The following is a 43440-nucleotide window of genomic DNA, read 5'->3' as shown; positions in this document are numbered from 1 at the left end:
TCCAGCCCCTCCACATGCTCGATACCCCCCCGCCGCACCTCGGTGTGGCGGGAGTGCGGTACATAGAATACATCGTCGAAGCCGCGGAGAAGCTTCACGTTGTTCTTCATCACCCGGTGCGGGAATACGCCGAAGCATTTCTCCTTCAGGTCCCACTTGGGAATGCCGTAGTGGTGGAACAATCCGGCCTGGGAGGCCCAACAGATATGCATCGTCGAAGTGACGTTCGTTTTGGTCCAGTCCATAATTTCGCGGAGCTCATCCCAATAGTTCACGTCTTCAAAATCCATTTTTTCGACCGGCGCCCCGGTGATGATCATACCGTCAAAACGGCGGTGCTTCACTTCCTCGAACGTTTTGTAGAACGACTTCAGGTGCTCCGAAGGCGTGTTCTTGGAAATATGGGAGCCCGGATGAAGCAGCACAATGTCGACCTGCAGCGGCGAGTTCCCAAGCAGGCGGAGAAGCTGGGTTTCTGTCGTTTCCTTGGTCGGCATCAGATTGAGAATCGCGATGCGCAGCGGACGGATGTCCTGGTGATACGCTTTGGTATCGTCCATGACGAAAATATTTTCCCGGGTAAGAACTTCTTTCGCCGGTAAAGTGTCGGGAATCTTGATCGGCATCGTTATCATCTCTCCTTTTTTCTGAAAACCGCGAAAATCGTAGCTTGAGAAGAAGCCGAGTATACAAAAATGACCTTTCCCATACAAAAGAGAAAGGTCATTACACGCTCATTACCGCGCCTCTCTCATCTGTCAGGAGACAACGCCCAAAGGCCGCTGCCATGCTCCTGCAAGAATTAGCACCGTGCGTAAATACCGCCGGTTGCCGGGTTTCATCGGGCTAGTCCCTCCACCTGCTCTTGATAAGATTTCGCTGTATTCAATTTTTCATTGTCTTGTTCCTTACTTTAAATCATAAGCCCATCCTTCGTCAAGACGCGGATTTGTCATTTTCGGCAGCATTTCGTGCACCGATCGAAGGTCGCTTCCATACCCTGTTATCGGGACCTGCCGGCCGCCATTTTGTTCTTGAAAGGAATAAAACCCGGCGTTATACTAGACAAGTGTTTCATACCCCGATATGACTGAGGTGACATGAAAGATGGAAGGCGACCCGAGCCCGAAGCTGAATGCATGGAAAACACAACTGCATAGACCTGAGATCAGCTTGCCGGCAGAGGGAAGTTTTCGTTTTCATGCCCGTACGTTTATTCAGTACTCCCCCAAATCCCGCTGACCGGCAGCGCTGATTTCTTTTCTATGCTCAAACATCTTGAGCAAGGAGTGAAGTCATATGAAAATCCGGTTGGTAAACGAAGGAGTATTTACTCCGATCGATGACCTGCAAACTGTACTAACCCCACCTTTGGCCGGCTTTTATTGGATCGACGCCGACGTCGACGACCTCGCGGAGCTGCAGCCGCTGTTTTCGCTGCATGATCTGGCGGTTGAAGACTGTCTCAGCGAAGAGGAGCAGCGCCCGAAGATCGAAATTTACGAAAACCACTATTTTATCGTGGTCAACAGCATCCGGTTTGACGATGAGGAGATTTTTCTGCGCGCACTGAACGTTTTCCTCGGAAGACACTTCATCATTACGGTGACGAAACAGAAAATCAACGAGCTGCGGACGCTGAAGCCGATCCTGTGGGAACAGGAAGTCAGCGGACCGGACCGTTTTCTGTACCTGCTGATCGACCTCGTGGTTGACAACTACTTTGTGGTCGGCGACCGGATCGAAGCCAAAATCGAGAAGCTCGAAGAAGACATTCTCATGCACACGAAAAAGTCCCATTTGAACGAAATTATCGGTCTGCGAAGCGAGATTCTGTGGCTGAAAAAAGTGCTGGGTCCGCAGAAGGATGTCATCAATACGTTAAATAAAAAAGACCTCCGGCTGATTGACGATCAGCTGCAAAAATATTTCAGCGACATTTACGAAAATGCGGTCAAAATTTCCGAAACATTCGATACGTACCGCGATCTGATGAGCAACTTGCGCGAGGCCTACCAGTCAAGTATCGCCAACCGCGCGAACGAGATCATGAGAGTGTTTACGGCCATGACCGTGATCTTCATGCCATTGACGATCATTACAGGAATCTATGGCATGAACTTCGATAACATTCCGGAAATTCATTGGAAATACGGTTATTTCATGATCCTCGGCATCATGCTCGTCCTTGGTCTCGGCATGGTTGTCATTTTCAAGAAAAAAGACTGGATTTGAAAGTCAGCGCATCACCCCATCATCATGCAATGGAAAACAGGACGAAGGAGACGGCCGCATGCGGTTAGAGCCTTCGTCCTTTTTGCATGGTCACCATCCGTAACTCCGCGGGGAAGCATACCGTTCACCCCACGCTTCTGCGGCTACCGGGCTGCCGGCGGAACCGGATGCGGATCAGCCGGATCCGCTCATAACGCTGCTCCATGCCGCTTCCCGAGGCGGCATCCTCTCCGTATACTTGCAGCAGCACCGGCTTCAAGAGCGCGTCGCCCAGCTCCTCCAACGCGGCCCACACCCGCTCCTGCTCCTCATTCGGCACCTCCTCCAGCTCGCTTTGGATCAGCCGCTCGGTATCATACCCTTCCTTCTCCAGCAGCTCCAGCGCCTCCACCAGGTCTCTGCGCGGCAGGCCGCATTCCTGTTCCAGCTGCTGCAGGTTCATCCCCTCATAAATTCCCTTCAGCATGGTGCGCCGGGTACGGTATTTATCCAGGTCCTGCTTGTACTTGTGCTCTTTCTGCTTGTAGGTCCACGATAGATATGACTGGTCGTCCAGGGCATCATTCACCCAATCCAGCGGAAATTCGTGGCTGCGCTGCACCGTTCCCGCAATCTCGATCAGGTCGGCTCCGTACTCCGACGCCTTGCTCTCCCCGACGCCTGGAAGCTGCAGCAGCTCTTCGATGGTATGCGGCACGAAGGCGCTGATCAGACGGAGCACCCGGTTGCTGGCGATAAAATAAGGAGCCTTGCGTTCACTGGCCGCCTTCCTTCTCCGCCAGGCGGTGAGTTCGGCGTACAGCTCCTCGTTGTTGTGCAGTTCACTGTAGCAGTACAGCTTCTGTACAGCATGGCTGCGGCCCTTCAGCTCCTCTTCCTCATGGAACGTGCCGTCGATCAACGGGCGGAATCCTTCGCCGAGCTTGACCGCCAGGCCGTGCCTGTAAATGTACAGCATCTCATTCCAGGATCCGCCTTCATACCAAGCGGTATCCATGGCTTCCCCGGTCATCTCCAGATCTCTCCATCCGAGATGCCAGGTTCCCTCCTCTTCGCCGATCCATACCTGCGCGAGCTTTTCTCCCTCGCTTCCCGCATCCTTCACAAGCCGGTTCATAAAAACGATTTGCATATTCACCAATTCCTCCATCCACGTAGGGTAATCAGCACAACGCAAAAAAGCACCTCTCTTAAATTAAGAGAGGTGCTTCCCCATTCGTGCAGATGTGCTGTTATAGTTGATCATACCATATTATGTAAAATGGTCAATGGGTTTTTCGCCAAATCTCCGAAATAACCAGCTCCTAAGAAGCTTTCAATTCAACTGAATTAGAACGTAGCCATTTGGATTTGGACAAAATACAAGCCGTTGTCCCTTCACAAGCCGTCGCTGAATTTCATTCCGGTTCATCGTAAATGCCCGGATTACTTGGTAAAAAGTAAATCATGCGATTCCAATCCGAGAATTTTCCTGGAAACCAAGGCAACTCCGCCAAAGAGCGTTAATTCATGAATATGGTGGTCAAGCGAAATAATTTGTGTGGAGCCAAGCGGATCAAGTGAAGAATATTCTTTAATAATCCCGTCTAATAGGTATGGGAAAAAGGCGATAAATCGTGAGGAAAGGAACACAGCATCCGGAGCGCTGTATTGGATTAAATTATAAGAGATTTGTGCAATGGCTATGACCCATTCCTCCATGATAGCCGCAATTTGTTCATCCTTGATCTCCATTAAAAGAATAAAATCCTCTAACGTAAATCCTGGTTTGTTTTTCAATTTGCCGATCCGGTCAAGCACCGCTTTTTCGGAATAAATTTCCTCTAAACGCCGATTTTTTTTATTTTCCGACATGATAATGGATCGTCCGATTTCGCCGGACAATCCGTTTAAGCCTTTATACAGGCGTCTCTCGATAATCGTTCCTACGCCTATTCCGTTATGAATGTTTAAGGCTAGAATGTTATCGAATTGAATATCCTCGGTATGGCGGTAAAAATCCCGGATATAAATCGCCGTAAGATTGGCTTCATTTTCGATGATAACGGGAACGTCGATCAGCTCCTTCAACGCATCGATCAAATCAAAGGACTGAAAGTCCAAGAACGGACTATACAGGATCTGATTGTCCAGTACCGGCGCATGAAGCGAAATGGAGATTCCAACCAATCCGTTAATCGTATCGTACTTTTCCAAATTCAAAATCACGTTTTTCATCAATGCAAAAATATCTCTTACTTTGTTCGTATATAATTTAATGGAAACATGGTGAATAAGCTCGCCATTAATGTAGTTGACGGAATATCTTAAATGATGAATGCCCATATCGAAAGCCAGTACAAACCCATACTTACGATTAAAACGTATTAAATTGGGCCGACGCCCCCCAATGTTGGATGCTTCCCCTGTTCCCAGCTCTTCAATCAAGCCTTGGTCTTGAAGCTCGCGTACGATGGAAGAAACCGTGGACTTTTGAAGATTGATTTGGTCGGCTATTGAACTTCTAGACGTCTGATCAGTATTAAATAGAGTTTTTAATACCAATTTTTTGTTATTTTCTCTCATAACATCCTGATCAGTTTTCATAATCATTTGTTGTAATCCCTTTCAAATGTTATCGTACTTAGAAGTATAGCATATTAATTAACATTACTACTAAGAAAGAGCTGGAAGTCATATTCTTCCAGCTCTTTCTCGGGATCATGATTAATTATTTATCAAGCTCTTTATACGTAAAATAATCGAAATCTGCCGGCAATTCATAACCGGAATAATCAACATTAGCCATCCCGACAAACGCTCCCGTAAAAAATCCGCCGTAGGACTGTACCACGTAATCGTCGGACAAAATCGCAGCATCCAGCGTTACGTCGATATCCGTCCACTGTTCGCCGTCAAAGGAATAGGCGTAGGTGTACGTTTCTTTCCGAACCTTCGCTTTAAAATGCACGTATTCCGCATGTTCGGGAACTTTAACGGCTTTATCCTTCAGAAAGCTCGTGAGAACGCCACGGTCATTTTGCGTCACTTCAATGACGCGTCCATTGATTTCGTTCCATGTCACATGGATCATCGACCAGTGTCCCGTATTGTAATAATTAACGAGGCCGGCCATCTGCTGGAAGGTGTAAGGCGAATACGCGACTGCCGTCTGTGCGTCGAAATAAAAGGACTGCCAGCGTCTTGCGACAAGCGATTGCTCGTGCTCATTGGTTAAGGAGCCTTTGCCGAACAAGCGCAAGTTCCCCGGCTTTTCCGTCAGAGAACCCATTCGCTCGTCAAACGGAACGCGCAGCGTGCTAAAATTGATATTCAATGCCGCGGAATCAAAATGATCCGTTTCCGGATAGGTCGGCGCATATTTCGTTTCCGTGCAGCCTTTAGGAGCTTCGACAAACCGGCTTCCCTGCTTGCCGCCTACGATATAAGGCCATTTTTCCTCGTTCCACTCCACTTTTTGAATCGCCGTTTCTCTTCCCAGCGTGCACCAGCCGCGCGGATCGCGGATCGATTCGGTCTCGCGGTGCCAGGGGCGTCCCGTCAAATGCGCGAAATACCATTCGCCCGACGGCGTATCCACCAGTGAGCCATGGCCGCATTTTTGCAGCTCCCCGTCAGGCGAATCGAACGCGGTCAGGAATACGTCGCCAGGCTGCGTTTCGTAGGAGCCGAACAGTTCTGCCGAACGGGCAACCACCTCTTGGTGGGTATAAACCGTTCCGCCTTCCGCGCAAAATAAATAATAATAACCAAATAGTTTATAAATATGAGGGCCTTCCACCAGCTTAACGTCGGTCCCTTTATAAATGATCTTTGCCGTCTCCGGAAGCAATCTTCGCTGCTCAACCGAGTATTCCGTCAGCTTTATGCCGTTAAACGGATGGCGATACTCGCGATGATCCCACTCCATCTGGACAAGATATTTTTTCCCGTTGTCGTCATGGAACAGCGAAGCGTCAAACCCCACTCCGTTCAGCTTAATCGGATCGCTCCAAGGGCCTTCGATGCTTTCGGCGGTAGTCAAGTAATTGGTCATGTCCTTAAAGGCGCCTTCGGTTACTTTCACGTCGGTATAAACCAGCCAAAATTTCCCGTCAGCATAGGACAGATCTGGTGCCCAGATGCCTGCCGAATCCTTATTCCCTTTCATATCCAACAGCGTTCTCGTGGAGAGCGGGTGCGTAATCAGCCGCCAGTCGACCAAATCCTTTGATTCGTGGATTTGCACGCCCGGAAACCATTCGAAGGTTGAGGTTGCAATATAATACGTATCGTCAACCCTTACGATGGACGGATCTGGATTGAACCCCTTTAATACCGGATTTTCGATTTGCATAAAAGTATCCCCCTGATCTATTCAATCTTTCATTTCGTGAAATCGTGTTCAAAATCACCTATAGATGCTGCAATTCTTTTAGTGAACCTCTGGTTGGCCGTGAATAGTGTTACCTTTACGCTTTCATTTCAGCGCGTTTTGCGTCAAGTTGTTTGTTAATGCTGTCAACGTCTTTATCAGACAATGGATAGAATCTCATCACAATCATAGCAACAACAGCAAGAGCAGCAGGTATCCAAATAGCAGTCGTATTAATTCCTGAGACGGCGAGAGCTGTTTGGTGATCGGCATGTTCGTCAAATCCGTAAGCGGCAAGGAACCACAGTGGAACGGCACCGCCAATCGTGAAGCCAATCTTGAAGAACAGCCCCATAATCGCGTTGATAATAGCCGCATTACGTTTCCCCGACTTCAACTCGCCATATGAAACCACTTCAGGAACAAGCGCCCACATGAAACCAGTCGCTGAAGTTAACCCCCACTGCTTGATGAATGTTGAAACATACGCTAACCAAAGTTGATCGTGCATACCGTCAAGACTCCAAACCCAAGTCAGGATTTCGCCGGCCACAAACATACCGAGGAAGAAATAGAAGAAGCCCTTTTTACCCAATACTTTCTTAAGTTTTGGCCAGAATGCTGCAAAAGCGATACCAGGTATGGAGGCAATCAGCCCCACAGCCCCCATCCACTCCGAGTGATCGACAGTGTATTGGTTAAAATATCCGTTAACCGTATTCATGAAGAACATAAATGTAAATGCCAACATGAAGAACATTCCCAAGATAACCAATGGCTTATTATTCTTAAATTCAACAAAGAAATCAGAGACTTTAACATGTGCCGATTGTTCAGCATTGGCGACAACGCGTTCTTTCGTCAGCTTGTAGCAGAAGAACAGCGCAATGGCTCCAATAACCATATAAACGGCATAAACGCCAAACCAAGCATGACCTGCAGAAGGGTCAGTGTAAGTTCCCATATGAAGTTTTAGTCCAAATAAGCCAGTGTCTTTGAGTTCACGATCTTTTGGGGCAGCCATTTGAACAAACATTGGGAACAATGTATAGACAAGTAGATTGGCACCGTTCGCAAGCATCATACGCGTCGTTGTGATTTGGTCTACAGATTTAGGATCACGGGTTAATGAAGCGTTCAACGAGCCGTAAGGAATATTGACGACGGAATAAACCAAGTCAAGCAAGAGATAAGTGATGAAGGCATAGGGCACAGAATCGCGAATCGCAGGAATCGGCGCAAACAGCAGTGCAGCCAAAATAACGAGCGGAATGCCTGCACGAAGTAGCCAAGGACGATATTTACCTGCTTTTGATGAGCGTTTATCGACATAGGTTCCGACCATTGGATCCCATATAACATTGATGATCCGGACTATGGCGAAAATAAAACCTGCTGTTGCTGTACCGATAGCATTGACAGTCGTCATGTAGAGGGCAAGGAAGCCTCCAACTGTACCAAAGACAAGGTTTTGAGCAAAGTCTCCAAAACCGTAGCCAAGACGTTCAGCAAGACTAAGCTTGTGATACTCATTTTGCTGAACTTTATTTGTGTTATCGCTCATGATGAAAACTCCTTCTAAGATGTAAATTTTACCACCATATTAGATTTACTTTTCACTTCACTAAACTTCTAAACCTCGTTAATCCTCTCACTTCGTTAGGGGAAAGATGGGAATACGAAACCAAATAAAAGCCCTTACATTTTTACAAACTCACATAACACTTTTATTTTTAAATAAAAAACAGCTCAATTTCTTATTCATCTTCCCACTCATTATTTTTCCCCTGATAAATTACAACCTTGAACTTACATTAGTTCGTTCATCAAACCAACTAATAATAAATTTAACACAATCATTATCAATTTTCAACTTCATGATTTAGACATTTATAATATTCACTACTTTTGGCACGATTTATTAATCATCTCGGAGCAGCTCAATCGGAAGAGAAACTCCAAACGAAAAATGTTAATACCCTGAAATCATCCCTCTAGACAATCGTTGAATACGCGACCCAATATAACATTGTATTTGTGTCCAGTTTCACCCATCTGTATCAGTCCAGAAAACATAAAAAACCCGTAATTATTTATAAATACGGGCTCAAACTTATAATTTCTGTTATTTTTCCTGTCACGTGTTAAAAAATTCTACCGAAATGATTCAGGGATGCGTCTAAACTTCATTCGGCATAAATGCAAAAAGAGGGCTCTTCAGCCCTCTTTCCTTTTTTTCGGTGCAAGCCATCTCATGAAAGCCCGTCAGTCGATCAAACCTTAGGCTTAACCCGCAGCCAGCGCCTTCTTGGCGAGCGCGAGCGCGCCGCACAGGCCGGCGTTGTCGCCAAGCTGAGGCGGAACGATGTAATTCTCGATATCGTCCATGATGGCTGGAACCTGTACGTAGCCGTTCAGCTGTTTGCGCAGCTCGGCATGAATCAGCGGGAACAGCTGCAGCTGTTTCATGACGCCGCCGCCCATGACGATTTTTTGCGGAGACAGAATCAAAATGTAGTTCATCAGCGCCTGAGCGAGATAGTAAGCTTCCATAGCCCAAGCCGGATGGTCCGGCGTCAATTCCGCACCCGGAATGCCCCAGCGTTTGGACAAGGATGGTCCGGCTGCCAGCCCCTCCAGGCAATCGCCATGATATGGGCAGAAGCCTTCGAATTTGTCCTCCGGATGACGGCGGACCAGAATATGTCCCATTTCCGGATGGGACAGGCCATGGATCAGCTCGCCGCCCACAACCGCACCAGCTCCGATGCCCGTGCCAACGGTAATGTACAGGCAGCTTTCGAGCCCCTGGGCTGCTCCCCAAGTCGCTTCGCCCAAGGCGGCCCCGTTCACATCGGTATCAAATTCGATCGGCAGATCGAAGTGAGAGCGCAAATGTCCGACCATATCGAAATTGCTCCAATAAGGTTTCGGCGTCGTCGTAATCCGTCCGTATGTAGGACTTCCCTTCACGGGGTCAATCGGCCCGAATGAACCTGCTCCGATCGCCGCGATGTCTTTGCCCTTAAAAAAATCGACCACCTGGGCCATCGTTTCCTCCGGCGTCGTAGTCGGGAAGCTGATCCGTTCCACAACGGTACCGTCCTCTTGGCCGATTCCGCATACGAATTTCGTTCCCCCTGCTTCAATTGCTCCTAATAAACTCATCGTAGTCGTTCCCTCCTGCAGCGGGCCTCCCAAGCCCTGTATAAATGCCATATACCTTCTATCTTTATATCAAAACAATCACGGGCATTATAGCCCAGTTAATCCTTGAAAGTCAATCGACTAGAGCACAAAAGAGCCGGCGCTCCAAAAACGCCAGCACTCTGTACCCGTTTAGCTGATGGCCAGTCCCATAAGAGAACACAGGCTCTTCATTTCCAGTTCTTCAAACTTGCTGATCACCTGATGGTGATCGAGCGACAACTGGCACACATCCAGCGAGCAGGCGACGGGCACGCAGCAGTGAATCTCGGCCAGCTTGCGCGACAGGTGCAGCATATCGAGGTCAGCCTCAATCTTGGCGCGGACACTTTTGGACAGCTGGTCCAGATTTTCGAGAATCCCTTCAACGGATTCGTATTCCTGCACAAGCTTGATCGCCGTTTTCTCGCCGATGCCCTTCACGCCGGGGTAATTGTCGCTCGTATCGCCCATGAGCGCCTTCACGTCGATAATCTGCCGCGGGCGCAGCTGCTTCTCTTCATACAGGGATTCCGGTGTATACACCTTATAATTGCCGTGCCCTTTTTTCATAATAATGACCGTCGTCCGATCGCTGACGAGCTGCAGCAAATCGTTATCGCCGGACAGGACCATCACGTCCATCTCCCGTCCGAACTGGTCGGCCAGCGTCCCGATGCAGTCGTCCGCTTCATACCCTTCCGCGCTGATATTCGGAACGCCGAGGCTGTCCATCACGTCGCGGATCATCGAAAACTGCGGAATCAGATCGTCCGGGGCGTCCGGACGGTTGCCCTTGTAAGCGGCAAACTGCTGTCCGCGGAACGTGCCGCCGCCGAGGTCCCAGCAGCAGACCACATGGGTCGGATTAAACGTTTGCACTGCATCCCAAAAATAACGAATAAAGCCATAGATCGCGTTTGTCGGAACCCCCGCCTTCGTGCGGCGAATGTAGCCGCTGGACGCGGTCGCGAAATAAGCTCTGAATAATAAGGCCATGCCATCCACGAGCATCACGGATTGGCGTTGTTCATTTGCTGTCACTTCTTGTTTCTCCCCTTGTCTGCCTGTTTCCCCTGGATTCCAAGGTTCGGCACTGCTTCCTCTAGTATAGCATATCCGCCAGGGCATGAGGCCCTTCCTGTTATCACCATTCCCGGCTTATTCCTGCCTTTTTGTCCCACCCGTTCAAGTCATAAACCAGACAGCCTGTAACATAAAATTTGTGAAGAAGATCTCCCTTCATCCTGAATCATCCGGCAGGAGTTATTCTCCAAATATCGAATCTTGAAAAGGATAAACCCACCTAACAAGCAGGAGGAATGAATATGGGAAAAACGATCAAGGTTGCTGTCATCGGCTGCGGGACCATTGCCAGAGCGGCGCATATCCCCAACTATTTGAAACATCCGGACGCCGAAATCAAATATTTTTGCGACTCGGACAAGAAGAAGGCGGAGCAGGCGGTCAAGGATTATGAATGCGGCACCGCCGTGGAAAATTACCGTGACATTCTGGACGATCCCGAGATCGATGCCGTCTCCGTATGTACCCCTAACGATGCTCATGCCGCCATCTCCATCGATTTTTTGCGGGCGGGCAAGCATGTCCTGTGCGAAAAACCTGCGGCCCGCACCTACGCGGAAGCGCTGGAGATGCAGAAAGTGCAGCACGAAACGGGCAAAGTGCTGAATATCGGGGTCGTGAACCGATTCAACAAAAGCGTGAACATGATCAAAAACCTGATCGAAAGCGGCGAGCTTGGCGAACTGTACCATATCTATGCAAGCTTCCGCGCTCACCGCTCCATTCCGGGACTTGGCGGCGCATTTACCACCAAATCAATTGCCGGCGGAGGCGTCCTTATCGATTGGGGCGTCCATTATCTGGACATCGTCATGTACTGCGCCGGCGATCCGCGCCCGTTGACGGTATCCGGCCAGGCTTACTCCAAGCTGGGGCGGGACCTGCCGAATTACGCCTACCTGAACATGTGGGCAGGGCCCCCGAATTACGCCGGTACGTATGATGTCGATGACTTCGTCACGGCCATGATCCGCACCGAAGGGCCGGGCATTACGATTAACGGCGCCTGGGCGCAGAACATCGGCACGCCCGAAACCTACATCGATTTTCTGGGCGACAAAGCAGGGATCCGCCTACAATACGGAGGCGACTTCACCATTTACGGGGCTAAGGACGGAGCTTTGCTGGAAACGAAGCCCAAGTATTCAACGAGCGACCATTTCGAAAACGAAATCAACGGCTTTCTCGAATGCATCCAAACCGGCGTAAAGCTGCCATCCCATATCGATACCGTCATCGTCACCTCCAAGATGATTCAGGCGATCTACGACTCTTCCGAGCAGCGCAGGGAGATCGAGCTGTAATAAGCGACTGAGGGGGATTGCTGCTTGAAAACGATCGGTTTTATCGATTATTACCTCGATGAATGGCATGCCGAGCATTATCCGAAATGGATTGAACAGGCATCGGGCGGCACCATGAAGGTGGCCTATGCCTTTGGAATGGCCGATTCGCCTTCCGGGCGCACCAACGTGCAGTGGAGTGAAGACAAAGGGATCGAGCTGCTCCCTTCGATTGCCGAGGTCGTGGATCGAAGCGATTACATCATTGTCCTTTCGCCCGACCATCCGCAGTACCACGAGCCGCTCGCCCAGCTTCCGCTTCAATCCGGCAAGCCTACCTATATTGACAAAACCTTTGCCCCGGACCGCCAGACCGCTCGGCGCCTGTTCAATCTAGCTGAGCAGCACGGCACGCCGCTGTTCTCCAGCTCGGCGCTTCGCTTCGCCGCGGAGTATGCCGGGGCCGAGCGCGCCGGCATCGAAAATATCATCAGCTTCGGGCCGGGGCGGTACGACAACTATTCGATCCACCAGATCGAACCGATCGTCTCGCTGCTGGGTCCCGGCGTCCGCCGGATGATGTATACCGGAACGCCTCACGCCCCGTCGTGGCTGATCGGATTCAGCGGGGGCCGCCAGGCCGAGATCCATCATCTCGGCGGGGGATGCCCCTTTTCGCTGACGGTCAGCTATACATCCGGTGAGACGAACATGCTGAAAGCGGACTCCGATTATTTCGGGCTGTTCGCTGAAGCGCTCGTCCGCTTCTTTGAAACCGGCGTTCCGCCTGTCGATCCGGCTGAGACGGTAGCAGTCATCACAATCATCGAGCAGGGCTTTAAGGCGATGGAAACGCCCCATCAATGGGTAGAGCTCCCTTCGGAATAGATCCTCGAACAACAAACAAAACGGTGGCAAAGCCTCAGGGAAATGCTAGGACCTCCCCTGTCGGTCATGCCACCGTTTTTTACGGAATCCCAGGCTACGCCCAGTTCTCCTCGTACATGTCCTCTTTAAAGCCGACCGTCACCTTGCTGCCGTCGGTTACGATCGGACGTTTGATCAACCGGCCGTTACTGGACAGCAGCTTGATCTGCTCGTCCCGGCTCATGGCCGGCAGCTTGTCCTTCAGACCCAGCTCCTTGTACGCCTCTCCGCTGGTATTAAAAAACTTCTTCAAATCAAGCCCGCTCTTCTCGACCAAGCGGGACAGCTCGTCCGGAGCCGGCGGCTCCTCCCATAAATGCTGGAGCTCCAGCTCGTGGCCGTGCGCTTCCAGCCATTTAACCGCACTGCGGCACGTACCGCATTTGGGATAATGGTATACTTTCAATTTGCTCATCGTTACTCACTCTTTTCATTGATCAAGTTCATGTTGCTTCGCCTCGCCAATAAGGCGGGTCATGTCGGGCGGCAGCGGTGCCTGAAAGGTCATCCGTTCCCGGGTGACGGGATGCTGGAAGGACAGCTCCCAGGCGTGAAGCGCCTGCCGCGAAATGCTGTGATCCAGCAGCACCACGGTCCGCTCGGATGGGGTTAATCCCTGCGGCAGAACGGTCTCCGTGGCCTCTTCTTCCTCTGGCGGAAGCATCTGGTAAACCGGATGCCGGTACAGCTTATCGCCGATCAGCGGGCAGCCGATGCTGGTCATATGGACGCGGATCTGGTGGGTTCTGCCTGTTTCCAGCTTCAGCTGAACGAGCGAAGAAGACGAGCCGTACGCCTCAACGACCTGATACCGCGTCAGCGACGGATACCCGTCAGGCGTGACGATACGCCGATGCGGCTCTTCCGAGTCGCGGTCGATCGGTCCGTCCACCTCCCCTTCTTCCGGAGACGGAACGCCATGAACGAGGGCCAGGTACCTTTTGTCCACCTCGTTTGCGATCATTTGCTCCGAAATATGCTGGTGGACATACGGATTTTTGGCGATAGCGATCACGCCCGAAGTTTCCTGGTCCAGCCGGTGCACGGCTCGGAAGCGGAACGCCTCGCCCTTGTCCCGCCAATAGTGAACCACGCCGTTCGCCAAGGTGCCCGTATAGTGTCCGTGCGTCGGATGCACGATGATGCCGGCTTCCTTGTTCACGATCAGCAGGTGCTCATCCTCGTACAAAATGCGAAAAGGAATGGGCTCTGGCAGAATATCATCCGAAATTTCTTTCTCCATCCGGATTTCCACCACATCCCCATCCCTGACCGGAACGCTGATGTACACTCTTTGGCCATTCACGGTAATCCCCTGTTCCGTCAGCTTCAGGCGGGACTGCAGCTTGCGGGATACGTGGAGTCTCTTCTGCAGAATCGTCTTCAGCAGCCACCCGTCTTCCGAAGGCGGGACGGTATATGAAATCGGGGGATAGTATTCGCTCATTTTTTCCGTCCGAATACCTTTTTGCTGCGCACGTATTCGATATCCGCCACGCCGCTGCGGGCGTTGGCCGTCCGGGCCACAACGAAGAAGTAGTCCGACAGACGGTTCAAATACCTGCGTACGTCGGGATTAATTTCTTTCTCCCGCCCCAGCGTCACGACTCGGCGCTCTGCGCGGCGGCAGACCGTGCGGCATACATGCAGCGTGGATGCCAGAAGGGTGCCTCCAGGCAGAATAAAGCGCTCCAGCTCCGGCGTCTCCTCCATGTAAGCATCCATCCACTGCTCAAGCCGCGTCACTTTGTCGGGACCGACCTTGTATTTGCTCTCGCTCAGCTTCACAAATGCCAGGTCGGAGCCGCAGTCAAACAGCTCATGCTGAATCTCGATCATATTTTCTTTCAGGTCCTGCAATGACTCCGCTTCCATCAGGCTGATCGCCTGGCCCACAAAGCAGTTCAGCTCGTCGATCGTGCCGTAGGCCTCCACCTGCAGGTCGTCCTTCAGAACGCGCCCGCCAATGACCGAAGTTTCGCCTTCATCGCCTGTGCGTGTGTAGATTCTCACCAGCTTCTTCTCCCCTTTATCGCGTTATATCATACATCAAAGGAATCGCGGAAGCCGCGTCCCTTGTGCTGGCTTCTTTACTCCGTCAATGCCTTAAGCGCCTTTACCGCATTGTCGACCGACTTGGCCGAGATCGGGATTGTGGCGTACAGCTTCTCCGGAACGTATTTCTGGTCTTTGAAAAATTTCATTTCACGAACGGGGATACCGTACAGATGCTCGGTCGTATCCGTCGTGCCGTCTTCTTTTTCCTCGTTGCTCGCGAACACGCCATCCGGATATTTTTTCGGGTCAAAATACGAATCCAGCACGGTATGACCGCCCATTTTGGCATAATTCTTCATATCGTCTTCCGGCAGAAAAATGATGTCATGCCCGCCTGCAGCATATTCAACCATCAGCTTCTCCGGGTTATAAATCGGACTTGCCGATACTTTGACCTTCAGGTCGGGTCCCATCACTTCCTGAAGCTTGTCCTGCACCTTCTCATATACCTGAGACGGATCGGATTGATTGTCAATCATAAAGACCGATAACGCGTTTTTATCTCCCTTGCCGCAGCCCGTCAGCAATAAAACGGCAAAGACAACCAGCAGCGCCAGCTTCCCGTATACCTTCAACTCCTGCTCCCCCTTTTCTCCGATAGGTTCAATATATCACAACCTGATGAGAGAAAAAAAGAAGACCCCGTGTCGGGGTCTTCCTACTGCCGATTAAGACTTCTTCTTCGGGCAGCTTTTCATATATTCGTTTATTTTCAAATCCAGCAAACTGCTGATTTCGATTACGATTTCCGATGTAAAAGACTGTTCCTGCATAAAGATCTGTTCCATTTTTTTGCGGAGCATCATGATTTCGTCTTCCAAGGATAAAGTTTTCGTCTGATCTGTCGTTTTGGTTGACCATTTTACATTATTGCTGCCTTCAGCTGCGTAATGTCCGCGGAATGCAGGCAAATCGTATTCAGCGCAAAACAAGGTCATCCCTCCTTGGCAAGTCAATTTTTGCTCCCAAAATAGAATTATAACATACAAATAAATAAATAAAAGTGAAATTTATGTTAAATTCTACTAGAAACAGGGAATTATTGTTCAGCTGGTTTTCAGTTTGTGGACAAATTCTCCAATGCGCTCCAGAGCCTCGGTCAGCTGGGCGACGGAGGTGGCGTACGAGCAGCGGAGAAAGCCTTCTCCCCCTTGTCCGAAAGCCGTTCCAGGCACAGCGGCGACCTTTGCTTCCATCAGCAGGCGCTGGGCGAACTCATCCGAGGACAGCCCGGTCTCAGCGATACTAGGGAAGGCATAAAAGGCACCTTGCGGCTCATGACACGGCAGTCCGATATCGACGAAGCCCTGCACGATCAAACGGCGCCGCTGGTTGTAGGACTCGATCATCCGGTCCTTTTCTTCCAGCCCGTTGGTCAGCGCCTCCAGCGCGGCCACCTGACCCATCACCGGTGCGCACATGACTGTGTACTGGTGAATCTTCAGCATGGCGGCGATCAGGTCGGGATGGGCACAGGCATAGCCCATACGCCAGCCGGTCATGGCGAACGCCTTGGAAAAGCCGCTGACCAGAACCGTCCGGTCCATCATACCCGGAATCGAGGCAAAGCTGACATGCTTTTGCGTATACGTCAGTTCGGCATAGATCTCGTCAGAAATGACGATCAAATCATGCTTCTCCACCACTTTGGCGATCGGCAGCCAGTCCTCATACGTCATGATGGCGCCGGTCGGATTGCTCGGGTAGCACAAAATCAGCACCTTGGACTTCGGCGTGATTTTGGCCTCAAGCGCCTCTGCCGTCAGCTTGAAGTCGTTCTCTGCGAACGTCTCGATGCCGACCGGAACCCCGCCGCCGATCGAGGTGATCGGGGAATAGGATACGTAGCAGGGCTCGGGGATAAGAATTTCGTCCCCAGGCACGATCAGCGCACGCAGCGCCAGATCGATCGCCTCGCTGCCGCCGACCGTCACTAGAATCTGGTTGGACGGCTGGTAGGAGACCTGAAAGCTTTCATACAAATACTGGGCGATAGCTTCCCGGAGCTCGATCATCCCGGCATTGGAAGTATAGGCCGTACGCCCCCGCTCAAGGGAATATACGCAGGCTTCTCTCACATGCCATGGAGTCGTGAAGTCCGGTTCCCCTACGCCCAATGTAATAATGTCTTTACTACCTTCGGCCAGGTCAAAAAATCGGCGGATTCCGGATGGCGGAATATCGCGGACCAAAGGAGCCAAATACGATTGCATCGATTTCGAATTCTGCTGTTTCTTCGTTTCTTCATTCACGATCATGACACATCTTCCTTTACGGTGAGATCATGAGACGGTTATCTTCTTCACGGTCTTCAAAAATAATTCCGTCCTGCTTATATTTCTTCAAAATGAAATTTGTCTTCGTCGACAATACCGAATCAATTGGCGACAGCTTCTCGGAAACGAAGTTGGCCACTTCCCGCAGGTTGCGCCCTTCCACTTCCACAAGAAGGTCGTAGGCTCCCGACATGAGATACACGGATTTGACCTGCGGATACAAATAGATCCGCTCCGCGATCCCTTCAAAGCCCCGCCCGCGCTCGGGCGTAATCTGTACTTCGATCAAGGCGGTTACCGTCTCGTCTTCAATCTTGCTCCAGTTCACGACCGCCGCATATTTTACGATGACATGGTCTTGTTCCAGCTCCGCGATCGCTTCCTTGACCGCTTCCTCTTCAACGCCGATGAGCGTTGCCAGCAGGGCCGGGGACCGTCTCGCGTCTTCGTTCAACAGGTCGAGGACCTTCAGTTTCAAATCCGTCAGTTGTTTCATACAGCATCCTCCAGCGCTTGTTCCACGGACCTTCTTCACTATTACGACAAAGGACCCGGGTTCGAAATTAATACTAATATTACATGAAATTATCATGCATGCAAAGCAAAACCGTCTCCCCGGCGTGGGCCGAAATGGAGACGGCAAAATGGGTCCATGCTTCATAGAAGCAGGATTTTGGGTACTTATTGTTATCCGCTTGGTGACGCCGCACATGAGAACTAAACGGCGCCTGCACCACAGGCAAATTACATGTAATACGGATTTTGGGAGCTTTGCTGCTGCTGGTACGGATTGGATGCCTGGGCATATTGGCCCATGCTGCTTGTTTTTTGCTGCACGAACTGACGGTTCTTTTGCTGCAAATTGCGCGCATCCTGAATCGACTTGTCCACATCTTGGCGAAGCGCCTTAGATGACGTGGAGTACATATTCAGCTGCTTCATCAGATTGTATAATTCTCCCTGCATGCGGAGCGTATCGTTCGTCAGCTGCGTAAACAATTGCCGCACGGTCGGACAGGAGGATTCCGTCGTTGCCGTGGTGTATTCGCGGACCGTTCTTTTCAGATCGGCCAGGATGGTGTACAAGAGGTCCTCGTCCTGCATGAACTGCGAGTTATTGGAAGTTTGATAATACATTGCGCTAATGCCTCCTAAGCTATCATTGTTGGGGACTCGTCGGCGCCAGCGGCTGGTGCTGCTGAATGGCCTGAACGAGCAAATCGATATGGTGGTCCAGCGACCGGATGTATTGCTGGCACGCCTGCTGAATCGTCGGGTTCTGCGTAGCAGCGGCCGTTGCCGCACACTGCTTGATCAGCAGATCCTCATTGGAAATCGAATCGACGATATATTCCAGCTCCTTGCCGGTAATCGCCTGCATTTGATTGGACTGCATCGGTATTCCTCCTCTGGATATCTCTAACTCCATCCGTATTATGTCCCGGGGAAGGTTTTCTATGTATTGTCAGGCATGGCCTCTTCCACCGGCCGATCTGCCGGAACAGCTATAAATTGTGCATGCAGAGCAAATACTTTGAATACTACCGATAAGGGGCGAAACACACATATGATTCTGAATAAAGGGAATTTGGCATGGCCTTCTACATTGAAGCCGACACCCGCTTATCCGGAACTTGATGAAGATCTCTCCTGCGACGTGCTGATCATTGGCGGCGGGATGGGTGGAGCCCTTCTCGCCCACAAGCTGTCCGGGACCAATCTTCAGGTGGTTCTGCTGGAAAAGGGACGGATCGCTGAAGGAAGCTCTTCAGCCAATACCGGACTGCTTCAAAGCTTCAACGATAAATCGTTGACCTCCATCATCCATACGTTTGGCGAGCAGGCCGGCATCACCTTTTATCAAATGTGCAGGGACGCGATGAGTAAGCTCAAGGAAGCAGCCAGCGGTCTCAAACTGGAACCCGAGTTTATTTCCCGCAGCAGCCTGTATTACGCAAGCAGCGAAGAGGATGTGCCTTACCTCAAAGAGGAATATGAAACCCTTCACAGGCACGGCTTTGCAACGTCTTATTGGAATCAGGCCGATATCGCTTCGCGGTTCCCTTTCTCCAAGCCCGCGGCGTTGTATACGACCGGCGATGCCGAAGTCAACCCTTTCCGGTTTGTGCATGCCCTCGTCCAGTATGCAGTGGATCATGGGATACGGGTGTACGAAAACAGCCCGGTGATTCATTTGGAGTATGGAGAAGACGGCGTTGTGTGTTATACGCGGAACCGCCGGATTTTTGCCCGGAAAGTCGTCCATGCGGGCGGCTATGAAACGCAGGAGGAGAAACCGGACCGAAACGCGCTGCTCCAGACCACCTATGCGATCGTCACGAGCCCCGTACCCGATTTTGCCGGTTGGCACGAGCGCTGCCTCATCTGGGAGACGGCACGGCCGTACCTTTATATGCGGACCACCCCGGACAACCGCATCGTAGCAGGGGGCCTGGACGAGCATCCGGTCGATCCGGAGGAGAGGGAAGGACGAATCCGGCATAAAAGCGAAATGCTGCTGAACGAGATCAAAGCCCTTTTCCCCCGTTACGCCGGTATCCAAGCCGACTATGCATGGGCTTCACTGTTCGGGCTCACCCACGACGGACTGCCCATGATCGGTCCGCATTCCCGGTATCCTCACAGTTATTTTATTGAAGCCTATGGCGGCAACGGGACGGTCTACTGCATGATTGCGGCGGAACTGTTAAGTGATGTTCTTTGCGGGAAAACGCGCCCCGAGCTGGACATTTTCTCATTGGAGCGGACCTCCAAACCGTCCCCCAATGCTCAGGTTCCCGGCTCCTGATTGGCAGATAAACCTTGCAACCAGTCTGTTCTTCCAGAAGTAGGAACTCTTCCCTACAGAAAAATCCCCTGACTCCAAATGAAGGAATCAGGGGGATTTGCTGTGTAACGCGATTGTTCAAGTGCGTGCCGATTTCCCCGGCTTGAGCAGCCGTCTCACGCAGATCCAGCTGAGGATCGGTGATGCGCCGAGCACGAGCATCAGCACGGTAATGGTGCTCTGGTCTTTGCTGAAGGACAGCACGATGATGAATATTATCGTACCGAGAAGTCGGCCGACCATCAGACTGAGCTCACGCAGAACGACCAGCTCGACCCGCTTTTCCACGTTTTCGTCGCTGGTCCCCATCAAGTCGAAACCGGATGAGACCATCGGCAGGATGTACAACGGCATAAAGATAGCCGTACCTATGCCGAGCAGCAGCAGGGTGAAATAATTGACCTTCCAGATCAGCGGTACCATGACCACCCACAGCAGCAGGGCGCCCACCAGCATGCCGGCGCTCCGGTAGGCCGGTTTGAACCATTTGCCCGCCAGCCAGTACGTGGCCAGGGAGACTGCGGACGTAATGAGCGAGAACTGCCCCAGCTTCGACTCCTGTTTCGTGGCAACAAACACAAGGAGATTGATCAGAAAGGCGAACACCCCTTCCCGAATCCCCTGCGCCGCCAGACCGGGGGCCATAAGCCGCCAGGGGCTGCCTTTGTCCTTCAGCTGCTTCACAGGCTCGAGCCAGGCATAGGTTCCGCCCTTTTTCCTCTTTTTCAAAAAGAAGCTCAGCACCACGCCGAGCGCATAAATGATCAGGGACGTCGTAAAAATGATCCGATACCCCCGGTCGCCCTTCAGCATGGAAATCAGCAGGCCGGAAAACCAGGGCCCGACAATGCCCGTAATGGAGCCGAGCAGACCGACCCACCCGTTAAACAGGTCCCGATTCTCAGGATCGGTGACTTCGAAATACACCACGTTAAAAGCAATCCAGAACAGCCCGATCGCAATCCCGAGCAGTATCCCCAGCGGCCAAATATAATAAATGGCCTTTTCCCCAACCCACAGAACCAGCAAATAAAAAAGGCCCGTCAGCCCGATCCCCAGCCTGAGGGCGTTCATTTTGTTATACTCCTTCACCCATTTGCCTGCCAGCCAAAAGGTGAGCCCGACGGCCAGCTGCTGGGCGACGGTAAACCATCCGATCATCGCGTAATCCTGTTTGCTTTTCCATAAATATACGTTGAGAAACGTGCCCGACAAGGCGCCGGATAAAACGATCAGCCCGTTAACGGCAAGCAGCAGTATCGTTTGCCGGTTCAGCCGCGCAGATGATTTTGATTTCATAATTACCCCCTTCATATCCGGGTCTACCTCATTAGTAGTTCCCTAAAAGGGGGCAAATCATCGGTCGGTTTGCTTTTTTTACGAATTCTTCTTCTCTTGGCTTAAGTGGTCGACCATCCGCAGCCGGTCTTCCTCGGCCAGATTGTATTCGACATGGAAGCATCCCGTGCAAATATACATTTGAACTTGAAAAGGCGGAGTCAATACCGGACCTTGGAGCACGCCGAAGGCCGCGGGCTGAAATCGGTCCCCCACCTGATGCGTGCCGGCAAGCACCATATAATCCCGGCATTTCGGGCATTCCGGCACTTCCTCCTGCTCATCCAGAATTTGCTCCACTGTCTCCTCGTAGTTCATGAGGTCATGGCTGTCTTCATACTTATCGAGTGTCCGGATCGACGGAGGCAGCTGCTGCATGTCTTCCTGATTCCAAAAAGGAACGGCTTTATCGTCATCCTCAGGAAGCTCCCAATCCGTACCTTCGATTCCCTCATGCTCCTCGTCTACGTCCGCTTCCTCTTCACCCAGCTGGATGCTCAGCGTCCGGTAACCTTTCAGCTCATTGTGGCAGTAAGGGCATTCCTCCTCGGGGCCCAGTTCCTCGTCCCATACGATTTCCGTCTGGCACCAAGGGCAAACCGTGGTTTCCATATGATCCATCTCCTTAATGTTTCATCAAATATACGACGCCCACAACAAAGAAGGCGACCGCAGCGACGAACAAAATCCTCGCCAAATTTTTCATGTGTTCCTCCTACATTAAACAGGCTCCAATCACATATGAAAGGGACACCGGGATCAGCATAGAGATCAGGCCGACCGCCCGGTTATCCCGTTTAATTTCTTCGTCCACGGAAAACACCGGGGTTAAAAATTCGTACAGCAGGTAGGCGATAAACAGCAGCAGAAAGCCGTAGAAGGCCCACTTCATCATGTCATAGATCGACGTTTTGGACTCGATGCTGTACCTCAGCACATTGCAAAGACCGAATATTTTACCTCCGGTAGCCAAAGCGGCGGCAATATTGCCTCGTCCGATTTCATCCCAGCACTTGTACTTCGCCACAATTTCAAAACAGTACAGAAAGACGATCAAGCCCAGAATCGCTACCGAAAAATAACCAATCAGCGTACCGATCGGATAGGCCAACAGCAGATCAGCCCCGTTCTTCACTCCCAACATCCCCCTGTTCCCGGCCGAAATTCAGGCTCACACCCATATTATTTAAGCTCAACCACCGTCACGCCGGTTCCGCCTTCGCCGTAATTTCCCAGACGGTAACTTTTAATATGCTTGTGCTTGCGGAGATATTCCGAGATTCCCTGTCTCAAAATTCCCGTGCCTTTCCCGTGAATCAGGTATACTTGGCCGAGGTTGCCCAAAAACGCTTCGTCGATAAAACGGTCGACTTCGATGAGCGCCTCTTCCAGATTCGCGCCCCGCAGATCCAGCTCGCTGCGTATGTTGTCATCCCGCGTGCGCTTGACCGTAGTCGCATGCCGCTGCACCTGCTTCTCGGCCGGTTTGTTCGCATTCACCAGCTCGAGGTCGTCCAGGCTGACCTTCATCTTCATGATGCCGAGCTGCACCACGGCCTCCTTCGCGCCGGACAGCTCCACGACATGGCCCTTCTGGTTCAGGCTGTAGACCATGACTTCATCGCCGGGCTCGATTTGGCGCGGGGCCTTGGCCTTCGGTTTGGCCGCTCCCTTCTTGCGCTGCTGCGGCTCAGCCTCATCCAGCTGACGGCGGGCGGCGATCAGCTTATGCTCCTTGACCGAAGCCCCTTCCTCTTTGGCCAGCTGCCGCAGATCGGCGATGATCTGCTCCGCTTCGCGGCGGGCTTTGGCAATGACTTCCTTGGCCTCGCCCCGGGCCTTCTCGATCAGCCGGTCGCGCTGCTCCTCGAGCTTCTCGAGCTCCTGCTGATGCCGGCTCCGGAGCTGCTCCATTTCCTGGCGCAGTTTCTCGGCCTTCTCACGTTCGCTTTCGGCGCCCAGCCGGTTTTCCTCGAGGGAGGCGATCATATGCTCGACGCGCTGATCTTCCTCTTTCACTTCCCCGCGGGCATAATCCAGGATCACCTGCGGAAGTCCGAGCCGCTCCGCAATCGCAAACGCGTTGCTTCGTCCCGGAACGCCGACGAGGAGCCGGTAAGTCGGACTCAGCGTGTTGACGTCAAATTCCATGCTGGCGTTGATGACGCCTTTGCGTTCATAGGCATAAGCCTTGAGTTCGCTGTAGTGGGTAGTAGCCACCATCCGGCAGCCCAGGCTGTGGATATGCTCCAGAATAGAAATAGCGAGCGCCGAGCCTTCGGCCGGATCGGTACCGGCCCCCACTTCGTCAAGCAGCACCAGGCTCTTCGGCGTCATATGGTTCAATATACGGATAATATTGGTCATATGGCTGGAGAACGTACTCAAGCTCTGTTCGATGCTCTGCTCGTCCCCGATATCGGCGTAAATGGCGTCGAACACGCAGAGCTGGCTTCCTTCCTCCGCGGGAACGAACAGGCCGGACATCGCCATCAGGCTCAGCAATCCGATCGTTTTCAGCGTGACGGTCTTACCGCCGGTATTCGGCCCGGTCACGATAATGGAAGTGTACGAGTTGCCCAATTCCACGTCGATCGGCACAACCTTCTCCATGTCGATCAGCGGATGGCGTCCTTTCTTCAGCTTCAAGTATCCACGGTCGTTCATTCTCGGCTGGCTGGCCTTCATGACATGCGCCAGACGCCCCTTGGCAAAAATAAAGTCGAGCTGTCCCAGCAGATCGATATCGAGCAGAAGAAGATCTGCTTGTTCACCGACGAGCGCCGTCAGCTTTTGCAAAATAATTTCAATTTCGCGTTCTTCCTTCATCCGGGTTTCGCGCAGCTTGTTGTTCATCGCCACGATCGATTCCGGCTCAATAAAGAGCGTCGCCCCCGAACCGGACTGATCATGCACGATCCCGCCGAAATACGAACGGTATTCCGCTTTAACCGGAATGACAAAGCGGTCCCCCCGGATCGTAATGAGCTGGTCCTGCAGCATTTTGGCCACGCTGGAGGAACGGATCATCGAATCGAGCTTCTCCCGGATCCGCACCTCGCCGGATCTCAGCTCCCTCCGAACCTGGGCAAGCCCCGGACTGGCGGAATCGAGCACTTCGGCGCTTTCGTCGACGCATGCTTTAATGGCATCTTCCAGCGGCTTCTGCTCGGATAAATTTTCACTGATCCCCTCAAGCAGGGGAATCGGCTCGTCCTCGTGAACATTCGCGATGAACCGCTTGATCCGTCTCGAACCGTTCACGGTGTTGCCGATGGCCAGCAGCTCATGCGGGCTTAAGGTGCCGCCGATTCTGGCGCGCTTCAGCGGAGCGGCGATGTCCGTGATGCCGCCGAAGGACGGATTTCCCTTCAGACGGTCCACGGTATACGCTTCGTCGGTTGCCTGAAGCAAACGCTTTACCGATTCCAGATCGGTATCGGGCTTCAAGGACTCGGCCGCTTCCCTCCCCATTGAGGTTTGGGTATAGGCAGCGCATTTATCTAAAATCTTGCGGTATTCGAGCGTATGCAAAATCTTGTCGTCCAACAGTATTCACTACTCCTCTCGTGCAATGCCTTTATTATATACGAAATGTTTGCCGCTTCGCCATTTGCAGCGCTAAATCATTCCATACATAACATGGCGAAAATTGAATACAATAAGGTTTGCATAACACAGTATCCATGTGTAAAGGAGGCCAGTTGCATGCATTTTCTGGGTCATGTCGTTCGATTTATCGTGTCTGCCATCGTCCTGCTGATCGTAGGCTGGATCGTTCCCCAGTTTTCCGTCGGAGGGTTCTGGAGCGCTCTGCTGCTCGCTTTGGTTATCGCACTGCTGGGGTGGATTATTGAAGGAATCTTCGGCAAAAGGGTTACTCCCTTTGGACGCGGGATCGTCGGTTTCATCGTCAGTGCCCTCGTCATATACATCGCCCAATTTATTGTCAGCGGCGTTGAAGTTACCATTCTTGGCGCCATTCTCGCCGCCCTCGTCATCGGTATTATCGACCTGTTTATCCCGGTATCCGCATTTAATGCCGGAAGGGACAAGCGGTAAACCGTTTCAAGAATGAAAACCCCTGCCTAAGGACAGGGGTCTTTCCTTTTTTATCCGGCATAATCGGCTGCGTCTTCACCCGCGGTCACCACTTTATTTTTTCCCGTCCGTTTTGCCTGGTACAGCGCCATGTCCGCTTTTCGAAATAATGATTCCTTGTCGTCCCCCTGCTGGAAATTGCAAAGTCCGATGCTCACCGTAACCGGCTTCACCGTATGCGGCAGCTCGGTTCTGGCGATCCGTTCGCGCAGCTGCTCAGCCATCCGTTCTGCTTCTTCCAATGTCTTATCCGCCATAATGATGGCAAATTCCTCTCCGCCATAACGGGCGGCAAAATCATTCGGCGTCATCGTCGACATCACCTTAGAAGCAACCTCTTTCAGCACGACATCGCCCACCCGATGCCCGTAATTATCGTTGACCTTTTTAAAATTATCGATATCGATAATTGCCAGCTGCAGCGGAAGCTGATACTTCTCGCATTGCTCCAGCAGAGCTTCCAGGTATTCGTGAAACGCCTTGTGATTGTATAGCCCGGTCAGTGCATCGATTTTGAGCAGCTTGTCCGATATCGTTCTTTCCACCAGGAGCTGCTGCTCCGACTTCATGACCGATTCCAGATGGCGCATAAATTCCTTGACTCGGACCAAAATCGTATGACCAATCATGATGCTGACAATAAACACGCTTTGGATTTGGATGAATTCCTGAATGGGTTTCTGATAAAGGGAGCGTTCGGTGAGATAGATGAGACAGTACAGGAGGATCGTTAACGAGCCAAAGCCATATAGAAGTTTGCGGTCAAAATAAACGACGGAAATCAGAACGGGCAGAAGGAGCGCCATCTGTGCCCCGTCCACGATCGGCTGAATGATGAAATAGAACAGGTAGGAGAGCAAAAATCCGCAGCCGACCACAACCTGCTTCCGGTATTTAGGTTCGAATCGCAGCCAGGTCTGTGCTGCCAGCATGAGCAGCAGGATGCAGCCGTCCGGGATGCCCAGACGCAGCCAGTCCTCCGGCCCGTCCCCGGCGGTCACGGAAGGAATGCAGCCCAGCAGCAGCAGAACCGCCTCCGCCGCGAAAAACATCAGCGTCACGATCCAATAGGCGTTCAATATTTTGCGATGCCATAAATCTTCCAAAATCAACCCCGTGCGATTCATTGGAATGTCATTCCCCTAATCTTCTAAACAAGAATATTTGCGGGCTTCGTACATCGTCAATGCTCATTATATCTTAAATCCAAGATAAGCACTATCTTTTTTCCAGCTGATCCTTTTCCTGGGGGGCGGCAAAATCAATGGGTGCTGCGTTCACCAATTTTTCAAATGAGCCTCGCCCAGACATATCCAACTTAAGGTATGATAAGGCATGGAACCAATTAAAATGATGAAGGTATACATAAAGGAGGATCACAAGTGAAGAAGACCCTGGCTGTCGTCCTTTCCTGCGTGCTGATTCTGGTGCTGGCTGCTTGCGGGCAATCCAAGAGCGGCGATTCCGCATCGGGCAGCGGAGTCACCGAAACCGGTGTAGCCCCGAGCGAGGAATTGGTGATCAAGGCGACAAACTATGCATTCGATCAAAAAGAATATCATCTCAAAAAGGGCGTACCTGTCAAAATTACGCTTGAAAACGATGAGGGAAACCACGGCGTTCTCATTCCGGGTCTCGAGCTTCAGCTTGACGGTAAAAACAAGTCCGCGGTCGTCACACCGGAAAAAGCCGGCACTTTCGAAATGGCCTGCTCAGTGTTCTGCGGAGCGGGACATTCCGGCATGATTGCCAAAGTCATTGTGGAATAAAAGTTAGGCAGACTTGAACCCAAAAGTTAAAATCCCCTCGAAGTATGCTTCAGGATGATGCATGATCCGTCCTGCCGCTTACTCCGAGGGGATTTTCATTTAAGTGTGTAATGTGGGTGGTCTATAGAAGTCAACTCTGATCCTGTTCGATCAGCTCGATCCACTCGTTATATTCGGTCTGCAGCTTGGAATACTCGTCCTTGAGCAAGCGGTACTCTTCCTCCAGCTTGCCGGTCTTCTCCAGCTGAATCTCATGTTCTGCCTGCAGCAGACGGTATTGATGCGTCACCAGCTCAAAGCTTTCCCCCACCTGGCGAAGTTCATCCGCGACCGACTCCTTCTCGCTTTGGATCCGGGTAAGCTGCTGCTCGCCGGCAGCGATCTGCTGCTGCCAAGCCTCAAGCTCCTCTTGCAACTCCAGCTCCCGGCTGCCCCACGCTTCCTGCTGGTCCATCATATCCTTCAGCTTATCCTGATAAGACTGCATGGATTGCTCGGCACTGCGCAGCAATCCGCGCAGCTCGGTCTCCCGGTCTGCCGCTTCATCCAGCTGCAGCGATGCTTCCTCCAGCTTCTTCACCGCGGCCTCTTTCTCCTCCAGCAGAAGCAGGTATTCGATTTCGGTATCCTCCTGGCGGCTCTGCGCCTCCTTCACCTGGCGCTGCAATTCCTCATACTGCCGCTGCAAGCCCTGATACTGCTGGTTCAAGCTGTTGTACTGTTCGCGCTGCGCTTCGGTTTGGCTCCGCAGCTGTTCATTTTGCTCCTGAGCTGCCCGGTTCACCCGCTGCAGCTCTTCGTACTGAGCCTGAACGTCCTTGGCTTGAAGCTCCAGCTCTTCAAACCGTGCTTCAGCTTGCTCCTGCTGCTGGCGCAATGTGCCGTTGTCGCGGGCATATTCCTCGGACTGCAACCGCAGGCGCCCGATCATTTCCCGGCTGTCCTCCAGCTGCTGCTCCAAATCCGCCAGCTGCTCTGCTCTGGCGTCATGCGCCTGCTGCAGTTCCTGATACAGCTCCTGGTGGTCATCATATTCCATCCGAAGCTCGTGATACTGCTCCTGCCGTTCTTCCAGCCGGAGCTGTAGCGCACGATACTGCTCTTGATGACCTTCGCTCTGCTGCTGCAAGGTTAAATATTGCTCTTCGAGATCTTCCAGCACCCGGCGGGCCGTCCGATGCTCCGCCTGCTGTTCTTCGAGCTGCTCCTGAACTTCCAGGTACTGATTCTCGAGGTCTTCCAGCGCCTGGCGGGTCGTTTGGTGCTCCTGCCGCTGCTCCTCCAGCTGCCGCTGTACCGCTCGATACTGGTCTTCGCGTTCCTTCAGCGCCTGGGCAGCTATCTGCTGCTGCTCACGGTGCTCTTCCAGCTCCTGCTGCAGCGCTGCATACTGCTCTTCGCGCTCCTTCAGCGCCCGAGCGGCCGTCTGCTGCTGCTCACGCTGCTCTTCCAGCTCCTGCTGCAGCGCTGCGTACTGCTCCTCGCGCTCCTTGAGCGCCCGAGCGGCCGTCTGCTGCTGCTCACGCTGCTCTTCCAGCTCCTGCTGCAGCAATGCGTACTCCTCTTCGCGTTCCTTCAGCGCCCGAGCGGCCGTCTGCTGCTGCTTCCGCTGCTCTTCCAGCTCCTGCTGCAGCGCTGCGTACTGCTCCTGCTGCTCTTCGAGCAGCAGCTGGGCGAGCTCGTACTGCTCCTCATGCTCAGCTACCTGCTTCCGCAGCTCGCCGCACTGCTGCTCGTATTCGCCTGAACGGCTCTGCAGCTCGGTATACCTTGCCTGCTGCTCTTCCCACTGCTCCTTCAGGCCAGCATAACGTTTCCGTTCCTCTTCCGCCTGAAGCTCCAGCTCCGCGTGTACTTCCCGTCTTCTCTCCAGCTCCTGCTGCAGGTTTTGTACGTTCTCCTGCTGCTCCTCCGATTGGATTTCGAGCTCGAGATACAATTCCTGCTGTTCCTCCAATTGAAGCCGAAGGTCCTTGAGCTGCTGCGCATATTGGCTCGACTGCCGCTCCAGGCCTGCAATCTGCTCCTCTTTGGCCTCGATCTGCCGGCCGTAATCCTGCAGATCCTGCTCCCGCCCTTGCAGCGCCTGCTTCAGCGATTCCAGCTCTTGCTCTTTCGCGGCCAGCACCTCCTGCTGGGCTTCCAGCTGCTTCTCCAAACGCTGAAGTTCCTCTCCCTGTTCCGAGGAAGAACGCTCCTGCGCCTGCAGCTTCTGCACCTGGGCTACGAGCTGCTGCTGCTTTTCTGCCAGCTCCTGAGCAAGCTGCTGCAGCCGCTCCTCTTTCGCGGCCAGCTCCTGTCGGAGCGCTTCCCGCTGCTGCTCAGCTTCCTGGCGGAGCTTACTCTCGCCGTCCGCCTGCTCTTTCAGCACGCTCAGCTCGTCATGCAGCGAAGCCATGCCCGTCTCCAGCGTCTCGTTCTGCTCGCCGGCTTCCAGCACCTGCAGCTCCAATTCGCCGATCTCTTCCTTCTGCTTCTCGATCGTGCCTTGAAGGGTTTCGGCTTCGGCCGTCAGCTGGGCGATTTCGCCAGTCATTTTCTTGGAAGCCTCGCTGTAATCCTCAAGCAGCTTCTGCATGCGGCGGTGTTCCTCTTCCGAAGCGGCCGCCTCGTCCTTCAGCTTGCTGATCTGTCCGTTCAGCGCTTCCTCCTGTTCGGTCAAAGCCTGCACTTGCGCCTTGGCCTCCTCTTCGCGCACCAGCACGACTTGATGCTGCTGCCGCAGTCTGGAATAGGCCTCCTTGGCGTTCTTCAGCTCCTGCTCCATGTTCTGCAGCTTCTCCTGAAGCTCGCCGCTGCTGCCGCGAAGCTCGGTCAGCTGCTCCTGCAGCTCCTGAATAGAGGCTGCATGCTTCTCTTCGAGCTCCTTGACGGCTCCCTGATGCTTCTGCTCAAGCTCGGTGATCTTCGCGCGGTTGTTCTCCTCCGCCTCTTTCAACGCTCCGACCCGCTTCTGCTCGGCGGATTGCAGCGCTGCCGCATGCTTCCGTTCCAGCTCCAGCACGGCAGCTTTATGCCGTTCCTCCACAGCCTGCTTGTCCTTCTGCATTTGCTCCGCGGCCTGTTTCTCCTTGCGGAGCAAGGATTCCTTCTGTTCCGTCTCCCGCTTCAGCGAAGCGCGGAGCTGATCCAGCTCCTTCGTCAAAGAATTCCGGGTCTGCTCCAGCCGCGCCGTAAGCTCAGACTTGGACTGCTCCAGCTCTTTCGCAAGCGCAGCCTTCTCCTGCTCCAGCCGCTTTTGCAGCTCTTCCTTCTCCTTCTTGATCAGCTGCGCTTCTTCCTTCTGCTTGTTGACTTCCGCCAGCTGCTCGTCCCGCTCGGACTGCAGCCTGGTGAGCTCCGAGCGCAGTTCGCTGCGCTCGCCGGTCAGCATCTTCACTTCGTTGCGGAGATCCTGCATCTGCACGGCTTCCTCCGCCATATGAACCGCGGCAAGAACGGCGATCCTAGGGGTGTCCAGCCGGGAATTGCTTTTGGAAATGGCATTCATCCGTTCATCGACATAACTGGCAATCTTTCGCATATAATCGGCACTGCTGCCGACCAGTTTATAAGAAGTCCCGTAGATCTCCACGGAGACGCGTGTACGATCAGGTGTAGTCACAGTTGTGCCCTCCTTCATATGTGTGTTGACTCTAAGATGTCTTGTTCTCTCCAATAAAAAAATCACATCGAATCTCTGTGTCTAAGGATTCGATGTGATTGGATTCAATTCCTGCTATTTTCTTAATTCCGCTTGAAACTTTTGCTCAAGGGCGCTGACGACTCCGGCATGCGCCGCGGTGACTTCCTCATCCGTCAGCGTGCGCTCATTGTGGCGGTAGACGAGCGAAATCGCGACGCTCTTCTTGCCTTCGCCGAGCTTGCTTCCGGTAAACACATCGAATACCTGTACGTTCTGCAGGAGCTCGCCCGCGGCTTCGCGGATCGTCTCAAGCAGGGAGCCCGCTTCCACGGCGCTGTCCACCACGACTGCAATATCCCGCTCCGAAGCCGGGAAGCGCGGAAGCTCCTGATATCGGATATCGAAATCGGCGTGATCGTACAGCGGCTGCAGCAGAATTTCGGCAACGTACACATCGCCGAGTCCGCGCTCCTGCTGCAATTCGGGATGCACCTGACCGAGCGTTCCGATCAGAACCTGCTCTCCGCCGCCATTGATCAGGTAGACGGAAGCTGAACGTCCGGGATGATATCCGGCCGGCTGGTTCGCCACGTACCGGATCGCTCCCTCCAGACCCAAATCCCCGAACAGCGTCTCCAGGGCACCCTTCAGGTCGAAGAAATCGACTTTCTCCGGCGCATGGTTCCACTGCTTCTGCCCGCGGCTGCCGCACAGCAGCAAGGACAGCACGTTCAGCTCTTTTGGCTGAACCGTCAGCGTCTCCTCCTGCGAGAAGAACACGTTGCCCACTTCGAACAGCGCCAGATCGTACTGTTTCCGGTTCGCGTTGTGCACCGCGATATCGAGCAGCTGCGGCAGAATGCTCGTACGCAGCACGCTGCGCTCCTCGCTCATCGGCATCGACAGCTTCACCGGCACGCTTCCTTCCGTCAAGGCCGGGAACAGCGCGGCCAGCTCCGGATGGGTGAAGGAGTAGCTGATCACTTCCTGCCATCCGCCATGGGTGAACAGTCTGCGGATTTCGCGGCGGATCGCCTGAGACTTCGTATAGCCCCCCGGCGTTGTAGGCCCTTCGATCGCCGTCGTCGGGATATTGTCGTATCCGTACAGGCGGGCAATTTCTTCGATCAGGTCGACGTCTTTCGTAATGTCTCCACGGCGCGTCGGCACCTGCACTTCCAAAATGCCTTGGGCGGTATCCGCAGCGTGGAAATGGAGACGGCCAAAAATCGTCTTCACTTCCAGCATCGACAGCTCCGTTCCAAGGAACCGGTTCAGCTTGTCGAAGGACAGAACAATCACCTTTTCTTCCGCCTGCGCGGCACCGGCTTCGACGATGCCCTTATGAACCGTTCCTGCGCAATAACGGGCGATCAGCGACGCAGCCCGGTTCAGCGCCGGAATGACCGCACCCGGATCGACTTCCTTCTCGAAACGCTGGCTCGCTTCGGAGCGCAGTCCGAGCTGACGGGAAGTCTTGCGGATGGTGCCTCCGTCGAACTTGGCCGATTCGAGCAAAATGTTCACGGTGCTGTCCGTAACCTCGGAATCCAGTCCGCCCATGACGCCGGCTAATCCAACCGGCTTCACGCCGTCGGTAATGAGCAGCATGTGTGGCTCCAGCTTGCGTTCCTGGCCGTCCAGCGTCACGAGCGTCTCGCCTTCACGAGCCAGGCGAACATCTACGGCCCCGCCTGTCAAGTGGTCCGCATCGAACGCGTGCAGCGGCTGACCGTATTCGAGCATGACATAGTTGGTAATATCAACGATGTTGTTAATCGGACGGACACCTGCAGCCATAAGGCGGTTTTGCATCCACTGCGGCGACGGAGCGATCTTCACGCCCGTAATATAACGCGCGGTGTAATGGCTGCAGTGCTCAGGCGAGCTGATTTTGACCGAGATATGGCTGCTTGCCGCGTCAGCTACCTCAACCAGTTCCCTTTCGGGATCAGGCAGCTTGACGTCGCGGCCCAGAATAGCCGCCACTTCGTAAGCCGCTCCGCGCATACTGAGGCAGTCGGAACGGTTCGGCGTCAGGTCAAAGTCGAGTACTTTGTCGTCCAGGCCGAGCACGGAGGTGATCGGCGTTCCGATCTCCGCGTTCTCCTCAAGGACGAGTATGCCTTCCTGCTGCTCCTTCGGCAGCAGCTTGTCGTTCATGCCCAGCTCTTTGGCGGAGCAGATCATGCCTTGAGAAGCGACGCCGCGCAGCTTGGCTTTTTTGATCTCCAGACCGCCGGGCAGCAGAGCGCCGACCAGGGCAACGGGTACTTTTTGTCCGGCATCCACGTTTTTCGCGCCGCAGACGATCTGCAGGTCTTCGCCCTGTCCCGCGTCAACGATGCAGACGTTCAGCTTATCCGCATCGGGATGCTTCTCCTTGCTTTTTACATAACCCACGACGACTTTCGAAATACCGTGATTGCGGTGCTCAACCTCGTCGATCTCGATGCCCGCGCGCGTAATCTGCTCGGCCAGCTCTTCGGCCGTTACATTTTCCAGTGATACATAATCGGATAACCATTCAGTTGATACTTTCACTTGCGTTCCCTTCCTTCTTCCCGTATTCGCTAACCTTACGCTTACATGCGGGCAAACTGCTTCAAGAATGCCACATCGCCGCCATAGAAATGACGGATATCGTCGATTCCGTACTTCAGCATCGTAATCCGGTCCGGCCCCATGCCAAACGCGAAGCCGCTGTGCACTTCCGGATCGTAGCCGCCCTTGCGCAGCACTTCCGGATGCACCATGCCGCAGCCCAGAATTTCCAGCCATCCCGTATGCTTGCACACCCGGCATCCGCTGCCGCCGCATCTGGCACAGGTTACGTCGACCTCGGCGCTCGGCTCTGTGAACGGGAAGAAACTTGGACGAAGGCGGATCTGTGTGTTCGGTCCGAACATTTCGCGGACGAATTGCAGCAGCGTGCCTTTCAAATCGCTCATACGGATGTTTTCGCCGATCACCAGGCCTTCAATTTGGTAGAACTGGAACGAGTGCGTCGCATCGTCGTCGTCTCTGCGGTATACTTTGCCCGGGCAGATGATCTTCACCGGCACCTTGCCCTGCATGCTCTCCATCGTCCGGATCTGCACCGGCGACGTCTGCGTTCTCATCAAGAGCTCCTCGGTAATGTAGAACGTATCCTGCATGTCACGGGCCGGGTGGTTCTTCGGCAGGTTCAGCGCTTCAAAGTTATAATAGTCGGTCTCTACTTCCGGTCCTTCCGCAATGTGGTAGCCCATGCCGATGAAAATCTCCTCGATTTCCTGAATGACTTTGTTGAGTGGATGGGTGCCGCCTTGGGTCATTTTGCGACCGGGAAGCGTAACGTCCACTTTCTCCGCCTGCAGGCGCTGCTCGGTTTCGGCCTTTTGGAAAGCCTGCTGCTTGGACTCGATCAGTCCTTCGATCGCTCCGCGCACATCATTGGCCACCTGGCCGATCAGCGGACGTTCCTCCGCGCTAAGCGCGCCCATGCCCCGCAAAATCTCGGTCAGCGCCCCCTTTTTCCCCAGATACTTCACGCGCAAATCGTTCAGCGTCTGTACGTCAGCGACGTCATTCAGCTGAGCGATCGCTTCCTGCCGCAATGCTTCCAGTTTTTCTTTCATGAACTTCCTGCCTCCTTCTTGAAATCGCCAATACATTTTTGACCAACAACGCCCCGCAAAGCAGGGCTTTTGCCCCGGGTGACTGCTCAGGTACTTGGCGGGGATCCTCAGAAAAAATTCCTAAGAAATACAAAAAGGCCTTTTCTCCCGAAAAGGGACGAAAAGACCGTGGTACCACCCTTGTTAGACAAGCGAAAAGCCGTTTGATACGCACACGCGCACCTCTGGCCAGCTTGATCTCACTCTCATTCGATGTAACGGATCGAAAACCGTTATCCCCTACGCGGAATCCTGTCAGCAAACATGCTGGCGCGTGGATTCGTTCAGGGAACTGCTCCGGAGGGAATTTCAGCAGCCTGTTTCTGTAGAGACGCTCTCAATCTCCGGCGTCCCCTCCCTGTAAAGAGGCACTGCTTACTTATCTCCATCAACGCATTTGTCTTGACACATAAATTGGATTGCAATGGCTGATCCATACAGGTCATTCATTCACCGGGATCAGTCCGTTGACTATAGTCAATAATTATAGGCAAAAAAAGCTGTATTGACAAGTCCGAATCGCCTAAATCTATAGGCGTTCCCCTTCTCAGCATGCCCATTTTTTGCGGAACCAGACTTCATTCCTCAAATTAGAGCTGTTCCAGCTCGCTCCGGAGCCTGCGGATATTCGTAATCCGTGCCGCAGCCTCCTCGTCGCTCCCGCCGTCTTCGTTCAGCAGCCGGGTCAGCTCCCATTCCAGAGCCAGCCGGGCGTTTTCCCGGTCGGTATCCTCCTTCAGTGCTCCGTTATGTCTGGCCAGCTGCTCTTCCTCTTCTTGAACCGTGCCCTCAAACAGATGCGGTTCTTCCGTATGAGAGACGGTCAGCAGCCGGTCCGCGAGCTTGCGGATCAGCATCCGGTCATGGGACACGACGACCAGAGCACCCGGATATGCGGATAACGCCTCCTCGATCACTTCCCGCGTCGAGATGTCCAAATAGTTCGTCGGCTCATCCAGCACGAGCAGATTGGCCCCGGAGAAATACAGCTGCACGAAAGCCGCGCGGCATTTCTCCCCCATGCTCAAATCCCCGATTCGCTTGAACACGTCCTCCCGCTTGAACAAGAAGCAGCCAAGAAGCGTCCGCGCATGCGTCTCGGTCATCGAAGGCAGGCGGAGCAGGCTGTCCAGCAGCGTTTCCTCTTCGTTCAGCACCTCCAGCTCCTGCGAGAAGTAACCGATCTTCAGGGCCGGATGCTGCCATACCGTTCCTTCGCTTGGCACAAGCTCGCCCATAATCAGCTTGAGCAGGGTTGACTTGCCCGCTCCGTTCGGACCCCGCACGGCCAGCCGGTCGCCGCGGGAGAGGATCAGGTTGAACTTGTCGAACAACTTCTTCGTTTCGTAGCCGAAGGACAGCTTCTCAAGCCGCACCAGCACACGTGCGGAGAAACCACCCTCGCCCAGCTGCAGGTTGACCTTCGGTCCGCTTTTCGGCTTTTCCACGCTTTCGCTCTCGAGCCGCTCCAGCTCTTTTTGCTTGGCGTGATACCTGGAGATGTTTTTCTTGGCTTTCGCTTTGTAGTAAGGCAGCGCCGCCTTCGTTTCCGTATTTTTATCCGCCGATTTCTCGGCCTGGTGGAACCATTCCTGGTATTTGCGGATCGATTCCTCCAACGCTTCCCGGGCCTGCTTCTGCTTCTTGTAGAGCGCCTCCTGCTCCCGAAGTTCGCGGTCCTTTTCCCGCCGGTAATCGGAGTAGCCGCCCTTATATTTTTTCAGCCCGCTCTCGGTCAATTCGCAGACTCCTGTCACCACCCGGTCCAAAAAGGTCCGGTCATGGGACACGACAATGACGGTGCCTTCGTAGTGACGAAGCCAATCCTCCAGCCAGTTCATACTCTCCTCGTCCAGATGGTTGGTCGGTTCGTCAAGGAGCAGCACCTCCGGCCTTTTGACCAGCAGAGCCGCCAGCCTGACCCTGGTTTTCTGGCCGCCGCTCAGATCGGCAAAAGGAACCTGCCACAGCTCGGGACCGATGTGCAGCATGGTCAAATGCTTCTCCAGCCCGGTCTCCCAGTCAAAACCGCCGCTGAGCTCATACTGCTCGAGCCGCTGGCCGTATTCCTCCAGGAGATCGGAACCGACTTCGCCCGTCGCCATCGCCTGCTCCAGCTCCTTCAGCCGGCGCTTGATTTGCCACAGCTCGCCGCTTTCGCGCCCCGCCGCATCCAGTGCGGTCAGATGCATCAACTCTTCCGACGTCTGCGTCATATATCCCCACTGCTCCAGCGGGACTCCGCGTTCCACGTTGCCCCGGTCCGGTTCCAGCTGCCCGGTCAGAATCTGCAGCAGCGTCGTCTTCCCCGCACCGTTGACGCCGAACAGCGCCAGCCTCTCGCCTTCATAGATTTCCAGGTCAATATTTTCAAAAACGGTCTTCCCTTTAAATTCTTTGGCTATATGTTTCGTTTTTACGATATTCAACATTAAGCATCACCCTTTAAAACATAAATTTGAATTTCCGTCGTTTCAGACAAACCAGCCGTTTCAGTCCAGCCCGGCCTCTGATCCATTTTCACGAATCAAAAAAGCCGCAGGCAGCATCGCCTACGGCAGGAAATTCGTTATCATTGTCTATGTCAAAAAAGGGTTTACCCGTACGAAATACCGCCCCGAACATGATGATCCAGGCACGACATTACCCCATGAACACGTCAAAAACACACAAAAAAGCATTATCCGTATCCATCGGTGAGGTATCCAGTCTCTGAAAATAGACATAACGATTCTCTTCCCTGCGGCAGGCGCAGAAACTGCATGGTTTCAACATTAAGTTGGTTTGCAGATTAGAGAGATCAGTCATGTTTATCCATCGGCTGTGTGGTTACCTCGTTTTCTTCAGGATGAAATGCTTGCTGCCATTTTAACAAAATTATCGGAAAAAGAAAAGCCCAAACCTGTTCGTCCACAGTCATGTACATCTCCGGATGTATATCCGGCCGAAAAAAATCAACGCACGGTTCGATTACGCGGCCAATCTTCCTTGATATGCTGGACTCATCACGAAAAATGAATGAGGTGTTAGCGATGGATCAATACTCAACTGATATTATTATCATCCTGCTTGTCATTTGGCTTACCGCAAGGGAAAGAACCTTCCGCCCTTCCAGCATATGGATCGTTCCTGTGTTATGGGGGGCAATGACCCTTTCCTCCATCCCATGGGCGTCGGTAGGTCCGGTCGAAGTGGTGCTGTTCGTCGTGTTTGCCGCGGCAGGTTTGGCAACGGGGATCATCCGGGGTAAAATGGAAAAAATGCGCATGGGAACGGACGGCCAGGTAACCGTGCAGGGTTCCATTGCCAGCATTGTGCTGTTTCTCGCCGTGCTTGTTCTTCGGGTCCTTGCTCAGTCCTGGGAGCAGACACACGCCTTCTATCACATCGCAAATGCGCTGATGTTCATGCCGCTCGGTTCCATCTGCGCACGCCGGTACGTCATTTACCGGAGATATCAGGCGATGACGGGACAACGGGCATAAAGACCTGAATCACCGGCTTCAATGTGCCAGCTAAAGGAGACCTGCTATGGAAACAGGCAACGATGAACGAACAATACTGTCTTCCAATCCGGCCAGAAGGGCGCTGCTCAGTTTGTTGATCGTGTATTCCGCGATTCAGAACGGAATGTACGGTGAGCCTCGCGCGTTTGTTCCGGGCGTGCTGTTGACGTTGGCCGCGCTATGCCTGCAATGGCGTCCCCGGTGGTTTACCCGCCAGGGGCCGGCCCCCGCTTTTGCCGTGTGCGCCTTGCTTGGCATCTCTTCCATTGGGGTCATGCTGGGGCTTGGCGGCAGCTTGTATATCATCGTCTTTTTTCTGCTGGGATGGGTGAGTTACCGGCTGCCGGCATCGTACTCGGCTTCATACACCGTTCTAAATATAGCTGCCGCAGCGTGGATCCTGCTGGCTCAGCATCGGACTTTGGAAGCTGTGATGACCCAATGCCTGATTCTCGCGGCGGTTTATCTTCTATTTTTGGCCGGCAGGCTGCGCAGAACGACCCGAACGATGAAAGAAACGCATCTGCAGGAGCTGACGTCCGCTCATCAGGAGCTGGAGGCGGCTTACCGCAGCCTGCGCCAAGCTCACGAGGAGCTGGAGGAGACTTCCGAGCAGGCGCTGCGCTATGCGGTACTGGAGGAGCGCAGCCGGATCGCAGCCGACATCCATGACAGCATCGGTCACGGCCTGACCTCCGTGATCGTGCAGCTGCAGGCGCTGCCGTATATGATCGAAGCGGCGCCGGACGAAGCCCGCTCAACGCTCAGGCAAGTGACGGATGTGGCCCGCGGATGCCTTCAGGACGTCAGAACGGTCGTCCACGAAATGGGGCTTGTCCGGCCTGGCGAAGGGCAGAAGGAGCTCAGGAAGCTGACGGACACCTTCAGCGAGCGAAGCGGGATTCCGGTGGCCTTTACCATGGATATCCCCGGCACCATCGCCCCGGAGCAGCTGTACGTCCTTTACCGCATCCTTCAGGAGGCACTGACCAACATGATGCGCCATGCCCAGGCCACCCAAGCTGAGGTCCGGCTTATAGGTAACAAGGAAAGCCTGGTCTTGACCATCCGGGATAACGGCGTGGCGCAAGGTCCAATCCAGCCGGGATTCGGACTGACCACCATGCGGGAGCGATGTGCAAAAGCCGGCGGACGCCTGACGTTCACCCCCCTCGCTCCCCATGGCCTGGAGATTACCGCAAGCCTGCCGTTTTCCGCAGCGACACCCAATAACAGAGGGGAATGAATGCTAATATGGACCCAGAACGTATCCGCATCATCATCGCGGATGACCAGCCCCTGATCCGGCACGGCATCGGGTTTATCATTAAGGCGCAGCAGGACATGGAATGGTGCGGGGAGGCGGGCGACGGCCGCGAAGCCGTAAACCTTGCGCTCCGAACGCGGCCGCTTATCGCCCTCATGGACGTGCAGATGCCCGGCATGAACGGGATCGAGGCGACACGGGAGCTCCGGCGGCAGTTGCCGGAGTGCAAAGTCATCATCCTCACCACCTTCGATCTCGAGGAATACGTGTACGAAGGCATCCGGGCCGGAGCCGTCGGCTATATGCTGAAGGATGCGGCGCCGGAGGAGCTGCTCCATTCCATCAGGGCGGCGAGCCGCGGCGAAGCCATCTACCGGACGGGAGCCGCAGCCCGGATGATTTCGGAGGCGCTGCGCCAGACGGAATCGTTCCAGGACCGGCAGGACATGCGGCTGTCCCTGCCGGACCCGCTGACCGACCGCGAGCTGGAAGTGCTGCAGGAAATGGCTTACGGCCTGAAAAACGAAGATATCGCCGCCAAGCTCCACATCAGCGAAAGCACAGTCAAAACCCACGTGCACCGCGTCCTGCAAAAAATCGGCGCCGAGGACCGCACCCAGGCCGTCGTGCTGGCCATACGCAATCAATGGGTGCAATAAATTGCCTTTACAAAAAAGCAGGCTTTGCCGGGAAATCCCGCAAAGCCTGCTTGTATTGGAATGGAACGTATTTTAGCCGCGATACCTTGTCTTTACTCTGCTTCCTCCAGAATCAGGACGCCGCGTCCCGGCACCTCGGCCGCTCCGTCTACGGTTACGCCGCTGAGAAGGTCCCGGCGTTTGACGTCCCCCGTGCGAACTGTCGCACTCTCCGCGTTATGGTTCAGCACGAACAGGAACGAGCGTCCATCTTTCACGCGGCGGGCAACCTCTACGCCGGCCGGAAGCTCCGGCACCAGCGGCTGAACGCCTTTCTCGGCGCAGACGGCCCCGAGAAAACCTTCCATGAAGTCGCTGTCCGCGCTGGTCGCTACATAGTACGCTTTGCCTTCACCAAAGCGGTTCACCGTGAGCGCAGGCATGCCTTTGTAGAAGTCCGAGCCATACTCGGCCAGCACTTCCGCGCCTTCGGCATGGATGAGATCAAACAGCATCTCGCATTTATAGCTGCCCGTAAGCTTGCCGTACGGCTGCTTCATGACGATTTCATTGTACTGCCCGAGCGGCAGTGCGTCGATTTCCTCCGCCCAGATGCCGAGCAGCTTGCGGAGCTCGCCCGGATATCCGCCGAGGGTCACGAGATCGGTCTCGTTCACGATGCCGCTGAAGAACGTCGTAATAAACGTGCCGCCGGCAGCGGTGAACGCCTCCGACTTCTCGGCAAAGCCCGGCTTGACCATATACATAACCGGCGCGATCACGATGTCGTACTTGCTGAAGTCGGCTTGGGCGCTGATCATGTCCGCCTCGATGCCCTGCTTGAAGAGGGCGTCGTAAAACTTATGCACCTCGCGCACATAATTCAGCTCAACGGTCGGTCCGCTCGAGAGCTCCATGGCCCACCGGTTTTCCCAGTCGTACACGATGCCAACCTTAGCTTCCGTCACCGCATCCAGCAGCGTGTCCCCAAGACGGCCCAGCTCCTCCCCGAGCTGCGCCACCTCACGGAATACCCGCGTATTCTCATGTCCGACGTGCTCAATGACGGCGCCGTGGAACTTCTCGCAGGCGCCCTTGGAGCGCCGCATTTGGAAGAACATCACCGTATCCGCCCCGCGGGCAACGGCCTGATAGCTCCACAGGCGCATCACGCCGGGACGCTTGAGCGAGTTGTACGCCTGCCAGTTCTGCTGGCTCGGCGTCTGCTCCATCAGCATGAACGGCGCCCCGTGCTTCAGGCCGCGCATCAAGTCATGCGTCATGGCGGTTTCACTGACCGGCGTTGTCAGAGACGGATAGTTATCCCACGAGACGATATCCATATGCTTCGCTCAGTCGAAGTAGTTGAGCAGCGGGAACGTCCCCATCAGGTTGGTCGTGATCGGCACGTCCTTCGAATGCTCGCGGATCGCTTCAACCTCGATGTTGTAGCATTCCAGCAAACTATCGGACATAAACCGGCGATAATCCAGGGAAATGCCCTGGAACGCGCTGACGTTGCCTTCGCCCTCCTCGCTCAGTCCGTCCGGAAGCACGATTTCGTCCCAGTCGTAGAAAGTGTGGCCCCAGAAACGGGTATTCCATGCTTCGTTGACGGCATCCAGGGTGCCGTAACGCTTTTGCAGCCAAACGCGGAATTCGGCGGCACAGTTGTCGCAGTAACAGAAACCGCCGTATTCATTGGATACGTGCCAAAGCAGCAGCGCCGGATGATCCTTGTAGCGCTCGGCGAGCTTGCCCGCCATCAAGCGGGAGTATTTGCGGTAAGTCGGGCTGTTCGGGCAGGAGTTATGTCTTCCGCCGAACTTTCTTTTCCGTCCGTAAAAATCGACGCGGGTCACATCCGGATGCCGCTTGGCCATCCATGCCGGATGCGCCCCGGTACTCGTCGCCAGTACGATGCCAACGCCGTCCTTGTGCAGACGGTCCATCGTTTCGTCGAGCCACCCGAAATCGTAAGTATCCTCGTCAGGCTGGTTTAACGCCCAGGAAAAGACGTTGATCGTCGCCACGTCGATCCCGGCCAGCTTGAACATCCGCTGGTCCTCTTTCCATTCTTCCTGTCCCCACTGTTCAGGGTTATAATCTCCGCCGTACCAAATTTTAGGCAGTTTATCGTTAATCACGTACCCACTTCCTTTCTCTTGTTGAATCGCCGATAGCCCGTAATCTTAGCCCGTGACTTAGCCTGTAACTCTTAGCCCGTAACAAATAAAATGTCTTCTCCGGCTTCTTGTACCGTAAAAGGTTTCCCACGGTTTTTTCGGCCTTCTTCGGTTTTCTTAGGTTATCTTTCCGCTTCCTTCGGCTTCCTTAGCTTTCATTTCAGCCTCAGCTTCAGCTTCAACTCACCGATACCTTTTCCTTGTCCCGTGGTGTAATTCGGTATGTTTCGCCCGCTGCCGTAACAAACCCGTCAGCCGGTAGCTCCTGCCCATCTGGTCCCTGCACCCGGTACAGGCAATGGTCCGCGATCCGGCAGGTCCCGCCGTGCGTGGAGGTTATTCCTGCTTCCTTAATCGTTCCGGCGCTCCACTTCATGTCCAACACAAAGCCGCCTCGCGCCCGCAGACCTTTGGCTTCCCCTTCGTTCCAGGCTTCCGGCAGAGCCGGCAGCATCCGAATCTCGCCCTGGTGGCTTTGCAGCAGCGCTTCCGCAACACCGGCCGCATAACCGAAATTGCCGTCAATCTGAAAAGGCGGGTGGTTGCCGAACAGGTTCGGCAGGCTGGAGTCGCTGAGAATCCGCCGGATGGAGCGGTACACGTTTGCCGGCTCCTTAAGCCGCGCGTACAGGTTAAAGATCCAGGCCGCACTCCACCCCGTGTGCCCGCTTCCCGCCTCGATCCGCTTCTTCAGCGACAAGGAGGCGGCTTGCATCAGCTCCGGCGTATTCTCGTTTACGGCGTCTCCCGGGTACACTCCGTACAGATGGGATACATGCCGATGCCCCGGCTCATTCTCGCCGAAATCGCGCTCCCATTCCCGCATCCGCCCGTCCGGACCCATGCCGGGATGTGCCAGCCGCTCCCGTTTTGAAGACAGCTCCTGCCGGAAATCCTCATCAATCCCAAGCACTTCAGCTGCATTGATGCAGTGTCCGAAAAGCTCGTCAATGAGCGCCATATCCATCGCCGATCCGGCAGCCGTACTGCAAGGCTCTCCCGATTCGGTCAGGAAGACGTTCTCCGGTGAAGTCGAGAGCCCCGTCGTCCATCGTCCGTCGGGAAGCTGGACAAGCCAGTCCAAGCAGAACAAGGCGG

35 protein-coding genes, 1 pseudogene, 1 riboswitch and 1 other annotated feature are annotated in these 43440 nt (G+C 53.8%); of the genes and pseudogenes, 9 read left to right on the top strand and 27 right to left on the bottom strand.

Annotated features, from left to right (window positions below; genetic code table 11):
• On the bottom strand, positions 1-626 hold a 626-nt coding region (locus tag BCV73_RS35625; RefSeq protein ID WP_256992715.1), incomplete at its 3' end, for a homoserine O-succinyltransferase.
• Between the two features lie 122 nt (positions 627-748).
• Positions 749-875, bottom strand: a riboswitch (SAM riboswitch).
• A gap of 424 nt (positions 876-1299) precedes the next feature.
• On the opposite strand from BCV73_RS35625, the gene corA reads away from it, so the two are divergent.
• On the top strand, positions 1300-2235 hold the full coding sequence (corA, locus tag BCV73_RS01700; protein WP_076170651.1) for a magnesium/cobalt transporter CorA: 936 nt from the start codon (positions 1300-1302) through the stop codon (positions 2233-2235).
• Between the two features lie 124 nt (positions 2236-2359).
• Here the strand turns inward: corA and BCV73_RS01695 are convergent, their stop codons facing one another.
• The 6 genes from BCV73_RS01695 to BCV73_RS01670 form a co-directional block, all read right to left on the bottom strand.
• On the bottom strand, positions 2360-3367 hold the full coding sequence (locus BCV73_RS01695) for an HRDC domain-containing protein (protein ID WP_089545732.1): 1008 nt from the start codon (positions 3365-3367) through the stop codon (positions 2360-2362).
• 293 nt (positions 3368-3660) lie between these two features.
• On the bottom strand, positions 3661-4821 hold the full coding sequence (locus tag BCV73_RS01690) for an ROK family transcriptional regulator (RefSeq protein WP_256992714.1): 1161 nt from the start codon (positions 4819-4821) through the stop codon (positions 3661-3663).
• A gap of 124 nt (positions 4822-4945) precedes the next feature.
• A complete protein-coding gene (locus BCV73_RS01685; RefSeq protein ID WP_089545731.1) occupies positions 4946-6571 on the bottom strand; it encodes a glycoside hydrolase family 43 protein in 1626 nt (541 codons plus the stop codon).
• Positions 6572-6686: 115 nt separating this feature from the next.
• Complete coding sequence (locus BCV73_RS01680; RefSeq protein WP_076170656.1) at positions 6687-8153, bottom strand: MFS transporter; 1467 nt, start codon at positions 8151-8153, stop codon at positions 6687-6689.
• Positions 8154-8875: 722 nt separating this feature from the next.
• Positions 8876-9757, bottom strand: a complete 882-nt coding sequence (locus tag BCV73_RS01675) for an ROK family protein (protein WP_076170658.1) — start codon at positions 9755-9757, stop codon at positions 8876-8878.
• Between the two features lie 171 nt (positions 9758-9928).
• Entirely contained in the window at positions 9929-10789 is an 861-nt protein-coding gene (locus tag BCV73_RS01670; RefSeq protein ID WP_089550059.1) for a 5'-3' exonuclease, read from the bottom strand.
• Positions 10790-11103: 314 nt separating this feature from the next.
• On the opposite strand from BCV73_RS01670, the gene BCV73_RS01665 reads away from it, so the two are divergent.
• Positions 11104-12165: a Gfo/Idh/MocA family protein gene (locus BCV73_RS01665; protein WP_076170660.1), complete on the top strand. Its 1062-nt coding sequence runs from the start codon at positions 11104-11106 to the stop codon at positions 12163-12165.
• A 24-nt stretch (positions 12166-12189) separates the two neighbouring features.
• Positions 12190-13032, top strand: coding sequence for a Gfo/Idh/MocA family oxidoreductase (locus BCV73_RS01660; RefSeq protein ID WP_089545730.1), 843 nt, complete (start codon positions 12190-12192; stop codon positions 13030-13032).
• A gap of 94 nt (positions 13033-13126) precedes the next feature.
• Here the strand turns inward: BCV73_RS01660 and BCV73_RS01655 are convergent, their stop codons facing one another.
• The 9 genes from BCV73_RS01655 to BCV73_RS01615 all read right to left on the bottom strand — a co-directional run bounded on the left by BCV73_RS01655 (position 13127) and on the right by BCV73_RS01615 (position 18801).
• Positions 13127-13486, bottom strand: a complete 360-nt coding sequence (locus BCV73_RS01655; protein ID WP_089545729.1) for an arsenate reductase family protein — start codon at positions 13484-13486, stop codon at positions 13127-13129.
• A 15-nt stretch (positions 13487-13501) separates the two neighbouring features.
• Complete coding sequence (locus BCV73_RS01650; RefSeq protein ID WP_089545728.1) at positions 13502-14518, bottom strand: RluA family pseudouridine synthase; 1017 nt, start codon at positions 14516-14518, stop codon at positions 13502-13504.
• Entirely contained in the window at positions 14515-15084 is a 570-nt protein-coding gene (locus BCV73_RS01645; protein WP_076170668.1) for a cob(I)yrinic acid a,c-diamide adenosyltransferase, read from the bottom strand. Before BCV73_RS01645 ends, BCV73_RS01650 begins: the two co-directional genes overlap by 4 nt.
• A 77-nt stretch (positions 15085-15161) precedes the next feature.
• Positions 15162-15704 (bottom strand): hypothetical protein, encoded by a 543-nt coding sequence (locus tag BCV73_RS01640; RefSeq protein WP_076170670.1) that lies wholly within the window; start codon positions 15702-15704, stop codon positions 15162-15164.
• 93 nt (positions 15705-15797) lie between these two features.
• On the bottom strand, positions 15798-16061 hold the full coding sequence (locus tag BCV73_RS01635) for an aspartyl-phosphate phosphatase Spo0E family protein (protein WP_076170672.1): 264 nt from the start codon (positions 16059-16061) through the stop codon (positions 15798-15800).
• A gap of 114 nt (positions 16062-16175) precedes the next feature.
• Positions 16176-17387, bottom strand: coding sequence for an aminotransferase class I/II-fold pyridoxal phosphate-dependent enzyme (locus BCV73_RS01630; RefSeq protein WP_089545727.1), 1212 nt, complete (start codon positions 17385-17387; stop codon positions 16176-16178).
• Positions 17388-17400: 13 nt separating this feature from the next.
• On the bottom strand, positions 17401-17901 hold the full coding sequence (locus BCV73_RS01625; RefSeq protein WP_076170676.1) for an Lrp/AsnC family transcriptional regulator: 501 nt from the start codon (positions 17899-17901) through the stop codon (positions 17401-17403).
• Positions 17902-18149: 248 nt separating this feature from the next.
• Positions 18150-18542, bottom strand: coding sequence for a spore coat protein (locus BCV73_RS01620; protein WP_076170678.1), 393 nt, complete (start codon positions 18540-18542; stop codon positions 18150-18152).
• 22 nt (positions 18543-18564) lie between these two features.
• Entirely contained in the window at positions 18565-18801 is a 237-nt protein-coding gene (locus BCV73_RS01615; RefSeq protein ID WP_076170680.1) for a hypothetical protein, read from the bottom strand.
• A gap of 171 nt (positions 18802-18972) precedes the next feature.
• Between BCV73_RS01615 and BCV73_RS01610 the strand changes: the two genes are divergently transcribed.
• Positions 18973-20214 (top strand): NAD(P)/FAD-dependent oxidoreductase, encoded by a 1242-nt coding sequence (locus BCV73_RS01610; RefSeq protein ID WP_089545726.1) that lies wholly within the window; start codon positions 18973-18975, stop codon positions 20212-20214.
• A 117-nt stretch (positions 20215-20331) separates the two neighbouring features.
• On the opposite strand, the gene BCV73_RS01605 is transcribed toward BCV73_RS01610, so the two are convergent.
• The 4 genes from BCV73_RS01605 to BCV73_RS01590 all read right to left on the bottom strand — a co-directional run bounded on the left by BCV73_RS01605 (position 20332) and on the right by BCV73_RS01590 (position 25140).
• Positions 20332-21552: an MFS transporter gene (locus tag BCV73_RS01605; RefSeq protein WP_076170684.1), complete on the bottom strand. Its 1221-nt coding sequence runs from the start codon at positions 21550-21552 to the stop codon at positions 20332-20334.
• 78 nt (positions 21553-21630) lie between these two features.
• Complete coding sequence (locus BCV73_RS01600) at positions 21631-22203, bottom strand: hypothetical protein (protein ID WP_089545725.1); 573 nt, start codon at positions 22201-22203, stop codon at positions 21631-21633.
• 103 nt (positions 22204-22306) lie between these two features.
• Complete coding sequence (locus BCV73_RS01595) at positions 22307-22735, bottom strand: DUF350 domain-containing protein (protein WP_089545724.1); 429 nt, start codon at positions 22733-22735, stop codon at positions 22307-22309.
• A 38-nt stretch (positions 22736-22773) separates the two neighbouring features.
• Positions 22774-25140, bottom strand: a complete 2367-nt coding sequence (locus BCV73_RS01590; RefSeq protein ID WP_089545723.1) for an endonuclease MutS2 — start codon at positions 25138-25140, stop codon at positions 22774-22776.
• A 159-nt stretch (positions 25141-25299) separates the two neighbouring features.
• Here BCV73_RS01590 and BCV73_RS01585 point away from each other — a divergent pair, with 159 nt between their 5' ends.
• Positions 25300-25653: a phage holin family protein gene (locus BCV73_RS01585; protein WP_076170692.1), complete on the top strand. Its 354-nt coding sequence runs from the start codon at positions 25300-25302 to the stop codon at positions 25651-25653.
• Between the two features lie 50 nt (positions 25654-25703).
• Here BCV73_RS01585 and BCV73_RS01580 read toward each other — a convergent pair whose 3' ends face one another.
• The gene (locus tag BCV73_RS01580; protein ID WP_076170694.1) at positions 25704-26819 is read right to left on the bottom strand and encodes a GGDEF domain-containing protein; all 1116 of its coding nucleotides are present in this window, start codon (positions 26817-26819) and stop codon (positions 25704-25706) included.
• Between the two features lie 255 nt (positions 26820-27074).
• Here BCV73_RS01580 and BCV73_RS01575 point away from each other — a divergent pair, with 255 nt between their 5' ends.
• Positions 27075-27461 carry a cupredoxin domain-containing protein gene (locus BCV73_RS01575; RefSeq protein ID WP_089545722.1) on the top strand — a complete coding sequence of 129 codons (387 nt, stop codon included), beginning with the start codon at positions 27075-27077 and terminating at the stop codon, positions 27459-27461.
• Positions 27462-27591: 130 nt separating this feature from the next.
• On the opposite strand, the gene BCV73_RS01570 is transcribed toward BCV73_RS01575, so the two are convergent.
• The 4 genes from BCV73_RS01570 to abc-f form a co-directional block, all read right to left on the bottom strand.
• Complete coding sequence (locus BCV73_RS01570; RefSeq protein WP_089545721.1) at positions 27592-31065, bottom strand: cell division protein ZapA; 3474 nt, start codon at positions 31063-31065, stop codon at positions 27592-27594.
• A gap of 114 nt (positions 31066-31179) precedes the next feature.
• A complete protein-coding gene (gene pheT, locus BCV73_RS01565) occupies positions 31180-33630 on the bottom strand; it encodes a phenylalanine--tRNA ligase subunit beta (RefSeq protein ID WP_089545720.1) in 2451 nt (816 codons plus the stop codon).
• A 41-nt stretch (positions 33631-33671) separates the two neighbouring features.
• Entirely contained in the window at positions 33672-34706 is a 1035-nt protein-coding gene (pheS, locus tag BCV73_RS01560) for a phenylalanine--tRNA ligase subunit alpha (protein ID WP_089545719.1), read from the bottom strand.
• Positions 34707-34856: 150 nt separating this feature from the next.
• Positions 34857-35146, bottom strand: a binding site (T-box leader).
• 189 nt (positions 35147-35335) lie between these two features.
• On the bottom strand, positions 35336-37177 hold the full coding sequence (abc-f, locus tag BCV73_RS01555; RefSeq protein WP_089545718.1) for a ribosomal protection-like ABC-F family protein: 1842 nt from the start codon (positions 37175-37177) through the stop codon (positions 35336-35338).
• 600 nt (positions 37178-37777) lie between these two features.
• Here abc-f and BCV73_RS01550 point away from each other — a divergent pair.
• The 3 genes from BCV73_RS01550 to BCV73_RS01540 are packed head-to-tail and all read left to right on the top strand — an operon-like array spanning position 37778 to position 40177.
• Positions 37778-38230 (top strand): CcdC protein domain-containing protein, encoded by a 453-nt coding sequence (locus BCV73_RS01550; protein ID WP_179231856.1) that lies wholly within the window; start codon positions 37778-37780, stop codon positions 38228-38230.
• A 46-nt stretch (positions 38231-38276) separates the two neighbouring features.
• Entirely contained in the window at positions 38277-39497 is a 1221-nt protein-coding gene (locus BCV73_RS01545; RefSeq protein ID WP_076170712.1) for a sensor histidine kinase, read from the top strand.
• An 8-nt stretch (positions 39498-39505) separates the two neighbouring features.
• A complete protein-coding gene (locus tag BCV73_RS01540; protein WP_076170715.1) occupies positions 39506-40177 on the top strand; it encodes a response regulator in 672 nt (223 codons plus the stop codon).
• A 92-nt stretch (positions 40178-40269) separates the two neighbouring features.
• Here BCV73_RS01540 and BCV73_RS01535 read toward each other — a convergent pair.
• A pseudogene (locus tag BCV73_RS01535) lies at positions 40270-42303 on the bottom strand (beta-galactosidase).
• A gap of 217 nt (positions 42304-42520) precedes the next feature.
• Positions 42521-43440: glycosyl hydrolase family 95 catalytic domain-containing protein (locus tag BCV73_RS35620; protein WP_343219874.1), on the bottom strand; the 920-nt coding region annotated here is incomplete at its 5' end.

The sequence above is a fragment of the Paenibacillus sp. SSG-1 genome, assembly GCF_002224835.1.
Classification (GTDB): Bacteria; Bacillota; Bacilli; order Paenibacillales; family Paenibacillaceae; genus Paenibacillus_AQ; species Paenibacillus_AQ favisporus.
Note: the sequence above shows the minus strand (reverse complement) of the source record. Positions and strands in the feature narration are given on the sequence as shown.

Coding starts and splice junctions, on each gene's coding strand:
- BCV73_RS01680 (WP_076170656.1), bottom strand. CDS start 8,153: ATGAGCGATAACACAAATAAAGTTCAGCAAAATGAGTATCACAAGCTT.
- BCV73_RS01610 (WP_089545726.1), top strand. CDS start 18,973: ATGATTCTGAATAAAGGGAATTTGGCATGGCCTTCTACATTGAAGCCG.
- BCV73_RS01685 (WP_089545731.1), bottom strand. CDS start 6,571: ATGCAAATCGAAAATCCGGTATTAAAGGGGTTCAATCCAGATCCGTCC.
- BCV73_RS01620 (WP_076170678.1), bottom strand. CDS start 18,542: ATGTATTATCAAACTTCCAATAACTCGCAGTTCATGCAGGACGAGGAC.
- BCV73_RS01665 (WP_076170660.1), top strand. CDS start 11,104: ATGGGAAAAACGATCAAGGTTGCTGTCATCGGCTGCGGGACCATTGCC.
- BCV73_RS01545 (WP_076170712.1), top strand. CDS start 38,277: ATGGAAACAGGCAACGATGAACGAACAATACTGTCTTCCAATCCGGCC.
- BCV73_RS01595 (WP_089545724.1), bottom strand. CDS start 22,735: ATGTTGGGAGTGAAGAACGGGGCTGATCTGCTGTTGGCCTATCCGATC.
- BCV73_RS01540 (WP_076170715.1), top strand. CDS start 39,506: ATGGACCCAGAACGTATCCGCATCATCATCGCGGATGACCAGCCCCTG.
- BCV73_RS01550 (WP_179231856.1), top strand. CDS start 37,778: ATGGATCAATACTCAACTGATATTATTATCATCCTGCTTGTCATTTGG.
- BCV73_RS01650 (WP_089545728.1), bottom strand. CDS start 14,518: ATGAGCGAATACTATCCCCCGATTTCATATACCGTCCCGCCTTCGGAA.
- BCV73_RS01580 (WP_076170694.1), bottom strand. CDS start 26,819: ATGAATCGCACGGGGTTGATTTTGGAAGATTTATGGCATCGCAAAATA.
- BCV73_RS01670 (WP_089550059.1), bottom strand. CDS start 10,789: ATGCTCGTGGATGGCATGGCCTTATTATTCAGAGCTTATTTCGCGACC.
- BCV73_RS01615 (WP_076170680.1), bottom strand. CDS start 18,801: ATGCAGTCCAATCAAATGCAGGCGATTACCGGCAAGGAGCTGGAATAT.
- BCV73_RS01600 (WP_089545725.1), bottom strand. CDS start 22,203: ATGGAAACCACGGTTTGCCCTTGGTGCCAGACGGAAATCGTATGGGAC.
- BCV73_RS01625 (WP_076170676.1), bottom strand. CDS start 17,901: ATGAAACAACTGACGGATTTGAAACTGAAGGTCCTCGACCTGTTGAAC.
- BCV73_RS01655 (WP_089545729.1), bottom strand. CDS start 13,486: ATGAGCAAATTGAAAGTATACCATTATCCCAAATGCGGTACGTGCCGC.
- corA (WP_076170651.1), top strand. CDS start 1,300: ATGAAAATCCGGTTGGTAAACGAAGGAGTATTTACTCCGATCGATGAC.
- BCV73_RS01675 (WP_076170658.1), bottom strand. CDS start 9,757: ATGAGTTTATTAGGAGCAATTGAAGCAGGGGGAACGAAATTCGTATGC.
- BCV73_RS01695 (WP_089545732.1), bottom strand. CDS start 3,367: ATGCAAATCGTTTTTATGAACCGGCTTGTGAAGGATGCGGGAAGCGAG.
- BCV73_RS01605 (WP_076170684.1), bottom strand. CDS start 21,552: ATGAAATCAAAATCATCTGCGCGGCTGAACCGGCAAACGATACTGCTG.
- BCV73_RS01585 (WP_076170692.1), top strand. CDS start 25,300: ATGCATTTTCTGGGTCATGTCGTTCGATTTATCGTGTCTGCCATCGTC.
- BCV73_RS01630 (WP_089545727.1), bottom strand. CDS start 17,387: ATGATCGTGAATGAAGAAACGAAGAAACAGCAGAATTCGAAATCGATG.
- BCV73_RS01690 (WP_256992714.1), bottom strand. CDS start 4,821: ATGAAAACTGATCAGGATGTTATGAGAGAAAATAACAAAAAATTGGTA.
- pheS (WP_089545719.1), bottom strand. CDS start 34,706: ATGAAAGAAAAACTGGAAGCATTGCGGCAGGAAGCGATCGCTCAGCTG.
- abc-f (WP_089545718.1), bottom strand. CDS start 37,177: ATGTTGAATATCGTAAAAACGAAACATATAGCCAAAGAATTTAAAGGG.